Source organism: Exiguobacterium sp. s141 (genome assembly GCF_018618085.1).
In the GTDB taxonomy this organism is placed as follows: Bacteria; Bacillota; Bacilli; order Exiguobacteriales; family Exiguobacteriaceae; genus Exiguobacterium; species Exiguobacterium mexicanum_A.
On sequence record NZ_JACSLJ010000005.1, the window covers coordinates 1 to 57,267 of the forward strand.

The following is a 57,267-nucleotide window of genomic DNA, read 5'->3' on the forward strand; positions in this document are numbered from 1 at the left end:
GCATGCGTTGTCGAAACACTAAAACCCAGCTGGCAAAGTTCTGTACTTTTCGTTGCATTATTGTGCACATTTGTATTGCAAAATACAGTTCGTATTAAAATTGTAAAAATAAATCCATTTAATGGTCGGAGGAATCGGCAGATGCGTTATGTCGTCACGTGTTTTTTAGAGAAAGATGAGCTTTGTTCATTTATCGTGTATGGAGGTTCGATTCATGAGGCCTCGTCCACGTTCGAGAAGACGTTAAAGATCGCGAGTCCTTTGAATGACTTCGTCAACTTGAGTGACGGGAAGCAAGTGAAGGTCGGGTCAATCCTCGCCTACCGCATCGATGAAGTGAAGCCCCTCTTTTAAAGTCCATCCATTTCGGGTAACCCTTATAAGGAAACCAAATCAACGAACGGAGTGAACCGATATGGAATTAGGGATGATCGGACTTGGAAAGATGGGGTTGAACTTGGCGCTCAATTTAACGGACGGCGGGCACCGCGTCCTCGGCTACGACCCGGGCAATGTGTCGACGAGCCAGTTCGAGACAAAACAGTCGCTCGAAGAAGTCGTCGAAGGGCTGAAGGCTCCGCGCGTCATCTGGGTGATGGTGCCGGCGGGCGACGTGACGGAGCACGTCTTGAACGACCTGCATGCGTTGTTGTCTCCGGGGGATATCGTCATCGACGGCGGCAACTCGAACTATAAGGAATCGATGCGGCGGGCCGAGCACTTCAAGGACAAGCTCATCTACTTCTTTGATGTCGGGACGAGTGGCGGCACGGAAGGGGCACGACACGGCGCCTGTACGATGATCGGTGGGGATTTGGAGGCGTTCGGCAAAATCGAGGAGTTGTTCGACGACGTGTCGACGGATAACGGCTACTTGTACGCCGGAACGAGTGGCAGTGGCCACTTCTTGAAGATGATCCATAACGGGATTGAATACGGCATGATGCAGGCGATCGCCGAAGGGTTCGAGATTCTCGAGAAGAGCCCGTTCGAGTACGACCACGAGCAAGTCGCCCGCGTCTGGAACCACGGCTCGGTCGTCCGCTCATGGCTGATGGAGCTGACCGAGAGCGCGTTCCATAAGGATGCGAAACTCGACGAGATTAAAGGGGTCATGCATGCCTCAGGAGAAGGAAAATGGACGGTCGAGACGGCGCTCGAGTATGGGGTACCAGCGCCGGTCATCGCGATGTCGCTCATGATGCGGCAACGTTCGCTCGAAGAGGACACGTTCTCTGGGAAAGTCGTCGCTGCCCTGCGGAACGAGTTCGGCGGGCATGCGGTGGAGAAAAAATAATCGATAAATCAATCAATGTATAAATGTATAAAGGAAGAGGCCAATGTAAAACCATTCAGGGTTTACATTGGCCTCTTTACCTCTCTTTAATATGTTTTTTATTGAAATGCTTTTGGATATTTTTCTAACAACTCTGTTGAGACAGTACTCTTAGGAATTTTAGTATAAGTTAAAGTCTTGAATACCTCTTTTTTATCTAAATCATTAATTCCAACTTTAAGATTTACCGTTATTTTGTCATCTGATAATTTGGTAACAACATATCTAGGAGACTGTTCGTCTTTTAATTCAGCCTTATCGTCTTTCAAAAGAATTGATTCTCTATAATAGTAATCATAATCAGCATATGGGTATATTTTCCCTTCACTGAGTAAGTGAAAACCCCATAATGTATCTTCCTGATCTTCTTGAATAACCAATGTTTGAAAACGTTCGTCTTCCCATTCTGACGTTAAATCCCAAAACCCTACGATGCTATTCATAAATGCAATATTTTTTTTCAAACGTTCAATTTCATCTTCTTCTCGCTCTGCTAACAATGCATCTAGTTCAGCTTGCGAATCTGATTCACTATCAGTTTCAGTAACCGTTTCTTCAATGTCCAACTCAGCCACTTCGTCCTCAGATGTATTTTCAGAGTCCCTCGAGGCAGAACTATCTTCAGCTTTTGCACTTTGAGAAGCAACAATCGTATTCTTATCATTTTCCGTTCCACGAGAATATTCTTTATTTTCGAATTTCAGTGTATTCTTATCAACCATGGTCAAGTTTGAAAGATCTAACGCTAGCTCTTCCCCATTCACATAGATCAATGCCTTGACTGCATTACCCTCTTCTTTTAGCTCTACTACTTCATTATCGGCTTTCCAGTAACCAATTAAGTTATTTTGAACAAAGCTCACAGACAGTGGCGCTTTTTCCGCCCCTAATAACCCCAATGCTCGTTCATTATCAGTCTCATAAGCAATTTCCAGCGCTGTCTCGCCATCAGCATTTTGTTTAGACATATCTGCGCTGTCTTCCAACAAAGAGAGTAAGAGCTTGTTATCTCCTTCTTTCACAGCGTAAGTAGCCAATGTTTCTCCATTTGGGTAAAGCTTGTTTTTATCCACTCCTTGAGCAAGTAATGATTCAATCCGCTCTGAGTTTTTTTGTTCCATTGCTTTATTCATAGCACTTTCCCCGTAGCTAAACCCTAAGATGCCGTTCACATTTTCAACGAGTGCACGATCCAACGAATTTGGAAAAGCTTCATGATTTTGCGCAACTGTATAAGCATTAATTCCTAAGAACGCAATGAGAACTACTGCTGCCGTAACTAAGAACTTCGTGAGTGTACGTTTAAATTTACTTTTTGGCTTTTTAGTGTTTTGTACCATTGAAGATGCTGTCCCCTCAGAAAGATGTTTTTTCTTGTCCCGCTCCGTTCTCGTAAACCGCGAAACCACTATATTAGACTCATTAGCAATCTCTTCTTCTAAATCTGCGTAATTCACCTCATACAATGCAAGTTGATTGGAAGACTGTTCCACTTTTTCGTCTAAAGGCGCATTATATGAAAGTGGGGCATAATCGATTGCTCCATAACTCTTCGCAAACCAATGTAATACTTCTACTAATTGTTTATTCAACGAATGAAGACTCTGCTTCTCACGCGACAATGTATGGTCCGTCTCACGCAACGCTCTTAATTTTTGTACAATATCCCCAGGAACACCTTCTACTGTTTGAATTAAGTGTAGACGTTCCTCTGTAGTTGAAGAAGCAGAAGAACGCATACTATTTTTTTCAAGAAGGTCATGAATCAAAAGCTCACTTAATACTTTCATTTTAAGAACCGCTTGCTCTGGTTCCATCATCAACTTTGATTCGATAATGTGACCCAAATTTGCGTAATCTGGCCATTCTCTTTCTAAGAAACTATAATTATGTGTGTTTTCCACATGTTTTCCCCCGTTCGTCATTTCGGATAATTGCTTTCTAAAAACTCATATGCTTCTCGTATTAGTTTAAACCGATACTCATCTCCGGTTACGCTGTCTGGATGATAACGTCTGGCCAGCTGCTTATACTGTTTGCGCACTTGTTCGAACGTAACGTTGTGCACACTTTCAAACTCCAATACTTTTAAATAGATTGTGAATGACTCTTCTCGTTGATTAAATGTTGAGCTAGAGTCTTCCGAATAAGAGTTCTCATTCTGGAAAGTATCCTGCACAAGATCAAAAATTCGATTTCTGGCACTATCTAAATAGTTATCATAGTCATTTAAATAATGTGCTTGTTGTTCTAAAGTGACTGCTTTTAATCTTTTGAACGATGTGACTTCGCGAGAAAATTTATTAAATGCCATCACCTCAGCCACGACGTTCATAGCGTTTAAAGAAATATACTCACCAACTCTACGCATTTCTCGTTCTTTTTCCAAAGTTAAAAAATAATCTGAAAACTTTCCAATCGGAAACTCAAAGACTCGTGAGTTAATATTCATTTTTGCTATGTACAAACGAGGGGAACCATTCACGAAATGTTGAGCTAGAGTGAAGAGAATCAAATCATTTTGATGAGACAACTTAAATTGACCTGTCTCATACCAGGCATAGACTCGGTTGGTTGCCATAGAAGAAAAGAAGATCGCATCGCCACTGTAAATCAGTCCTTCATTGGTTTTGAAAGTCTGTCTGCGAAGATTCATCTCTTCAATGGCATTCTCTAAATGTTTTTGGTTTTGCGAATCGATCTTTTCTTCTTCGCGTATACTTTCAAAAAAAGAAATTCCTGCCCAAAACATAACCCCTAGAACTATAAGGGTGAACATCTTTTCAACACTCCTGCACTTAATTATTTTTCTAAATTACGTCTAACCTTTTTGAATTTTATGGTCTTTCTAGTCATTAATCAATGTGATTTTTCATGATAATGTCAATGTATTGATATTTTTATGTTTTTAATTCTTACGAAAAGACGGTGCTAGTCAAAACATCGTCTTTTACCAACCTTAGCGTTTTTTTCTCTTTTTAGATTTCCTATTTGATTCTACAGCTCTGTATTTTTTTTCTTTTACTAATTCTTCTTTTGCTTCGATAAACTTTCCGAATTGTGCAAACCAGTCCGCATGTGAGCTAAATATTTCTGCTTTTGACCAAAGTGAGCTAGTTGATACGTGTTTGAGGGCAAGCATAAAGTATTCGGTCGCCACCTCCGTTTCATGTGCAACTAATAGCTCTTTCAAATAGTCGTGCGCCCCCATCTCTTCTTTGTCGTATACAAGCCAAAGTTTCGCCAGTTCTAATATCAAATCTTGTTTATTCTCATTCCGAAGATGTTGTATCAATCTTTCAGCCAATTTTTTACGTTTTTCAAGTTGCGAGTCCAGCATAATCAATTCTTTCATCCACCGTTTTAGCATTATGGCCTCTAAATCTTGTGGAGGGTGATTAAGAATTACTTGGCATTCTCTTTCAAGTTCATCAATGAACTTTTCTTCAATCATCTGGCTCGTTTCTCGAATCAGGTTGTCTTCATATGTGACCATTACTGATTCATGTCTTAAATTGTAATCTCCTCGATAAGAGAGCCAGTTAAAAGAACCAAGTAATAAAGTTTTCTGGTCAATTACAATTTCTTTATTATGTTGATTTCCGAACCATCTTATAAAAACAGCAGGCGTTCCATCTTTATGTTGTATGGAACGGATTTTCTTGATTAATTCCGCATCCGGAGCACGGTCTTCATATTTGAGGTGCTTGGCAATTCCCCATGAGATAAAAAGGGTCTTTCCTTCTGATGCAAATTTTTCTAATCGGTTAAACATTTCTCGGTCCATAACTGAAGTGGAGATCCAAGGAGAAACCATTAGCATTTTTCTTTGTGTTTGTTCAAATGAATTAAGAAAACGTTCACGAATATCAATACCCCGTAACAATTCAATCATGGTTTGTTTGCCGTTTTTCTCTTCTACTTCAGCCTGTAGCATTAGTTTTCTTAAACGCTCATAACGATTTGGGACTTGATCTAGAATTTCTTCGTGATATTTTTCACGCCATGTCTCATTTTCTAACTCATTGATCTGATTCTCCAGAGATTCATCAAATTTACTAAGAGCTCCGTTCCATACACGGGTAAAAACTTCATCTTTTGCTAAATCATATAGACGAAATTCGATTACTTTTCCATATCTTCTACTCACTAATTTAAGTGGCTCAATTTTTGAAATGATTTTTTCTTTCCCTCCGATTTCGAATGGTTGGCCACTATCTATCAAATACTGCTTGAATTCTGCTTCTTCGAGTATTTTGTTTTTCAAGTCAACTTCGTCCCCACCGTAACGATAAAGTGGGGGGCCTACATCACTTTCACTTTCCGAATAAATAAATGGATTTGTATCGACGTCATTTAAAACTATGTTCTGTAATACGTTTACGCAAAATTTGAAGCGTTCTACTTCTGGTTCACCAAGGACAGTCCCAGCGGCTAATTGCACCTGTCCGACTTTTGTTAAACGGTAAACGTCAGCATCATTCTCTAACAGTCCTGTTCTTTCCATCTGATGAATCAGGTCGTCTACAAATAAAGTGTCGACACGTAAAAAATCACTAGCATCTTGTGAGCTGACACCTCGCTCGCTCTGAGCCAATGTCATAATCATTTTCTTTAGGATATCCAGCTTTGATTTTGTAGCCGACGTTATATCAAGCTCATAAAGATTAACAGGTATTTTCCATTCGATTGTTTCTAGAATATGAAGATATTGATTATCGCCCATTGCTTCTTCGATAATTTTTAGTTCTTGCTGATTGCTGCTTATTTGGTCACTCAGCTTCCATAACATATGCTCACTTCTTTCTTATTTCAGTCTTCCCATATAGTCTCGAAGTCCATCATGATCTTTTACTACCTGAAGGACATTCTTAAATCGAGTCCGAGTCCTACTATTTTTTGCTCTTCTTGTAAACATTGCCGATGATCCTGTAATAATCAGCAATTCCTTTGCACGAGATAAAGCGACATTTAATCGGCGGTATTCATTGAGGAATCCAATATCGTCTTGAGGGTTTTGATGATTTCGAACAAAACTTGCTAGGATAATGTCACTCTCCATACCTTGGAATCTATCAACCGTTCCAATTCGGAATGTCAAATGTTCAGTTTGAATCTCATCGTCCACCAAGTTTTTAATTTTTTGAATTTGATCACCGTAAAAACTGATGATTCCAACTTGCTTCTTGTCCTCTATATCGATTAATCCTTTTGCTTTGGCGTTGGCTGTAGCTGCTTCTAAATCTTCAATGATTCCACGAATAAGACGCAGTTCAGCCTCGTTATATTTACTTGTACTCCCTGATTCACTCTTCTCAAAGAATTCAGCTTCGTTCGGTAAATCAAACCACATTAAATGTTGACCTCTTTTAACATAATGACCATCTAAAAAGTGATCTCTCTCACTGTCAGAATCTAAAATCCCACAACTTAGACCGAAAGCTGAATCATGAGTCGACCCTTCATAAAATTGAGAAATTGTCTTCATAATTGTTTCGTGCATTCGATACTGAATCCTTAGGGTTTGTTTATGACAATCGTCTAGAGAATTGAATAAGCGTTCGAATAAAGATTCTTTTAAACTGTTCTTTAAAGTTTCTTGCTGTTCTATCGTCTCTTCTTTAGAAGCCACTTCTTCTAAAGTTTCCTGACCAACTAAAGGGGGAAGCTGGTGATGGTCCCCGACAAGAATGATTTTTTTCCCTTTCAACATCGGTAATAACAACTCAGGGGGGGTAGCCTTTGATACCTCATCAATGATTACCACATCAAAATCAGGATATTCTTCTATGAAGTCGCGGCGAGCAGATTGAACGCATGTTGTTCCAATTACATTAGCATGTTTGATATACATTCTTCGGATTTCTTCTAAATCATGTTCTTTAGCACCCTCAAGCATGTCAAACCACATTCGTTTCATTTGAAGAAGCTCTTCATCTTCATTTATAGATACATTGTTTAACCGAATAAGCCTTTTTAGCTTTCTATTTTCTTTTTCAATACTATCCAAAGTTTTCAAGGCCAAAAGGTTCTTCGACGCTTCAAGTCTTACACTTAATTCTTTTTGTGATTGCTCCATACTATCTAGTTCTGATGTCAGTTCTTGAATTTCACTATTTATTTGTTCGAGATCAGATAAATCACGTTTTAGTTTATTTTCAATTTTATGAATGTCGACTTTCATCTGCCCAATCGAGGAAGTAAGTTGCTGTCTTGTTTCTTCTATTTTTTCGAACTTGATTAATTCTTTTTCGCATCTTTCTTTCTCAATAAAAAGTTCACGAATTGAGTACGACATATATAAATTCGGATGATAACTTTGCCATTTCTCTGTAGAGTTTTGTAATCTTTGAAGTTCCTGTTCAGATTCGTTCCGTAATTTTAATGTTTTTGATAACTGATTATTTAATTGGCCAAGTGTGTTCCCATAATGATTTGTTATCTTTTTTTCATGCTCAATTTCTAATTGTTTTAGTTTTTCAGACCATTCTTTTACTTTTTCATATGTAGCTAGTTCGTTTTGAATTCGCTTCAATACCTTCATAAGCATCGTATAATCTTCAATTACAACCCTATATTGTTCGCCATAGTCACCAGAAAGCTTGTTCCAAATCCTTTTTGTTAGAGACAGCTTAGGCACACTTACTATCCTTGAACTACACATTTCTAACAATGAATGGACGTACTCCACCTCTAAATGGCTTTGAGTTGGATGAATGATTTCTTTTGCTGTAGCAACATCATATGATATATCTTTTAAGACCTCTTCTTGTCGTTTTACTATTTTTTCAAGCGGTTCAATCAATTGAACAAGTTGCATATTTAATGATTGCTCAGAAAGTTGGAACGTACTTTTTTCATGGACAATCTTTTCAATTTGCTTTTCTATTTCAATTACATCTTGGTTTTTTTTATTTATATAGCTGTATGTTGATTGCTTTTGTCTATCATATGTTTTGAATCTTTTTTCCGTCTCTTCTTTTTCTAGTAACAATTCTTCAATTTTATTAGTGTATGATTTTAATAATTGTTTTAATTCTTCTAATCGATTAACGTCTTCTTTGTAAGAGATTGCTTTTGTAATTTCCTGTTTTTGTTCAGCAAAAAGATTTTTCTTATTCGCGCTGTTAACTTCATCTGAGAGCTCATCTAGTTCAACTTGACTGCTATTTATACGCTTATACAATTCTTCAGTTTTCTGCTGATGTTGTTCAATATATGAATGTAGATTTTTAGCTTTTCTTTGCTTTATAATGATTTGGTTTTCAATATCTTGAATAAGATAAGAAGATTCAGTAAAGCTCTTTTGTAAGGATTCGAACTCTTTTTGTTTTGTTTCATAATTTTTATTATCTTCGATAGCATTCTTATATTCGGTATCTTTTTTCTTTTTATCACTTAGTGTTTTCTCTAATAGATTAATGTCCTCATTAATTGCAGACTGAGTTTGATTTTTCCAAGTAAACGCTACGTTCTCTTCTATAAATTTTTTGCCTTCTTCTTCAATACTATTTGTTCTACCTTTTCGAAGAATCCTTATTTTTGGGTCTTCTAATAACTTACTTAAAGCATTGTCTACGGCTAAGTTGGACTGAGAAGCTACTAACGTTTTAAGTCCTTGAATCGCGTTCTGATAACAGATTTCAGCAATAACTGTCGTTTTCCCAGTACCGGGTGGACCTTGGATAAGATATAAGTCGCTCGCTTCTAGAGCACCTTTAACAGCATCCTTTTGATAAGTATTTAAATTCGAACGCAAAACATGATCGAATTTAAACTCTTGTTTCAACGATGATGTGTCCGAAATTGGATTTTCCTCAAACAAAAGAAATTCCAAGTTAGGATTTAGAGCTCGACCGTTTTGGAGATCTTTAAACCCATTTCTTAGGTGTCGCGCCTGAGATAAATCTCCATAATTATTAAGTTTTATCACGCCATTCTTTTTGGGCAACCATCGATTTTTCCTTATTAAATCTACGTAGTCTTCATCCAGTTCGACGATGATTCGATTTTTATTGGAATCGATTCTTTTTACCATTCCAATTTTTTCTTCAACTTCTCTAGAACTTTCCACACTTTCTTTAGTCACAAGTGTTGCGTTAGACGATCGCAACTTCTTTCCTACTATGTGTTCTTGTAAGTTATGTATATTGAACGTGATCTCACGTAAATTAGTACTGATAGCCAGACTATTGTAGGGAATGTCTGCTTGATTATGCTCTGCTTTTTCTAACATTAGGTCTAAGTATACTTCCCAACTACGAAGACGTTCCTTCACAATTTTCGACTGTTCTCGCGCAATCGGCAGCTCTTCGATTTTATGTTGAAGACTCGAATCTAAACTGAATTTAGTTTTTTCATCGATAAAAAAATGGACTAATTGTTTAAGACGACGAACGTTGTTATCACCAAAGTGTTTCTGCACTATGCGAGTAGAAATCACTAAAAAGCCATCCTCTTTCAAGACAGTTGAGAATTTGAGCGTCATGTTGTCAGTAATTAATTTGATTGTTTCGTTTTCAGACGATGAAAAATAAAAGTTCAGATAAAGACCTTCATCTCGTCCATTATCTTTTTCTATTTGAATTTGATAAGTACTTTGCTCTGTAAGAAATTCACGAATTGATAGCCCTTTTAATAAATTATCCAATTCCGATTTTGCTTTATATGTAAAGTTAATGTAGATTGGAACAGATTGATTCGGTTTTACTAATTCCACCCTATTTCCTCCCCCTGATGAACGAGATTATTAGTTAAATTGTCACATTGTTTATATGAAAATTATAGCACCATCTTATATTTATTGTAATTGTTTTCAAAAAAAGGGTAATTTTATCGATTGATAGTTGAAATGAAAAAATATTGATTCTTAATTCACCACTTCCTAATAACCTACAATTTTTCATCACCCTGCGGAACGAGTTCGGCGGGTATGCGGTGGAGAAAAAATAGTGAGATCAAACTAGTACTCGCTCTGATCGTGAGCAAATCTCTTAAAGGCGCCTTCGAGCGTCTTTTTTTATGTTTGCATCGCTGATTGTAAAAAAGATCTCAGTCCACGATTCGACTGAAATCTTTCTGTTTTTTGCGCAATATTTTCTACTGTGACAAATGTCTCTTTTATAATTTTCAAGGAAAATGTTACTACGAATGGAAAGTACAGCGATTAACCTCTTAAATATACTATAATCTGTAAAATTCTAACCTTTAAAATTAGCTTATGATGAAAGGAGCACCCTATCTTGTGATAAACAAGGAGTGGAAAAACATGTCGAAACTTCATGAGTATCCGTTAAGCGTCTCGAAAAATCTACACAAAGCCACAAGGGAAACCCTTTTTCGCCAACAGACGAACGATTGGCGAGATGTCGATTACACCTTTAATCGAATTGCCGATCAAGCACTCAACGTCAGTGAACGAGATCATCGTTTCCAATTCGAAGGAGAGACGATGTTGTATGGACCGATGACCATACTTAAGTTAACACGTACGTTCCCAGGTGGCGGAGAGGTATCGTTCCAAATGATGTATCAACAGGAAGTAGACGAGGCTTTTTTTGTCATTCGCGTATTAGATGAAATAAGTCGTTTGAGAACAGCCTGGTTCCCGCCCGGCTTCCTGTGCGTCGGACCGCATTCTTATGAACATGTCCTCCGGTTCGAGCCTTGCTTAATCAACGAGAACTTTATCGAACACATTATCAATTACATGATGCGGCAGAAAACGTGGATGGAGAAACGAATCAAACTCTACGGAGAACCTGAACATCCAAGCGACACGCGTCCGTTCTTCAACGAGTAAGCATCAAAAAAGACGGCCTAAGCCGCCTATCTCACTCCATCGTATTGCCTTCCGCCGGAATCGGCGTCTGCTTCAACATGTTCGCGAAATGGTACAAGTTGTACGCCATGACGCGTCCGTTCTTTTTCGTGAAGGCGTTATCGCGCCCGGCATCGATATACGAGTCGCCCGGTCCGGCCTCGCCGACCCAATACGCGTCGACGTTCGGCGGAACAGTGAAGCCGATATGGGATAGCCCGTACAAGATGGACGCACAGGCATGTTTCGCCCCGTCCTCGTTCCCTGTCACGACGACACCGCCGACTTTGTTGTAGTAGATGGCCTGACCTTTGTCGTTCGTTAAGGCGCTGCCCCCATACAACCGCTCGATGACTTGCGTGGCGATGCTACTCTTCTCGCCGAGCCAAAGCGGTGTCCCGATGATGAGGATGTCGGCCGCCTTCACTTTCTCGAAGATCTGGGGCCATTCGTCCCCGTCCCCTTCATCCTCGGTCACGCCGAACGCGACGTTGTAGTCGACGACACGGACGATCTCCGAGTCGACCCCGAGCTTATCGAAGTGCGGGATGATATCCTTCATCAATCCTTCCGTATGCGAGGTCGTGTCCCCGCCTTTCAACGAACAGTTCAAGAATAAGGCTTTCATAGAATCCCTCCTTAGATGATCAACAGTTAAGTGTTCCCGGTTTAACGAAGGGATATTCGTCATGTTATGTCAAAAACGACCCGGCATCTATGTGATGATGGGTCGTTTTAACAAGGTTAAACAAACATATGTTCGTTTTATGGGACAGCGCAAACAGGCTCGTATATATTCGCTTTTTCTATTCTTAGCGTAGCAAATCCCGCAACATAAGTCTATTCTTTCTCGGTCCAACTCCCTACAGTAAAGATAGACTCTTGAAAGGAGCACAACGATGGAATCATACCGCTGGGACCTCAACCTGAAGGTCCGCTTGTTCGGTGAAGGGCTGTTCAATCTGTTGTTTTGGATGTACTTCCCGTTCATCACCGTCTATTTCGCCCAAACGCTCGGCGTCGAGCTGGCCGGTCTGCTCATGGCCGTGCCACCGCTGTTTCTTTTGATCGGCAGTTTAATCGGCGGTTCGCTCGCGGACGAGATCGGACGTCGTCCCGTCATGCTCGTCGGGACGTTCGCGCAAGGGGTCTTGTTCGTCGCCTTCGCCTTCTCGACGAACGCCTACGTCGATTATGTCACCTATATCGGCATCGGTTTCATGGGCGCCATTTATAAACCGGCCAGCTCGGCCATGGTCGCCGACCTCGTGCCAACCGAACATTTACGCGACGTGTTCGCGACGTTCATGGCGTCGAACAATATCGGCGCCGTGCTCGGTCCGATCCTTGGGGCGGTCCTCTTCTTCGAGCATCGCCAAGCGCTCCTATTAGGCTGTGCCTTCGTCCTGTTCGGATACGGAGTGCTGCTCGCGGCGCTCACCCATGAGACACGGCCGGGCTCACCTGAGAAGACGGTCGCCAAAACATTCCGCACCCAAGGGCGTTCGTATGCGATGATTTTGCGCGATCCGTTGTTCCGCCTCTATTTGATTGCCGGCGTATTCGCCTTGATCCCCATCATGCAGCTCGACGTGTATGTACCGGTCTATTTGATTGAACAGGCCCCGGCCACGTTCGACGTCTCGAACACGATCCTGTTCGGCTGGCTCGTCGCCTATAACGGGCTCTTGTTCGTCGTCTTCATCATTCCTGTCACGCGCGTGTTCCGAGCGTGGGACGAACGACGTGTCTTCCTGTTGTCGACGTTCCTCGCCGGCTTCGGGACGTTCCTCGTCGCCTTCTCGTCGAACATCTGGTATTTGCTCGTCGTCACGACCGTGTTCACGTTCGGCGAGTTGATCCGCTCCCCGGTCAGCCAAAGCTTCGTCAGCCGCTATGCCCCAGAGGCGTCACGCGGACAATACCTCGCGGCCGACACGCTCCAAAACACGATCGGCAAGTTCCTTGCGCCGGTGACGGTGCTCGCCTCGGGTTTCGTCTCCCCGATTGCCGTCTTCACACTCATTTTATTGTCGGCGCTCATCGGGATGGGGCTCTATGCCAAACTGTTCCACCAGCTCACACAACAAGACGGATGACCGCGGTCATCCGTCTTTCGCTTGTCCATCGAACAAATCCTCGCCCCGCTTCACCCGGCCGTCCGGATACTTGTAGGCGACATGCTCGAGCGACAGTTTCGTCGGTGTGTCGAGTCCGGCCGCGGCCGCCATGTTGTAGAGTCCTTCCCGGAGCGAGATGATGTAGTTCGGCACGCGTAAGCTCTTCTCGTCGACGACGAGGGCGTGCTGCAGTTTCGGGTCGGTCGTCGCGACGCCGACCGGGCATCGGTTCGTGTGGCACACTTGCGCCTGGATACAGCCGACATTGAACATGAGCCCACGGGCGATATTGATGCAGTCGGCCCCGAGTGAGAGCGCGACGGCAATTTTGTCTGCCGTGACGAGCTTGCCGGAGGCGAACAAGGTGATACGGTCACGAATCCCATATTGCAAGAGTAGTTGATGCACATACGGGAGCGCCGCCTTCGAAGTCCCGCTCCGAACCGAATCCGATGATGCGCGACTTATATTTTCCGGAAATCACAGCCGCCTTGTAGTCGTTCCGGGAGAACGGTTTTGACTCGTTGTCGTTCAAGAACAAGTATTGGCGCATCTCGGGCCCGACCTTCTCCAAGATGTAGCGCACCTTGCCGAGGATCGGGAAGTTCCGGAGGACGGAGTGCTCACGTTGATGGCGGTCCTTGCGCCATAGATAGAAGACGAACAGAAACGGGGCGGCAATCGTCGACACCATCAGGACGAGCACGATGGCGAGCATCGTCGTATTTACAGACATGGCGTGTCTCCTCCCTCACGTATAGTCCTTATCCGATACCACGGGCCACCATGCCTGAAACGAAAAAGACCGACGTTTCCGTCGGCCATCACTTCTTGATCAATTTGCTCGCTTTGTCGACTTTTTCTTTGTCGTGCTTTAACTGCTTTTCGATATCGTACGCCATATACATATCGTTCTTGATCATATAGTCGGCGATCTCGGCATGGTCTTCGATCGCTTGGTTTAATTGTTTGATGAGCACTTTCCGGACCTCGGGTGACGCCGTCTCGGTCACGGCCACCGCATAAGCGCGGACGGCCGACTTCGCCGTGATGAGCAGATCGGTCGCGATTAATTCGTCCCGTTGTTTGCTGGCCCGTTTCAAGTTTTCCGTGATTCCCATCCGTCTCTCCTCCTTACGCCTTCTTCGGCAACAGTTGTTTCAGTTCACTGATCGCTTGCTCGGTGTTCTTCAAATGTTTGCGGGCGATCTTCTGCAACTTTTCGTCTTTGATGAGCGGTTCGCACACGTATCCTTTGACGAGCCCCGCTTGCTTCAGCGTCAACATCTCATGAATCTCTAACACTTCATGGATGGCGAGTTTGTTTTTAGCCATGTCCGTTCCTCCTTTTAGCGTGTCGAATGAGTATGCGCTTCTTCGCGCTTATGCTTGAGCAACCAACCGTGGAACACGAACTCGACGACCGCGGTCACTAACGCCGTGTACAGCGCAAGCAATACGAAACTCGTCTCGGTCCCGATATCGAAGTCGAGAATCCACAGGAAGAACCACGTCAAGAAGAAGACGAGGCCGAAATCGGCCGCTGTCGCAATCAAGTTACCGAATTTCCGTAATACGAACATGTCGCCCACCCCATAGGCGATCAGTCCGACCACTATCGAGATCCACGCGGCGTGGTACCATGGGACATCGAACCCGAGCGTCAAGACCGCGATGAACACGACGAGTAACGTCCCTAGTTTCAGACTCAGCGCTTTTCCATGATTCACTTGCATCGATGTTCCCCCTTTCCCCGTGATGGCGTTTGTACATGGACCCTCTTTCCGTTCCCATAACTATTCAAACGAAAAGTTTCACGGTCATTATCGGACGAACATGATGAGAGTCAAACCATCACAATGGAAAGGTGGACTGTTAAATGCTGGACCTCAAGTCGGCTTCGGTAATGACTTGATCTCATGATTTTCTAGAAATATTTACAAATTGATTTCATGCCTTGTCCGGAAGGGATTTGACGGCCGGTCCTTCAATGACTTCCCCGTTCGGTTTGAAACGCGAGCCGTGGCAAGGACAGTCCCACGACCGCTCGGCCTGGTTCCAGTTGACGGTACAGCCCATATGCGTACAGGCCGACCCGACCATCGAGACGTGTCCGTCGGGATCCCGGTAGGCAGCGACGTGTTCGCCATTATTTTTGACGATGGCACCTTCATCGAGACCGAGCTCATCCACTCGTTTGTCCGTCGGCTTCAGCTTGCCTTTGACGAGTTCCTTGGCCACGTCGGCATTCGTCTTAATGAACCGGGCCGCGTCCGCGAGCTTCCATTTCGAACGTGTCGGGTCATACAGCTCCTCATAGCGGTTCGGTTGATTCGTGACCAAGTCGGCAATGAGTCGGGCCGCCACGATGCCTTGGCTCATCCCCCATTTCGAGAAGCCGGTCGCGACAAACACATGCGGCGTATCGTTCGTCATCCGCCCGATGTATGGCACTTTGTCGAGCGTGATCAAATCTTGGGCCGACCAATGGTGGCTGAACGTCTCGGTACCGAAATGCCGTGTCCCGAAATCGCCGAGCTTCTGGTAACAGGCCAACGTCTCTTCCTTATGGCCCGTCAAATGGTTCTCGCCCCCGAACATGGCCATCTTCTTGCCATTGTCGAATTTGACGTGCCGAAGCGAACGGCTCGGCTTGTCGACGCTGATGAACATGCCTTCCGGGAACATGTCGACCTCGGCCGAGACGACGTATGAACGCTCGACTTCCATCTTCGCGAAATAGAGGCCTTTGAAGTCGTTGAACGGGAAGTGGGTCGCGACGACGACGTCATGTGCCTCGATCGTGTGGCCCGTGATTGTATCAAGTCGGTTCGGCGTCCCATATTCGATGCCGGTCACCCGGGTCATCTCATAGAATGTCCCACCGAGCTCGAGGAACCGGTCCATCAGCCCTTGTAAGTATTTGACCGGATGGAATTGGAGCTGGTCGCGCATGACGGTCGCCTTCTTGACGTCGTACGGCAACAGACCGTTCACTTCGTCCGTGGCGTCACCGCCGTCGATTCCGAGTTGTTCATACGCCTCTTCTTCTTTCTCGAGCAGTTTCGCCGAGCTCGACGAGGAGAGTGAATACATATAGGCGTGCTGGCGCTCGAGATCACAGTCGATGTTCAGTGTGTCGACTTGTTCCTCGAGGAAACGGAGCGCGTCCATGTTCGCCTCGTAATACAGTCGCGCCTTGTCTTCACCGAGCGATTTGACGAGCTCCGTATAAACGACGCCGTGCTGGGCCGACACTTTCGCCGTCGTGTAACCAGTCGTGCCCGTCGCGAAACGGGCCGCTTCGACTAGAACAACCTGCTTGCCTTGCTCAACCAACTGCAAGGCGGCGAGTACGCCGACGATGCCGGCCCCGACCACGACGACCTCGGTCCGTACGTCTTCATTGAGCGGTTTCAGCGTCTTCACCTCGACGTCGCGCCAATACGATTTCGGAAAATCTTGTAACATACGTGTCCCTCCTCCAAGAAAATCCAACGGTTTCGAATGCATGGATGAATTACCCTTCATTCGAGAACGAGAAACAAAAAAAGAGACCTGACTCAGGTCTCTTGGTCGCTCGGGATGACAATCTCATCGAACTGTTGGTCACGGCAAAGGGTGATGGCCTGCATCGCAAGCTGGTAGTCCACTTCCGGCAATGTGATCAGCTCGGTCGGGAGCACCCACTCCTTGTTGTTGTACAGATGGATGACGAGTTTGACGAGAATGAAATCCTGTTTCTCGAACGTGTTGTCGTCGATAATATTGGCCGTACTGATCTTGCCTTGCTCAAGATCCATATACGGCAACAATAGATTCCGCACCCGCTCATTCCCGGCGATCACGTAAAGGGCGGAGAAATACTCTTTCTTGACGTCTCCGGGATTAATGAGGCGCTGGGCCAACTGTTTGAACACGTCGTAGTGCTCGGTCGTCAAGAAGTTAAGGTTATTCATGTCTGTCGTTCCTCTCTGTGTAAGCGAAAATCAATCTGTTTATACTAATTCCACCCTTTTACACTTTATAATCCTCTGACAATGTTTATACCCCACCTGTATCTGCCAAATCTTTTCAAAATTTTAGGTTTTTATTTATTTTGATAGTGGAACTATATCTTTGTCGTTCATTCACCAGTTGTTCAAAAAAGGAGGAGTTCCATGTTTCGTCATCAGAAGGAATTGCAGTTCGAAGTGAAAGTCGATCGTCCCGACCCACAGCTCGCCCGTCAAATCCAAGAGGTGCTCGGCGGTCAGTTCGGGGAAATGACCGTCATGATGCAGTACTTGTTCCAAGGCTTCAATTGCCGCGGAGAAGAAAAGTATAAGGACATGCTCATGGACATCGGGACCGAGGAAATTGGCCACGTCGAGATGCTCTGTGCCCTCATCTCGCAACTGCTCGACGGGGCGTCACCGGACGACCAGGCCGAGGCGGCGAAAGACCCGGCGACGGCAGCCATCCTTGGCGGGATGAACCCCCAGCATTTGATTGTCAGCGGGCTCGGCGGACTGCCGACGAACTCGAATGGGGTGCCGTGGAACGGATCGTATATCGTCGCGAGCGGGAACTTGCTCGCCGACATGCGCTCGAACTTACACGCCGAGACGCAAGGCCGGCTCCAAGTCGCCCGTCTGTATCATATGACGAAAGACGAAGGCGTCCGGAAAGTGTTCCGCAAGATGCTCTCCCGTGACCGCTACCACCAGTACCAATGGATGGCGGCCATCGATGAGCTCGAAGAGAAGAACGGCGTCATCGTGCCAGCAAGTTTCCCAGCGAAAGACGAGAAAGAAGCAGAGAAACATGGCCTCGAGTTCTGGGACTTGTCGGAAGGCAATGAGTCGAGCCAAGGCAAATGGGCGACGGGCAGCGCGCCGGACGGTGCCGGCGATTTCGTCTATTTGAGCGACCCGGCCCCGCAAGGCCAGAAGCCGGTCATGGACATCCCGGACAAGACGCTGCATCACGATTTGGACGATCCGGGCAGTGTCGAGAAAATCGTCAAAAAAGTGACAGACCAAATCAAAGGCAAATAAGAAAAAGGCTGGCCCGAGGGTCAGCCTTTTCACATGCGCCGGAGCGAGATGGCTTCACGCATCTTCTGGAGCGATTCTCTCCCCTCTTCCCCGCGCCGCATCATGACGACGGTGAACAAGGCGTCGATCAGACTGAGCTCGGCGATTCGCGAGGCGAGCGCCTCAGAACGGAATTCTGTCTCTTGCGACACCGTATAGAGGGCGACGTCACACAGCTTCGACAGCGGTGACTTCGCATAGTTCGTGATGGCAATCGTCGGCACGCCGCGCTCGTTCAACACTTTCGCCACGTCGAGCGTATCTTTCGAGGCACCCGAGTGTGAGATGAGGACGGCGACGTCATCTTCCGTCAGCTGAGATGCCGACATGAGCTGCATGTGCGACTCGAGGTTCGCCGTGACGAACAGACCGCTCCGGACGAACTTATGATAGGCGTCGAGCGCGATGACGGCCGAGCCCCCGCTCCCGAAGAACTCGATGCGCTTCGCCGACAGCAGCAGGGCGACCGATTTGTCGAGCGAGGCTGCGTCCAAGATTTGCCGTGTCGCCTCGAGCGTCTTTACGTTCGAGGTGAAAATTTTCTCGGCGATCTCATGTGGCGTGTCTTCGTTCGAGATGTCTTCATGGATGTCTTGGAGCGGCGCGACGACGTCGGTGGCGAGCGCGATTTTCAGCGCCTGATAGCCTTTGAAGCCGACGCGCTGACAGAAACGGAACACGGTCGACTCGGCGACGTCGAGGTCGTCAGCGACTTGGTTGATCGTATGGTGGATGATGCGTTCGGGCTGTTTCAAGATATAGTCGGCGATGCGTTGCTCTTTCTTGCTCAGTGTCGTATAGGCGCCACGGATGCGGGCCAGGCCGTTCATCGATTCCATGTGTCTCACCCTTTTTCTTTTTACGATACCGTTTCGAAAAAAATTCCGCAATCAAAGACTGATCGTTCCTTCGGACAATGTGCCAAACCATTGACCCACCGTGGAAAAGATTCCCTTCACGTCAAGACAAATATGATACGCTAGGAAAGCTCATTTTTGAGAAACTGTCCGTTTTCGTCCATTTGTCCCGATATTATTAAAGAAAGGTTTGGTCCCCATCGAACACCATCTCCATAGTACATACAGTCTTCCCCTCGTCTTGTTATCCATCGCCGTCGCCGTCTTCTCGGCCTTTGTCTCTCTCGATATTAGCAGTCGGCTCAAGTATGCCGAACGGGTCTCACGCATCCGTTGGGTAAGCGCCGGTGCCCTCAGTCTCGGGCTCGGCATTTGGGCGATGCATTTCATCGGGATGTTGGCATTCCATTTGAATGCCGACGTCTCCTACCATATCGGCATCGTCATCGCCTCAATCATTCCAGCCATCGTCTCGTCCGGGTTCGCCTTCTATATCGTCAGCCTGCAGACGGCACGACCGCGCGACCTCGTCGTCAGCGCCGTCTTCATCAGCATCGGCATCGTGTCGATGCATTACGTCGGCATGGAAGCGATGCAGATGAACGCTGTATTGACGTACGACCCGGTCATGTGGCTGTTATCGGCCGTCGTCGCGTTCATTGCCTCGCTCGTCGGACTGTACCTCTTGTTCTCACTCCCGGACGTGTCACGGTTCCATTGGCGGAGACTCGTCTGCTCGCTCTTGATCGGGCTCGCCGTCTCGGGGATGCACTACATCGGCATGGGTGCGGCCGAATTTACGCCACTCGCGACACCACAACCCTTGACCGGCTTCTCAATGGACAGCACGCTCCTCGCCGTTTGGATTGGCGGCAGTGTCACGACGTTGTTCGTGCTCATGCTGATCTCGCTTCGCAATGAGAAGCAGCTCGAGCGTCAGTCCATCGAACTCGAAACGAAGTTCCAGTCCGTCATCGAGTCGGCGAATGATGCCATCATCGTCGCGGACGACAAACGCCGCATCGTGCAATGGAACCACGGGGCCGAGCGACTGTTCGGATATGCCGCAAGCGAGGTGCTCGGGGAATCGATCACGCTCATCATGCCCGAGCGCTTCAAAGTCGCACACGAACAAGGCATGAAACGCTATCGTCAGACCCGTGAGGCGAACGTCATCGGCCGCACGGTCGAGCTCGTCGGACTGCGTAAAGACGGCACCGAGTTCCCGTTCGAGATGTCACTCGGCACGTGGGAGACGGAGAAGGGTCTCTTCTTCAGCAGCATCATCCGCGATATCAGTGAACGGAAACAAATCGAGGAACAAATCAACGACCTCGTCTATTTGGACACGTTGACCGGCCTGCCGAATCGACGCCTGTTCAACGACCGGCTCGACGCCTTGCTTTCCCAAGGCAGCGAGTCGACATTCTCGTTGTTTTACATTGACCTCGACAACTTCAAGGTCATCAACGATCGATTCGGCCACTCATCAGGCGACGTCTTCTTGCGCCAAGTGACGGACCGGCTGTTGACGACGATCAATAAGAGCGACACGCTCGCCCGTCTCGGCGGGGACGAGTTCGTCATCCTGTCGCCGAACACCGGCAGCAACTTAGCCGCCCACCGCGCCCAACAGATTACGAACGCGTTGAACCAACCGTTCTTGCTCGAAAGTGAGGACGTGTTCACGAGCCTATCGATTGGCATCAGCCTCTATCCGTCCGACGGGCGGACGGCCGATGACTTGTTGAAGAACGCCGACATCGCCATGTATCGGGCGAAAGAGGACGGCAAGAACGGCTTCCAGTTCTTCACGAAAGACATGAACGAGTCTGTCGCGCGCAAGTCACAGCTCGCGATGGCGCTCCGGAAAGGCATCGGCCGCGGCGAGTTCTCGATTCATTATCAGCCGCAAGTGCACCTCGAGACCGAGGTGCTCATCGGTGTCGAGGCACTCGTGCGTTGGACACACCCCGAGCTCGGCATGATTTCCCCGGCCGAGTTCATCCCGATCGCCGAGGAGACCGGCAGCATTCATCGTCTCGGCGAGTACGTCTTGAACGAGGCTTGCCGGCAGAACAAGGCGTGGCAGGATGCGGGCGTCGAACCGTTTCGCGTCGCCGTCAACATCTCGGCGCTCCAGTTCGCGCAAAAAGATTTGCCGGACATTGTCAGCCAGGCGCTCGAGGCGAGCGGGCTCGCACCGGAATACCTCGAGCTCGAGTTGACCGAGACCGTCATCCAGAGCGCGCAAAGTGCCATCGAGACGATGGAGGAACTCGTCGCCCTTGGCGTCCACTTGTCGATTGACGACTTTGGCACCGGCTACTCGTCTCTCAGCTACTTGAAGCTGTTCCCGATCGACACGCTGAAAATCGACCAACACTTCACGAAAAACATCGAGACGGATTCGAAGGACGCCGCCCTCGTCAAGACGATCATCCGAATGGCGCACGAGCTCGGTCTGAACGTCATCGCCGAAGGTGTCGAGACGAAAGCACAAGTCGCCTTCCTCAAGGCCGAGGATTGCAACCAGGCGCAAGGCTACTATTACAACAAGCCGATGCCCGCCGAAGATCTTGATTCGTTCCTATATCCATATAAGAAAAGTGTCTGACCCTCGTCCCGCCTACTCGTTAGGTCGGGACGCCTTTTTTTGTTATTCGAAAAAAAATCCGTCATTCGACTTGTAAATCGAATTTAATTTGATATTATAGTGGAGAGATGGAAAAAAATTCGATTTAGAGGTGACGAAATGCAAATCGGTTTGATTGGATTAGGCAAGATGGGATACAACTTGGCGCTCAACTTGAGCGACCATGGCCACACCGTCGTCGGGACGGACGCCGGGAACGTCGAGGCGACATCAAAGTTTGAGATCGTGCCGACGCTTGAGGACGTCGTCAACTCGCTCGAGACGCCACGCGTCGTCTGGGCGATGGTACCGGCCGGTGACATCACCGAGGCCGTACTGGCAGAACTGCTTGAGAATCTCGAGCCGGGTGACATCGTCATCGATGGCGGCAACTCGAACTACAAACTGTCGGTCGCACGCGCCGAACAGTTCAGCGCCAAAGGCATCGCCTTTTTCGACTGCGGGACGAGCGGCGGCACGGAAGGCGCCCGTAACGGCGCCTGCACGATGGTCGGCGGTGACGCCGACGCCTGGCCGACGATCGAACCAATCTTCAAAGACCTCTCGGTCGAGAACGGCTACTTGTATACGGGACCGGCCGGCAGCGGCCACTTCCTGAAGATGATCCACAACGGCATCGAGTATGGCATGATGCAGGCGATCGCCGAAGGGTTCGACATCTTGGAGAAGAGCCCATTCGATTACGATTACGAGCAAGTCGCCCGCGTCTGGAACCACGGATCGGTCGTCCGCTCATGGCTCATGGAATTGACCGAGAACGCGTTCTCGAAAGACGCGAAACTCGACGACATCCGCGGCGTCATGCATTCCTCAGGGGAAGGAAAATGGACGGTCGAGACGGCGCTCGAGTTGCAGGCGGCGGCTCCGGTCATCGCCATGTCACTCATGATGCGCTACCGCTCGCTCGAGGACGACACGTTCTCAGGGAAAGTCGTCGCCGCGCTCCGTAACGAGTTCGGGGGCCACGCGGTCGTCAAGAAATAACCCGCAAGGAAAAGGTCAGGGGTGGCCTTTTCCTTTGTAAATATTTGTAAACGGTTACACGTAAAATAAAGGGGGAACTACATAATGTCTGGCTCTACGCTTATACTTATCGCAGTCGCAGGGATTTTCTTGCTCTTATTCTTGGTCATGCGGACGAAGCTTCACGCGTTCGTCTCACTTCTCCTCGTCAGTCTACTCGTCGGGATCGCGGCTGGCATGCCGCTCGGGGACGTCATCGCCTCGATTCAGAACGGGATGGGCGGTACGCTCGGCTTCGTCGCCGTCGTCGTCGGTCTCGGTGCTATGTTCGGGAAGATGTTAGAAGTATCGGGTGGCGCGGAACGCCTCGCCCAGACGCTCGTCAATAAGTTTGGAGAGGACAAGGCGCAATGGGCGCTCGCCCTCACCGGCTTTATCGTCGCCGTCCCGGTCTTCTTCGACGTCGGCTTTATCATTCTCGTTCCAATCGTTTACGGCCTCGCCAAAAAGACGGGCCGCTCGCTCCTCTACTACGGGATCCCGCTTCTTGCAGGTCTCGCTGTCACGCACAGTTTCATCCCGCCGACACCAGGTCCGATCGCCGTCGCCAACTTGATTGGGGCCGAGCTCGGCTGGGTCATCTTGTTCGGGGTCATCGCCGGGATTCCGGCCGCGATTTTAGCGGGTCCGGTTTTCGGAAAATATATCGCGAACAAGATTCAAGTCAACATTCCGGACTATATGGAATTCGAAGAGATCGACACGTCGAAAGAGCTGCCTAGCTTCAAGATGATCGTCTCGCTCATCTCGATCCCGCTCGTGTTGATCCTCGCGAACACGTTGTCTGCCGTCTTATTAGAAGAAGGCAACAGCATCCGCACGTTCTTCACGTTCATGGGTCACCCGTTCGTCGCCTTGACGCTCGCGACGTTGCTCACGTTCATCTTCCTCGGCACACGCCGCGGCTATACGCGTGACGAAGTGCAAGAGATTGCGACGAAAGCGCTCGAACCGGCCGGGATCATCATTCTCGTCACCGGTGCCGGTGGCGTGTTCAAACAAGTCTTGATCGACTCAGGTGTCGGTGATGTGCTCGGGGAAATGATGGCCGGGTCACCGCTGCCGGCGATCGTGCTCGCCTTCTTGATCGCGACCGTCGTCCGTGTCGCCCAAGGTTCGGCGACCGTCTCGATGGTCACGGCGGCAGGACTCATCACGCCGCTTCTCGAAATCCAAAATATCACCGGTGCGGCACTCGGCCTCATCGTCATCGCAATCGCTTCAGGGGCGACGGTGTTGTCTCACGTCAACGACTCAGGGTTCTGGCTCGTCAACCGCTACTTCGGTTTGGACGTGAAAGACACGCTCAAATCGTGGACCGTCATGGAAACGATTATCGGATTGACCGGTTTCGCGGTCGTCTTCTTGATCAGCTTGTTTATCATTTAAGTTAGGAAGTGATGTGTGTGTACACGATTGGCGTCGATATCGGGACGACGAGCACGAAAGCCGTCCTGTTCCATAACCAGCAACAACTCGCGGTACATAACGTGTTGTACCCGCTCCTCACCCCGGACACGGAGACGGCCGAGCAAGACCCGGTCGTCATCTACGGGGCCGTGCTCGAGGCAATCTCTGCCGTCCGCGCCAAAGCCGACGGTCCGATTCGCTTCGCCTCATTCAGCTCAGCGATGCATAGCCTGATCGCGCTCGATGCGTCGGGTCGCCCGCTCACCCACAGCATCACGTGGGCCGACAGCCGGGCCAACCCGTATACGCAAGAAATCAAACGCGACTTCGATGCGAGCGCGCTCCATATGCGTACCGGCACACCGGTCCATCCGATGGCGCCGCTGTCGAAACTGCGTTGGTTGAAAGCCGAGCACCCGGACGTGTTCAACCAGGCGGCCAAGTTCGTCTCGATTAAAGAGTACATCTTCTATCGCCTGACCGGTCGCTTCGTCATCGACCACTCGATCGCCTCGGCGACCGGGCTGTTCAACTTGAAGAACTCTGACTGGGATGCGGAGGCGCTCGACGTCGCCGGAGTAACGCCCGAGCAACTGTCCGAGCTCGTACCGACGACGGAGATTTTGACGCTTAAATCGGATGTTGTTGAGACACTCGGCTGGGATTTCCCGCTCGTCATCGGGGCGAGTGACGGGGTATTGTCGAACCTCGGGGTCGGGGCGTTCGAGCAAGGTGTCGTCGCCGTCACGATTGGAACGAGCGGTGCCATCCGCACGGTCGTCCGGGAACCGGTCGAGGACCCTAAAGGACGCATCTTCTGTTACGCCTTGACCGACAAGCATTGGGTCATCGGCGGGCCGGTCAATAACGGCGGCATCATCTTGCGCTGGCTCCGCGATGAGTTCGCGGCGAGCGAGGTCGAGACGGCGAAACGCCTCGGCATGGACGCGTATGACGTGTTGACGCGCATCGCCGAGACGGTCAAGCCGGGCTCGGACGGTCTGTTGTTCCACCCGTACTTGATGGGTGAACGGGCCCCGCTCTGGGACTCGAACGCACGCGGTTCGTTCTTCGGCTTGAGCATCCACCACAAGCGCGAGCACTTCATCCGCTCGGTGTTAGAAGGCGTCATCTTCAACTTGTATACGGTCATGCTGGCGCTCGACGAATTGACGGGCGCGCCGAACCGGATTCACGCGACGGGCGGGTTCGCCCAGTCAAGCCTGTGGCGCCAGATGATGGCCGACATTTTCGATACGCCGGTCGTCGTACCGGAGAGCCACGAGAGCTCGTGTCTCGGTGCTGTCATGCTTGGAGAGTATGCGTTCGGGGACATCGACGACTTCACGGCCGTGCCGCAAGTGACGCATGAGCATACGCCAAACCATGAAGCGACAACGATTTACCGGGAGTTGCTGCCGATTTATATCCGGCTCTCGCGTCATCTCGCGGAAGAGTATGAAGCGATTTCCGCGTTTCAAAGGAAGTATGTATAAGAAGAGGCCGAGTTCATCGTGAACTCGGCCTTTCGTTTACGCCCATTGGAGGCGCATAAATTTAGGATAAACATTCTCTAAACAATTCAACAATAGAATATAATGTTGAATTACTTTACCAGGATTAAAGTATCCATCATCAATGATATACGAGTAATTCACACTTACTTGCCCCTCATTTTCGATGAATCTTGCGAAACGGTAATCTTGGTTTAACGTGTTAAGAAGATACAACAAGTCCTCTTTTTTCATTGGATTCGTTATGTCTGCAAGCCCCCATACGTTAATATCAACAATCGTTTCGTCTGCATTGAATATGATACCAAATAGGACATTTCCTCCGCCTTTAATTGTTTCTTGCATACGGAATCCTGTATCTCCGTTCTCTAATTTCACTTCTTCCATAAAAACTTCTAACTCATTAATATGATTTCGAAAAGCTTCCACATTAGACATACGTACCCTCCTAATAAATGTATTCAGAATCTGTACAATGTATTTATTAGAGGTCGAGTATTTCTTTTCCTGTTTCTATTGTTTGAATTTTATTATTAATATTTACGCTCATCTAACACTTGTTTTTTGTACGTCACCATGACGAACTGTCCGGACGCGCGTTGGCTCGTCAGTCTCAACTTCGTCTCTTTCGTGCCTTCCGGGAAGAGCGGAATCCCTTCGCCTAATACGACCGGAGCGATGGCGATTTCATAGCTGTCGATCAAGTCGTGCTCCATCGCCGCCTTGATGACTTCGCCTCCCCCGACGAGCCAAATGTCCCCGTCGACGTCTTGCTTCAATCGTTCGACGAGCTGCTCGATTGGCTCATCGGTGAATGTGACGTGCTCTGCTTCCCGGTCCGGACTGCGTGTCAAAATATAGTTTGGGATATCCTTGTATGGATAGCCGTTCGGCTCAAGCACGAGCACTTCCTCATACGTCTTCCGCCCCATGATGACGGCACCGACCGTTTGGAAGAAATCGGCGTAGCCGTTGTCCCCTTCCCCATCGACCTCGAACAACCAGTCGAGTTGATCGTTCGTGCGGGCAATCTTTCCATCCAAACTTGTCGCGATATATAAGACGACGTTTGCCATGATGAATTCCTCCTTGATTCGTGATACTTTCAGCTTACTCGACAAACACGACAAAACATGACGGGAATGGATAAGATGAAAAAACGACATCTTCACTTGATTCGATTGTTGAATCGCGGGCGCCGGTTCACGGCGGACGAGCTATCCATTGAGACAGGTGCCTCGGTCCGGACGATTCAGCGCGACATGTTGACGCTCGAAGAACTCGGCTATCCGATTTGGAGCGTCCCCGGCACGGGCGGCGGTTATGAGATGTTGCCGAACCGGCTCTTGCCACCGCTCCATCTCCGGGAACAAGAAGCGGTCGCGCTCTACCTCACCCTCAAATGGATGGAACAGATCCCGGACGTGCCGTTCGGGGACATGCGGGACACGCTGTCCGACTGGTACGTGAACGAATTGCCACATGACCTCGAGACGAAAATCGGTCGGCTCGAAAAGAACATCCTCTGGCTCGCGAACAAGACCGTCCCATCGGCGCCGTTCACGAAAGACGTCTATCAGGCGGTCGAGCAACGGTGCAATATCGAGATGACGTACGCGACGACAAAAGGGTCACGCACGTTCACGATTGCACCGGTCGGAATGGCGCTTCTCGATATGAAATGGTACGTATTCGGTCTCTCGGAGTACGGCCTGCGCCAATATCGCATCGACCGGATTGAAGCGATGCGCCTGCTCGATGAGACGTTCGAAGCGGACGACTTGGCGACGCTCCTCGAGGCGAGTGACGAACGAAGCGGTGTGACCGTTCGGCTCAAGCTCACCCCGCTCGGCCGCCGTCTGCTTGAAGACGTATTACCCGATATCGGGGATAAGAATGAGTGGGACGTACCGGAAGCCGAGTTGCCTTTCTTGTCGCGGCAATTGCTCGCGGCCGGAGCGGAAGTCGAGGTCGTCGAGCCGATTGAATTACGGGAAATGATGCGGGAGCAAGCGGAGCGGTTGTGGAACCGGTATCGTTAATCAAATCGATGCTTTGTCCTCATGTAAGAATTGTCTTTATATAGTAATATGACTCCATATTGCTACATGTAAAGGAGCGTTCGCATGACCAAGCTATCGTTTTCAAAATTATTCGTCTCAATCAGTGTCATCTCATTGTTCGCTATCATGGTGTACCTTAACGTCTCGACGCTCGAACTGAACGAGACGATCGGTTCAGGGCTGTTCTACTTGAAAGGCTATTATGAGGAAGGCAACATGATCGTCACCGAGCAAGGGATTGGCGTCATCACGCTGCCGCTCGCTATCGGTCTCGTCGCTTCGACACTCATCAAAGGCGCTCAATTTTATCGTGCCTCGTCGGTTACGAACTAACCTTCTCATCTCGGACAAAGAGCCCAACCGTAAATCGGTTGAGCTCTTTTTTCAATTCGCTTGGTCCATCTCTTTATGCAGTTTGAGCAACTCATTCTTGTACAAATCCGAGCGTCCCCCAAAGATGGCCTGAATGTTGTTTTTCACTTTCACGACCCCGGCTGCCCCGAGTGCCTTCAACTCGTCCTCATCGATTTGTGACACGTCTTTCAATTCAACACGGAGACGTGTGAAACAGGCATCGATGTCGATGATATTGTCACGGCCACCGAGCGCCTCTTGAATGGCAAGTGCCGTCGTTTGGATTGATGTCTTTTCTGATTTCTTTTCATTGTAGTCTTTGCGGGTAAACAGTTTCGTCTTTTGCCCCCCTCGACCTGGCGTCGCCAAGTTCCACTTTTTAATCGCGAACGTGAAGATGCCGTAATAAACGAAGAAGAATCCGGCCCCAACAACGAGGTTCATCCACCAGCGCGGCGTCCTTGGCAACACATTCACCAAGACATAGTCAATCAATCCCGAGCCACCGGCCCAGCCAATATGGGCGTCAAGAGCGTACATGAGCGCAAACGACACCCCTGTCAACACACTGTGCACAACGTAAAGGAGTGGTGCAATGAATAAGAACGTGAATTCGATCGGTTCCGTGATCCCGGTCAAGAACGCCGTCCCAGCCGCTGCGAGCAAGAGACCACGCACGACGGGACGCTTGTCCGGGTCGGCCTGACGGTACATGGCGAACGCCGCTCCAAGAAGACCGAACATGACGATCGGGAACTTGCCGGCCATAAAGCGTCCGGCCGTCACGTCGACACCTTCTGCGATTTGAGCGAGGAAAATATATTGGTCCCCGCTCACAATCGAACCGCCAACCGTCGCCGTGCCGCCAAGTGACGTCCATAAGAACGGTGCGTACCAGATGTGATGTAATCCGGTCGGAATCAATAACCGTTCGAGCATTCCATATAACCCGACGTAAGCCGGATTCGTCGCATCACTCGCGATGACATTCGCCATCGCTGTGAGGCCGGTCTGAATCGGCGGCCAAATGAGCATCATAAAGAAACCGAGCAAGATGGAGAAGAATACCATGACGATACCGACCGAACGATTTCCGGCGAAAAAGCCGAGCATCTCTGGTGGGTTGAACGTGTGGAATTTTTTATACACCCAGACCGCAAGCAAGCCGACCGCGATCCCATCGAGCACACCCGTCTCAAGTGACGGGATACCAAGCAACATGCCGTACTCCCCGCTCTCAGCCGCCATTTCCGGTGTGATCCCAATGGCAATCGAAATCGTCGTGGCGCGACTGGTACCATGAGCGCCTTCCCGAATTTTTGAAATACCCCGAACTATTGACTCATTTGATTCACTCCTCATGTGTAAGCGTTATCAATTATCAAAACGAACAAAGGGGAGTGACTCCCCTTCGTCTTTAGCGTGCGACCGTCTCCCGTTGTTTGAGGGCCGGCCAATAGTTTTCGTTCTCGTTAATCAAATCGTCAAGGATTTGACGGGCGACCGGCGCATCGACGACGGTCCGGTTGAGCGTGAGTGCCTGGAGTGCCTTTTCATAGCTGTTCTCGAAATAGGCGTCGACGACGAGCTGTTCGTAGGCGAGCTGTCCTTCAATCATCCCTTTGTAGAAGCGAGGAATGTGTCCGACAGCGAACGGCTTCGGTCCACGGTTCGTGAGCATCGCCGGCACTTCGACCATCGCATCATCCGGCAAGTTAGCGATGATGCCGTCGTTCTTCACCATGACGATGAAGATGTCGCCATTGTTGTAGGCGAGTGACGCTGCGACGCGAATCATGTAGCAACCGTGGATGTCGACTTCAAGATGCACGTTCTCAAGTGAGTCGTCAGCGATGATTTGATCACACATCGAGAAGACCCGTTGCTGGCGGCCGTTGATGACTTGACGGGCCCGCGTGTTCTCCACGTCTTCCTTCTCCACCATGTCGGACGGATACAAATAATACTGAAGGTACGTGTTTGGCAAATATTCCGGGAAATCGGTGAGCATCTTCTCGACTTGCTTGAACGTCTTGATCCAAGATGGGTCGTTTGCAATCTCTGAGTCTTCTGGGATGAACCCGTCCTCTAAGATGGCGCGCTTGATGTCTTCCGTCAACTCATTGCCTTCTTTGTCATAGATGCCTGTGAACCAACCGAAGTGGTTGAGGCCGAAGTATTCCGGCACGAGATCCCAAACCTCTTTGCCGAGAATCTTCGCGTAGCTCACCATGATTGCGGCCGGCATATCACAGATATTCAAAATCTTTTTGTCATTCGGGTAGGCACGCTTCAACGCCTCGGCGACGATTGCGGCCGGGTTCGTATAATTTAAGATCCAACCGTCCGGTGAGCCTTGGCGGATGTCTGCGACGAGATCAATCATGTCCCCGATCGACCGCATCCCGTACGACATCCCGCCCGGTCCACACGTCTCTTGTCCAACCACGCCGTGACGGAGCGGAATCTGTTCATCTTTCTCGCGCATTTCCAGGCCGCCCGTTCGAATTTGAACGAAGAAGAAGTCCTTGTCGCGGAAGGCGTATTCTTTGTCCGTCGTATACTCGAACAGCTCGAGCTCTGGGTAATGCTCACGCAAGATGATTTCAGTCGCTTTGGCGACACGCTCCTGGCGCTCACCATCCGTATCGTAAAACGTGATGGAACGTAGTGGGAAGTGACCCTTCTCTTCGATTAAGCTCATAATCATACCGATTGTGTACGTGCTGCCGCCACCGACGACGACGAGGCGTTGTCCTTGTTTCATGTGTGCGTTCCCCTTTCGAATACATATTTAATTGATTACAATACAAATTTAATACATATTATTTTAAACGTCAACAATATTTTTGAAAACATTTTACTTTGTGTATACTAGAAGTATGAATTTAGGTCGAAATCGGAGGGTCAGTCATGAAAGCAAAATCACCGCTCTACCAACAAGTCGCCCACAAAATGCGCACGTTTATCGAGTCCGGCACGTGGGCGCCCGGTGAGGCGATCCCGACCGAGGCTCAACTCGTCGAAGAGTTTAGCGTCAGTCGAGTGACTGTCCGGCAGGCGGTCAAATTACTCCAAGAGGAAGGTCTCTTATGGAAACGACAGGGCAGCGGCACATACGTCCAGTCCGAAAAAATTGAACACAACATGTACGAATTAAAAAGCTTCACGGAAGACATGAAACGAGAAGGGAAAGAAGTGACGAACAAAGTGCTCACCTTCACGTTGCAGCCACCGAGTGAGAAAGTGCGAGAGGCACTCGAACTCGAAGATGGCGAGCTCGTCTTCTACGTGAGGCGCCAACGATTCGCAGACGGCGAACCGCTCATCGTCGAGGACACATACTTGCCGCTAAAGCTGTTCCCCGACTTGACGTACGAAGTGATGTCGCAATCGAAGTACGCCTATATCGAAGACGTCAAACAGTTCAAGATTGCGGACAGCGTCCAAGAGTTCATCCCGGTGCTCCCGACAAAAGAGATTGCCGAGATGCTCGGAGTGAGTGAACGAACGCCCGTACTCAAAGTCGAACTCTATTCGTTTCTTATGGATGGCAGTCGGTTTGAGTTCACAGAAACGTATTTCAAGAGTGAAGAATACCGCTTCATCATCCGCGCCGGACGAAGACATTAAAAAGGACCTGTGAATCAAACGATTCACAGGTCCTTCGTCAGTTAATGACGATCGACAACTTATAATTGACGAACTTGCTGAGCCCGTCCAAAAAGGCGTTCAGTTCTTGGTTCGACGGGAATCGGCACTCCAAGACGTAACAGCCGTCCCCGCTCACCTTGTAGTTATTGCGGACGTACGGCCGGTGCTCCTCGAGGAACATGAGATACGGGTCGTGAAACGTGCTCGACGTAAAGATGGTGATCATCGCGTGGACCGGTAACCCGAGCTTGTCCTCGTTCACGCGAATCGTATACCCTTCGATGATACCGAGGTCTTCGAGCTTCTTGACGCGCGTCGCCGTCGCCTGCCCGGTCAAGTGCACGTGTGCCCCGAGTTCTTTCATCGTTATCCGGCTGTTCGCCTGTAACGCCTCGATGATGAGGCGGTCTGTTGGATCGAGCATAGGTGACTCCTTTCACGATTCAAGCCAATCCGTTCAAACACTTGATTCGTGTTATGTATGAAACGACGGCTGCTTGTTAGACTGTACATACATTATAGCTAAAAGGAGAGATTTTTCTATGCACGTGCAACTGATCCGTAATGCCACACTCCGCGTCGAATACGCCGGAAAGACGTTCCTCATCGACCCGTTCCTCGGGGAGAAGGGCGCCTATCCCCCGTTCCCGAACTCGGAACGGCAAGACGCTAATCCATTGGCCGACCTGCCAATCGCGATTGACGACATTCTGACAGGCGTCGATGCCGTCATCTTGACCCACCTGCACCTCGACCACTACGACGAGGTCGCCAAACAAGTTCTGCCGAAAGCGATCCCGCTGTTCGTTCAAAACAAGGATGATTTGACTGTCATCGAAGGCGACGGCTTCACGAACGTGACCGTGTTGAGCGACACGACAGCATTCGAAGGAATCAACCTCACGAAGACAGCTGGGGAGCACGGTCGCGGTCCGATTTTAGAAATGGCCGGTCTCGTGTGCGGTGTCGTCTTCACCCACCCTACGGAACAGACGCTCTATGTCGCCGGGGACACGGTCTGGTATGACGAAGTCGCCAAGACGATTCAAGCGCATCAACCAGCAGTCATCGTCGTCAACGCCGGGGACAACCAATTCGTCGAAGGCGGGTCGCTCGTCATGAACGAAGAGGACGTCCGCCATGTTCACGAGGCTGCCCCGTCGGCGACGATTATCGCGGTCCACATGGAAGCGGTCAACCATTGGAAACTATCGCGTCCTGACTTACGTGCCTATGCTGCATCACACGACTTCGCCGATCGCCTCATCGTTCCTGAAGACGGCGAGACGATTTCACGCTAACGAAACGACGGCCCTGACCTTTCACGTCAGGGCCGTTTTTAGCTTCATCTTTAACTCGCATTTGTGGTATTCTATGCTTCATACCGATGCCATGTCACCCGTTTTTTGCCTCGAGGGAGTTTTGTGAGAATGAAGAAACGCGTCATTTTGCTCATGTCCATCTTTTTGTTAATCAGCTCCCTGTCTCAGGCGGCAATCCCGAAACCGAAAGCCTATAACGACCGCAGTCTCATCTATTTGACGCTCGATGACGGGCCGAATCGGAAGACGGGCGCGCTGCTCGATGTCTTGAAGAAGCATCGGGTGAAGGCGACCTTCTTCATCCTTGGGAAAAATATCAAGGGAAATGAGCACCTCATCCGACGCATCGTCGCTGAAGGCCATCTGATCGCCTTGCATGGGATGACACACGTGCGCGAGGAGTTTTACGCGTCGCCGATGACGGCCGTGCGTCAAATGAAGGACGTGCAACGTCTCATTTATGAAGTGACCGGCATTCATACGAATATGGCTCGCACGATTTACGGTAGTGACGCAGGCATGACGCCTGCGCACTGGCAAGCTATGGATGAGGCTGGTTTTGAGATTTGGGATTGGAACGTCGGCAGTCTCGATCACATCTATAAGAAAGACAACGCGCCAATCGAGCAGCGTGTGTTCAATCGGCTCGAGGCGAATTACGAGATGAATATTGCTTCCATCATCCTGGCGCACGATCACTCGATGACACCGCAAGCGCTCGATACAATCATCCGCTACGCGAAAAAACGCAATTATGAGTTCCGGACGTTAGAAGGGGTACATCCCCCATACAACTTTTTCAATCCGTGGGAACCGAATGAATAAGAAAACGCTGAGTCGCGCAACTCAGCGTTTTTGCTTACATTTCGAGTTCCGTAAATGCAAACGGGACGAGCTCTTCCAACGTCACTTCTTTCACGTCGGCGTTGCCGTTCGTGAGCAACACTTTGAAGTCCGGGTCGCCGAACTCGACGAGCACTTGGCGGCAGATGCTGCATGGCGGCAAGAAGTCGACCGTGTCACCTGACACCGCGACGGCTTCGAAGTCGCCTTTTTTATAACCTTGCGCGACCGCTGTGAAGATGGCCGTGCGCTCGGCACAGTTCGTCGCACCGAACGAGACGTTCTCGACGTTGACGCCGTCGATGACCGTTCCGTCCTTCATAAGAAGCGCCGCTCCGACGCGGAAGTTTGAATACGGCGAGTAGGCGTTCTCTTTCAATTGGCGGGCACGCTCGACTAATTGTTGTTGGTTCATGGGATCATGGTCCTCTCTGACTCGAAATGAACTGATGCCAGTTCCCGGCCTCTCTTTTTTGGGCAGGATTTTTAGCATACACCTCAAGCGCTAGAGAAGTCAATGAAATTTTGAAAGCGGTCACAAATTTATTTGATTTCGATTAGTTTCTCTAAGTTCGCACCGTTTGATGCAATGACTTGTTTATACCAATCAAATGATGTCTTTTTGCGACGTTCCATCGTCCCACTTCCATCGTCATGACGATCGACATAAATGTAGCCATACCGTTTCGCATATTCTCCTGTCGATGCGCTGACGAGGTCGATACATCCCCAGCTCGTGTAACCAATCAACTCGACGCCGTCACGAATTGTCTCGTACATTGCCCGGATGTGATCCGCCAAATATGAGATTCGGTACTCATCATGAATCTGACCATCTTCCTCGACTTGATCAAAGGCACCAAGCCCGTTTTCAACAATGAAGAGCGGCAATTGATAGCGGTCATATAACTGGTTGGCTGTTAGCCGTAATCCTTTCGGATCAATCGTCCATCCCCATTCAGATTGTTGCAAATAAGGGTTTTTCACAGTCGGGAAGACGTTGCCAGCTGTCATCTTATTCAAGATATCTGGATCCGTACTGATGCATCGACTTGAATAGTAACTGAAACCGATATAATCAACGGTATGAGAGCGTAATAGTTCTTGATCTCCTGGCTCCATTTCGATTTCAATGCCTGCGTCTTTCAATTGACGGAGCGCATAGCCCGGATAGGCACCTCTTGCTTGAACATCGATGAAGAAAAAGTTTTCCCGATCTCGTTCCATTGCCTTCTCCACATCGTCTGGGTTACACGTATATGGATACGTCATCGCAGCCGCGAGCATACACCCTATTTGAAGATCCGGATTGATTGAATGACCGATTTTGACAGCTGCTGCACTGGCCACTAACTGATGGTGTGCTGCTTGATATTGGATGTGTCTCTTATTCTCGCCTTCTTTAAAGACAAGGCCTGCTCCCATGTATGGAAGATGGAAGAGCATATTGATTTCGTTGAACGTCATCCAGTAACGTACTTTTTGATGGTATCGTGTCAAAATAGTCTCTGCATAACGTTCAAAGAAGGTGACCATCTCTCGATTGCGCCAACTACCGTATGTCTGAATCAAATGGACGGGGACATCAAAGTGAGCCATCGTAACGACAGGTTCAATCTCATGTTTTCGTAACTCATCGAACACATCATCATAAAATCGAAGGCCCTCTTCATTCGGCTCTGTCTCATCCCCTTTCGGGAAAATCCGAGCCCACGAAATCGATAGACGCAACGCTTTGAATCCCATCTCAGCAAATAAGGCGATATCTTCTTTGTATCGATGATAAAAATCAATGGCCTCGTGCGAAGGATATGTCTCACTTTCAAGCGGTGCATAGCTCGGTAATTCACCGAGCATGACCGACCGTCGTGTCGGACCGTTCGGAATCAAATCAACCGAAGCGAGTCCTTTGCCACCTTCTAGATATGCCCCTTCGGCTTGGTTAGCCGCAATGGCTCCACCCCATAAAAAGTTGTTTGGAAATTGCATCGACTCATCCTTTCTTAAGCAAGTGCAGGGTTTGCCAGCGCACTCACAGATACTTGGGTTTTGTCGAACGTCACATGACGTTCTTCTGATAAATTCGTGAAGACAACTGGTGTAATGACTTCATAGCCAGCTGTTTGAATCGCCTCTAAGTCAAACGTAATCAATACATCACCCTCATCAACTCGTTGACCTTGCGTCACATGAAGATCAAAGTGTTTCCCCTCCAATTGAACGGTGTCGATCCCGACGTGAACTAGCATCTCTAAACCAGAATCCGAGCGAACTCCGATAGCATGCTTGCTTGCGAACACGGCTGTGACTACACCCGCTATCGGCGCAGTCACTTTTCCTTCAGACGGGATAACGGCAAATCCTTGACCCATTGCGCCACTAGCGAAGACGTTGTCAGGCACTGTCTCAATGGAAACGATTTGCCCTGGGACTGGACTTGGAATCGTCATGTTGTCTGATGACGTCTCTGTTTCTTCTGTCTCTGCTTCAATCGGATCATCTTCAAATCCGAGGATGTACGTCAAGACAATCGAAAGAACAAATGAGACTGCGACGCCAAGCAATAGTCCATAGAACGCAGTCATACTGTCACCGATAAACACCGGCAATGTCAATAATCCTGGAGGACCAGAAGCGACGGCGACACTGCCAAAGTGACCGACAATCCCCCCACCGACTGCCGCACTGATGACTGCTGCAATAAATGGTCGTTTTAGACGTAACGTGACACCATAAACGGCTGGTTCTGTAATCCCGAACAAGGCCGTGATACCTGTAGACCCAGCAAGTGTTTTTAGTTTCTTATTTTTTGAACGAAGCATGACACCGAACGAAGCTCCAGCTTGCGCGAAAATAGCTGGCGCTGTCGCAGGCTTAATGTAATCGTATCCTTTTGTAGCGATGTTATTGATGAAAATTGGAACGACTCCCCAGTGAATACCGAAGATGACGAGCACTTGCCACACTCCCGCAATGAACGCACCGGCAAGGATTGGATTGAATGCTAGTACTTTTAAGATGAATGCGGCAATCAAGTCACCTGATGTAACGCCAATCGGTCCAAACACGATGAGCGTAAGCGGGACGATTGTCACAAGCGAAATAAGCGGCGTCACAAAATTTTTGACACTCTCATGAATCCGTTGATTGAAGAATTTTTCAACGTAACTCATAATCCAGATTGCTAAAATGATTGGAATGACAGTCGACGTATAAGACATCATCATGACCGGAATTCCAAAGAAGTCGGTCGCAACCGCTTCATTTTTTAATTGAATGATAGACGGATAGATCAAAGCACCCGCAACCGTCATGGCTACGAACTGGTTGGCACCAAACTTCCTTGCAGATGTAACCGCTAACAAAACTGGTAAGAAGTAAAACAGGCTATCTGCTGTAGCGTTCAAGATAATATAAGTCGTTTCGTCTGTCGCGAGCCAGCCTGCGTTTGTCGCAATCGCCAATAACCCTTTTAAAATACCAGCTCCTGCCATGACACCAAGTAATGGTGTGAAAATACTTGAGATAATGTCGATAGCGCGACCAAACACATTCCCTTTCTCCCCATCTGATGAGTCGTCTGTCGGTCTATCAATTAAGTTCGTCTGCTTTCCAATGGCTTGATACACTTCCGGGACGTTGTTCCCAATGACGACTTGGAACTGACCGCCACTCTCCTTCACCGTAATGACACCATCAAGCCGTTCCATTTTAGCTTTATCCGCCTTCGACTTATCTTTTAAGACGAAGCGTAAGCGTGTCGCGCAATGTACGAGTGACTTCACGTTCGCCTCTCCACCAACCTGTTGCATGATTTCTTTTGCCAGTTGATCGTATTTCATGTGACACCTCCATTTTGTTTGAAAACGAAAAGAAACCCAGACGAAAACGAGGAACGTGTCTCATGAACACACGTATCGTTTCATCTAGGTTTCGCCTGCATGACCAGTGACAATCCCAATGAATATTCATTTTATAACCATATAATACCTATATAATCAATTAAATGTCAAACTTTATTTTTATCTTTTATTAATCTTGTGATGTGAACGGTTAAATAGAGCTTTTCTTCATCAGTTAAGGTGTACGCGTAATTTTTACGAATGAACGTTGATACTTTTTCGGTGCAAGCATAAGCTACCGGATATTGTGTTTTTACTAAATCGAAAAGCGGACCTTCATCCCCTTCATACTCGGTTTGTGTCACAAGGCGTTGGGCAAAAAACTTTAAGTGAGTCACGAATCGATGATACGTCAGTGACGACTCATCCCACTCTAATGAGAAGTGATACTTCACGAGGTTCAGTATTTCCTGAATCACTTTTGTCATCGAGACGATGTTCGGCATCTCTTCATTCAACTCGGCATTGACGATATGTAGAGCGATATAGGCCGCCTCATCCTCCGGCAATTCCACACCAAATCTGGACTTCACCAGTTCAAGCGCCTGCACCCCGACACCAAACTCCTCCCGATAGAGCCGTTTGATTTCCCAAAGCAACGCATTTTTGATGTCGAGTCCTTTCTCATGACGCTCTAAAGCGAACTGCAAGTGATCCGCAAGCGACACGTATAAGAGTTCGTTCAGCTTCTTCCCTAGCGTCAACTTGGCTAAATTGATAATATCGTCCGTCAGCGTAATGACTTCGACCGGAATTTCTTCCAATAATAATTTAAACCGTTCATGGTTCCCAGCATCGTCCAAATAGAAAATCTTGTCGACTTGTGATTCAAGAATCGTCTCGCCCGAACTTCGCTTAAATCCAATCCCTTTCCCCATAACAACCCGTTCCCTACCTGCCTCATCATACACACTAATCACATTGTTATTAAAGATTTGATGAATAATCACGGAGGTCCTCCTCTCGACCAATAAAAATAAAAAAACCCAAATCAAAAGACACGTTCGACACGTGTAGCCTTTGATTTGGGTTTCGCCTGCATGACCAGTGACAATCCCTATACCACTTTATCTTAAACTATTTTTGTTAACGGTTACAACCCTCAATTTTTCAAACAGTTTTTACCGGTTGCGTCCTCATATTAAAACGATGATGCATTTGTTTGATTCCACTGGTTGATAAATCATCTCTTAAATCAAAAAGAGCCTCGTCCCACCAGACGAGGCCATTGTCACTTATAACTCCCCTCTCCGGTTCATCCGGATCAAGAGATAAATCAAATACGGCGCCCCGACCATGCCGGTGATGACACCGACCGGGTAGCGGGCCGTGAAGGCGAACTGACCGATGAGATCGGCCGCGAGCACCAAGATGACCCCGACGAGTGCCGCCGGGATGATCGTCGAACGACCGTCCCCGACGAGCCGCTTCGCGATTGGTCCCGCCAGGAACGCGACGAACGCGATCGGGCCGGTCGTCGCCGTCGCGAGCGCCAGCATGAGCACCGAGGCGACAATGAGCAGTACCCGCGTCTGGTTCGTCTTAACGCCAAGCGACGTCGCCGTCATCTCCCCGAGCTCTAAAATCTGGAGCTGTCGGCTGAGTCGGAGGATGACCGGCAGACAGAGTGCGACCGCAATCATGAGCGGCGGGAGCGTCTCCATCTTCACCCCGTTCAAGCTACCGCTCAACCAGCGCATCGCCGTCCCGACATCGTTTTGGCGGCTGATGAGCAGCAGATAGTTGATGACCGCCGTCAGCATCGCTTGAATCCCGATGCCGACTAAGACGAGCCGGCCGATCGAGAAGGCGGCGCCTTTCGACAAGAAGTAGATGGTGAGGACGGTCAACAGCCCGCCGATGATCGAGATGATGGAGACGAACGTATCGCTCGCCTGTAAGACGACGATGCCGAACACGGCTGCCGCACTCGAACCGGTCGTGATGCCGATGACGTTCGGGTTGGCGAGCGGGTTACGAAGCATCGTCTGGAACACCGTCCCGGCGATGCCGAACGCGAGTCCGGCGAAGACGCCGGCGAGCATGCGCGGCAGACGGATTGTGCCGACGGCGAACGAGGCACCCGGTACTTGTTCCCCGAACAAGACACGAATGACGTCTGCGACCGGATAAATGGTATTACCAAGCATGAGCATCGTCGCGCTCAACGTAAGGGCCAGCGCGAACAAGACGAGCGTCACGAAGACGGTCCGTTGCCGACGCTTGCGACTGTTATGGATGATGGGTTGAATCGATTGGTTCGTCATACGCCACGCACCTTCACTTTCATCGTCAAGGCGATCAAGATTGGTGCCCCGACGAACGCCGTGACGATCCCGACTTCGAGTTCACCGGGACTGCCGAGCAACCGACCTGCCACGTCAGCGAACGTCAATAAAATCGCGCCGGTGAGTGCCGACATCGGGATGATGTACCGTTCATCCGCTCCGATGACCAAGCGGACGAGGTGCGGCGCGAGTAAACCGATAAAGCCGATTGGCCCGGCCAGTGCCGTCGCCGCCCCGCACAAGATGACTCCTGCGAATGAGGCGATCCCTTTCAACGTGCCGATGCGGACACCGAGACCCGTGGCGAGCTCTTCCCCGAGCGCCAAGATGTTGAGGGACGGTGCCGCCAAGATGGCGATGACGATACCGCCGATAAAGAACGGCAGGAACGTCATAATCGAATCCATCGTCCCGGCCCCGACGCTACCGACTTGCCAGAACCGGAACTGGTCCATGACGTTTGAGCGCGGAATCATGATGGCCATGACGAGTGACGACAAGGCCGCACTCGTCGCCGCGCCTGCCAAGACGAGCTTGAGCGGCGTCGAACCGCCCCGCCCGAGCGACCCGATCCCGAACACGAACGCCGCCGTCAAGAGCGCGCCGGCGAGCGCGAACCAAATATAGTCGCTCGCGGTCGAGATATTGAAGAAGGCGATCCCGACGACGACGAACAGCGCCGCTCCCGTGTTGACCCCGAGAATGCTCGGGTCGGCGATCGGGTTACGCGTCACCGACTGCATCAATGCGCCCGAGACACCGAGTGCCGCCCCGCACATGAAACTGAACACCGTCCGAACGACCCGCTGCCGGACGATGTCCGCTTCATACGACTGAACAGCCGGACGGAATAAACCGTCAAGCAGTTCATCCCATCCGACTGTCCGTGAGCCGAAAGCAAGCGAAGCGAGCATACAGACGACGAGCAGGACGAGCGACCCTACGAGGAGGAGCCCGAACCGTTTCGGCGTGTGTAACTTCTTCGGCATATTCATTTGATTACTCGACTTTCGCGAGTGCTTCTGACACGAGTTTCACATAGTCATCAATCGTATATTCGATTGAGAGTGGTGATGGTGTCCCAGCAGCCGCGAGCGGCGTGTTATCTTCGATCATGACGACCGAACCGCGTTTGATGGCCGGCACTTTGCTGTAGAGCGGGTCAGCTTGAAGTGCTTTCAACGTCTCTTCGTTCCCGTAGGCGACAAAGATGTCGACGTCGTTCAAGATGTCAGCGTTCTCTGAGCTGAGCTCGAGGTAGAAGCTGTTTTCATCTTTGATTTGGCTCGTGATGTTCTCAGGGTACTCCATGCCGAGTTCTTCGATGAAGGCACCGCGTGGGTCACCCGTCGTGTAGATGTAGAACTTCGACAGGTCGTCCGGGCTGAGCGCGACGAATGCCGCTTTCTTCCCTTTCATCTCCGGTACTTCAGCTGCCTTGTCGGCGATGAGTTTCTCTGTGTCTTCAATCAACTGTTTGCCTTCTTCTTCCATGCCCATGGCCATTGAGTCGTAACGAACCGTGTCCTGCCATGATGACACCCAAGGCGTCTCTTGGTATGCGACGACCGGTGCAATCTCTGTCAACGTGTCGTAATCTTCTTGCGTGATACCTGAGTAGGCAGCGAGAATGACGTCCGGCTGTGAGTCGGCGATCGCTTCGAAGTCGAGACCGTCCGTATCTTGATAGATGTTCGGGTTTTCTTCACCGAGGTCTTTCAACTTGTCAGCCGTCCACGGCAACATGCCGCTGCCGTCTCGGACACCGTAGTTCGCAGCCGAGAAACCGACTGGTACGACGTCGAGCGCGAGCGCCACGTCTTGGTTCGACCAACCGACCGTTGCGACACGTTCTGGCTTCTTGTCGATGACCGTCTCGCCTAACGCGTGTTTGATTGTAATTGGATAGCCTTCTGCCGTTTCAGCAGATTCATCTGTCGTGGCTGCATCTTCATTGTTCGCGCCGCATCCTGCGAGCACGAGCACGAAAGCAGACATGATGATGAACATATGTAGCAGTTTCTTATAGTTCATGTTCGAATCCCCTTTTTTCTCTATGACAACGTTTTACGCCGACACTGATAATCATTATCATTTATGAGTATAGGATGAATCCGGGAGCGCTGTCAATCTGAACTTCAAGATATTCGAGGAAAAATAGAAACAGCCCGCGTCTCTCATTCGATGAGAGACACAGGCTTCAACGGTTGCGCCGCATCACATCCGCCATCGGACACCCTGCTTGCTCGAGCTCGGAGACGATGCGTGTATAGTCCGTCTCGTTTCGATTCTGACTCAGCTTGAACGCGGCCTGCATCTCTTCGATGTCGATGCGGAACCCGACGACGCCATATTTCTGTCGCTGCACCGGCTCGGACAATTCCTCCCAGACGACGGCGTGCTCACGGTCCCCTTCATGGTCTTGAAGCAGTCCGGCCAGATCTTCCTCAAGTTGTGTCTCGTTCATAATCGTCGCCTGTCCGTAGGCATGCACCGCCTGATAGTTCCATGTCGAGACGTCCTCATGCCCGTACCACGACGCCGACACATAGGCGTCCGGGCCTTGGACGATCAAGAGGACGGTCTGGTCTTCAATCGTTTGCCACTGTGGATTGTTTTTGGCGATGTGTGTCGTGAACCAGACGTGGCCCTCTTCCTCATGGAAACGGAGTGGCACGTGCGTCGCGATCGGTTTTTGGCCATCATACGTGACGACGGTGCCGAACGGATGCGCCTTCAAGAAATCGTGCACTTCTCTCGGATCGTTCACGGCGTAAAGTTTTGGGACGTACATCGTATTCCTCCTGTCTGGTTCGTTCATCAACTGACTGGCCCTCCCGTATAATTCATGCCAACTAGGGTAAAGAGTAGATGACGCGATTCAACTAAGGAGGGATCTCTATGAAACCGACGATTAAAGCATTCGTGTTCGATGTATATGGGACCTTGTTCGACGTCCATTCCGTCAAGACGGCGTGTGACGAACAGTTCCCCGGAAAAGGTGACCAAATCAGCCAGACGTGGCGGACGAAACAGCTCGACTACTTCTTTACCCGCCACATCATGGGGCGCTACGAGGACTTCTCCGTCGTCACGCGCGACGCGCTCCGGTATGCGTTGTCGGCGGCCGAAGTGACGTGGACGACCGAGACGGAGGATGCATTGATCGCCACTTACGCCGACCTGTCGCCATATGAAGAGGTTGAAGACGTTTTGCACCAACTTCATCATAAACAGACCATCGTTCTATCGAACGGGACGGACGCGATGCTCTCGGAACTCATCCAAAACGCCGGTTTCACCGCCCTGTTCGACGAACTCGTCAGCATCGACGGCATCAAACAAGCCAAGCCGTCACCGGCCGCCTACATGCACTGGTTCAAGAACAGCGGATTGAAGCGGGACGAGGTGCTGTTCCTGTCCTCGAACGGTTGGGACATTGCCGGTGCGAAGAACTTCGGATTCCATACCGCTTGGATCAACCGCGACAGCAAACCGGTCGATATGCCCGACCTGGCTCCTGACGCCGTCTACGAGGACTTGTCAGGCATACTGGAATGGGTCACGGACGAAGCGGCTTGGCCATAATCAAATCGACTTGAGCGTCGTCACCCATATAAAACGTATGCGCCCCGGTCTGGACGAAGCCGTGCTTTCGGTAAAAGGCGAGTGCCTTATGGTTATGTTCCCACACACCGAGCCAGATTTCACGTTTGTTCAGTTCGCCTGCGCATGTGATGGCCTGGTCGTACAACGCCTTGCCGACGCCACTTCCTTGGAACTTCCGTCGCACATAAATCCGTTCGAGTTCGAACGCCTCTTCGCCCATGGCCTCGGTCTGGGCGTGGTTGGCGTTCACTTTTAGATAACCGGCCACTTCCCCGTCGAGTATGGCGAAGAAGAACTGTGAGTCCGGATTCGAAAGCTCTTTTTTAAGTTGCGCTACGTTGTACGCCCACTCGAGATAAGCGGCCAGATGCGCCGGGTCATTCTCGGCTTCGAACGTCTCCGTGAACGTCTCGATGCTGATGTCTCGGAGCGCGTCGATGTCTTCGATTGTGCAAGCTTTGATGGTGATCATGATTGTTCCCCCTAGTAGTCTCGTTTCTTTCCTTTCTTCACCGCGTCCCAGTCCCCTTCGATATTGTGGCGGACCCGCTTCAATAGCCGGAGTAGCTGCTCGGCTTCCTGGTCACTCAGCCCGGCGAGCGCGACGTCCGTCGAATGTTCGTGCTCGCGGATGATGACCGGGTAAAGCGCCTGCCCCTGTTCGGTCGGGACGAGCCGTTTGATTTTCTTGTTGTGCGGGTCGTCCTGCTTGATGATCAACCCGTTCGTCTCCAACTTTTGAATCGCCCGCGCCGCCGTCGTCCGGTCGACTTTGATGAGTTCGGCGAGCTTCTCTTGAATGATGCCCGGCTCCTCACAAATCCGGACCAAATACAGATATTGCCCTTTCGTCAGCTCGAGCTCTTTGAACTCGATATTGCTGATCGAATCGAGGGCGCGGGCAATCATCCCGATTTCACGCAACTGGTCTCTCATACAATCCTCCTGATTGTTGTATTTACAATATGTTACGTTTAGTATAATCCATTTAGTTGCATTTGCAACAAAAAGTATTTTGGGTATGAACTTTGATTATGTGAGAAAATGGAGGTATCATTCCACGAAACGAGGGGATCTCATGGCACACCGCATTTACACGACGAGCTTTGCGAGCGTCTATCCGCTTTACGTCGCGAAAGCCGAACGGAAAGGCCGGACGAAAGACGAAGTCGATACGATTATCCGCTGGTTGACGGGCTATGACGAGGCCGGACTCGAGCGCCAACTCGCTGCCGAGGTCGACTTTGACACATTCTTCACCGCTGCGCCCAAGATGAACGAAGACCGCGCCCTCATCAAAGGCGTCGTCTGCGGCGTCCGCGTCGAGAATGTCGAGGAGCCGCTCATGCGCGAGATTCGCTATTTGGACAAACTCGTCGATGAACTGGCCAAAGGCAAGGCGATGGCGAAGATTTTACGAGGAGGCGACGTCTGATGGACTATACGATACTCGTCGACGACAAGCGGCTCGACGCTTTCATCCATTTAATTGACGTCATCGATGCGAACTTACCGGCCGGGTTCGAGAAGACGACCGACGGGAACGGCATCCATTATGTCGTCCCGCTATCGGCGTATCCGTCCGGATATCACGTCACGCCGGGCACCCCGCTCCCGTTCTTGAGCGTCATCGCCCAGAAGAACCATGTCGCCGTGTATCATATGGGCGTCTATAGCGACCCGGAACTGCTCCGCTGGTTCGAGGAGTCATACGCCGCCCAAGTGCCGACGAAGCTCGACATGGGCAAGAGCTGTATCCGCTTCAAAAACGTGAAGCATATCCCATATGAGTTGATGGGTGAACTCGTCTCGAAGATGACACCAGAACAATGGATTGCTGCGTACGAGTCACGTTAAAAAAGGCAGGTCGATGGCGACCTGCCTGTTTGGCATTCCTTATTTTCCCCGCTTCCCAATAGTCGGAAACGGATTGAGTCCGTCCTCATCATTGCGGCCTTGCCAGATATACTGCTACAACTAGGAGAGCTACCCCTAAGACAATCAACAATTTGTAAAACATGTTTTGTTTTCTACGAACAACACCAATCACGGTAAAGAAGATACCGAGTAGGAATGATAAGACCATTGCGATGAATCCCATTTTATTCGCTCCTTTTAAGCTTAATGATTCTCTCGTGACGATTGGCCACGTCCAAATCATGTGTCACGGTAATCACTGTCGTATTGAACTCGCGATTCATCTCAAACAATAAATCGATGATGCGCTCTTTGTTTTCCGGGTCTAGTGACGCAGTCGGCTCATCGGATAAAATGATTTGGGGATTCATAATGACAGCCCTCGCAAAAACAGCTCGCGACCGTTGTCCGCCCGAACATTCCAACGGTTTCTTCTTCAAAATGGACTCGATTCCAATCTTACTCACAATCCGCTTGAAGTGTTCCTGGGCGCGTGGGTCTTTTTCAAGATTGGCATACATGAGCGGTAACTTAATATTGTCCTCGATGGTCAGCGAATCAATGAGTGCCGATTCCTGAAGCACGAATCCAATCTTTTGATTGCGCCATTTCGCTAATGTATCCCGTGACAGCCCCTGAACAGATGAATCAAATAGCTCATAGCTCCCTTGGTAGCGTGTATCCAGCAACCCGATGATATTGAGCAACGAGGTCTTCCCGACGCCAGACTCCCCTATAATCGAGAGCTTTTCCCCCGGTTGAACCTCTAATTCAAAATCATGCAGGATGGAAAATCCTTTCTTATCGAACGCTTTTTTCTGAATTTCTAACTTGATGATGCTACTCATTGCAAAACCCCCACCGAGATTGGAATACCCTTGATTTTTTTGAGCGCCAGTTCCACAATCATCACCCCGATAATCACGTCAATCAATAGAACGCCTAAGAAGGCGATCCAATCCATACTGATTAAGCCAAACACCCCATACGTGGCAAAAATCGAATCTTTTCTCATCCAAAAACCGTATCGATTGAACGCAGTGATCGCGAATAGGATGACGAGGTTGATCGAGAACAAAATCGCAAAGTAGCTGTAAAAAATGGTTCTCAGTTTGGAATAACTTAATCCCACTAATAAATTGACCGTAAAATCTTTAATCATGAGTCGAACACTGATTAATGTATTCCAAGTCGCCAGACACACAATGACAACGAGTAACACGAGCGTAATCGCACTGACCATCTTCAAAGAGCTTACATAATAATCTTCAAAGTACTTAAAATTTTCTTGTTGGCTAAAAAAGTTAAAGTCCAACCCTAGATTGTTCTGAATCTGTTCATTCAACTTCGTTGCTTCTTCTTTCGTCGAATCAAGCAGTACGATGTCCATCAAACCGTTCAAGTGGAGGTCAAGACCCGCGTTTTGAATAAATGGCTCGTTGACGGGGACGATGACTGAAAAGTTGTAGTAGTTCTTTGAATTCGGTGCATAAAAGTTCGAGCGGTGCGTATTTTTCTCCAAGACCCCTTGCACTTTCAAATCGACCGCTTGTTGGGTGACCGGATCCGTGATTTCGATTTTCGATCCTACCGGATACGTTGAAGCCAGACCTCCACCTATCAGAACCGGGATGTCATCTTGTTTAAATTGATAATCAAAGTTCAACTGATCGCCTTGCGCCAATTTGAATTGATTGAGTTGGTACGCCTCTTCATTGATGTAATTAAACGACACTTCCATATCATGTTCATTCTCTAAAGAGGTCGTAAAGCCGTCAGCTTGTAAGGCATATGTATGATTGTTGTTTAAATAATCGTAAAGTTTTCTCGTTTCTTTGATGTCGATTCGATCAAAATCAGCTTCACTCTCTGGATCTAGATTGGCGATATAATTCCCTTCTCGATTGAACGTTTCAATTTCTTGATAGCCTTGAGCAGTCGAAATAATGGAACGCGTGGCACTAAAAGAGAGGTAATTCGCTAGGAAAAGTAATAGGATCATTCCCAGAACAAGGATCCATCGCTTCAAAAATATTCTTGTTATAAAAAAGTGTAAAATTCTCATTCTCTTTTCACCTGACCTGCACTAATTAATATATATACGATAAACAGCAAGACGAGATAAAGGTTGCTGGTTACATTCAAATCTAAGTAAATGTTCAATGAGAGGGATAGTAAAAAACTGAACCCCAAGATCGCCAGGCTATTTAACATGTAGCGGCGAATCACTTTTTGCTTCGTGTCTCCGACAAGGATGCGGCAAGAGATCTCTGTTTTTCTCCGATTTAAAAATTGATAATGGAAGATCATCATAATAAATGTGAGAAGAATACTGATGATCAATTGATAGTCGACAATGCTCTCAATGAATGACATTAAGATAAACGAACCATCTAAATCTACAGTCCGCACATACATCAATGTCAAATTTGCGGCAAAACAGAAGAGATAGATGACAGAAGCTTCAAACACATCATTAAATCTAAATAAAGAATATTTCATGACCTACTCCTTACAGATGGCATTTATAAATTTATGGTAACACGTATGAATAAATGCCAACTACCTAACCAAAAAAAACAGTAAGTTATAATTTACGATTAAATAAAAGTAAGCTGCCATTCCATTAAACATAGAAATCCATCACATCATGTAGACATGAATTCAGACCCTGTAGGAACATGCCTATCGGGCCTGATTCACGCCCTCTACTTGCAAAGAAAGTCTAATTATTTCAGTGCACCGCGGGCCCAGCTGAACTTCGTTGTGTACTTGTCTCCCCATCGTAAATCGTCCCAAACGGAGCCTGTCACTTTTGAGCTGTATGCTACTTTACTCAACAATGTTCTACCGTCGCGCGTATATTTGAACGAAGTAGATTTGTATTTTGAACTACTGTAGTTCCAAGCCGCACCATTGTACTTGATTTGGAATGATTCTTCTGTAGACGCTCCACTAGATGACGTACCGAACGTCGCTGCCGAGGCAGACCCTGCGCCTACTAAAAGCGCGCCGACCACTAAAGCTGAACTCGCAAACCGTTTTGTCTTCTTGTTCATCATACATTCCTTCTTTCCTGTTAATTTTTTGAAATTTAAAGAGTTGATACACATAAAAATCTAGCATATTTCACATTAAATTCAATAAAATGATAACAGATTATTACAATTTGATTCATTTTACATAAAAAGTATTCAGTCGATTATGACGAACTACCCATGGTCATTTCATCCACTCAATGACCCTCGCCTGATAGATTAATGTGACCAACGCCTAGGGTCCCTAAGTTGCTACGTTTCTATAAAACAGAATTCAACCTAAAAAAGCAGGCAGGTCGATGGGCGACCTGCCTGTCCGTCATACGTGGAATCGTTTTGTCATTTGACGCATCTCGTCTGCCATGTTCGACAGCTCTTGGGCCGAAGCTGTTATTTCTTCCATCGACGCCATCTGTTCTTCCGTCGCCGCCGAGGTGTTCTCGGTGTCGGTCGCCGTCGTCTCCGTAATGCCTTGAATCTCGTTCACTGATCGTAAAATCTCGGTCGCTCCGGCCGCCATCTCTTGGACAGAGCCTGACACTTCCTCGACTTTTTGACCGACTTCTTCGATCGCCCGCTTGATGTCCTCGAACGCTAGCCCAGCCTGTTGGACGTTCGTGACGCTGTGGCCCATCTCGCTCTCGACGACATGCATCGTCTGGACGGCTTGTTTCGTCTCCGTCTGCGTATCCCCAATCAATCCGGAGATCCGTTTCGTCGCGCTGGCCGACTCTTCGGCGAGTTTCCGGACTTCTGAGGCCACGACGGCGAAACCGCGTCCGTGGTCGCCGGCCCGGGCTGCTTCGATGGCCGCGTTCAAGGCGAGCAAGTTCGTCTGTTCGGCGATGCCAGAAATCGTACCGGTGATACTGCCGATTTCTTGCGAACGAACATCGAGTTGACCGATGACCGTCTGCAACGCCTTCACTTTTTCGTTCATCGCCTCGAGCTGGGACTCGAGCGTCATAATCAACTCGTTGCCGGTGCCGACTTTTTGAAGTGCCCCGTCCGACAGTTCAGTCATATGCTGGGCACTGTCTGAGACGTGATGAATCCCGTTCGTCAGTTCAGTGAGCGTGTTGCTCGATTCCTTCACACGCGTCAATTGACGGACCGAACCGGAGGCGATCTCCTCCATCGTCACTGCGACCATCTCAGTCGCTTTTGTCGTCTCTTCGACGTTCGATTTCAAATCATCTGATGACGTCGCGACGCGTCCCGCTGTCGTCGTGACGTTTCCAATCAAGTCACGCAAGCTGTCTTTCATCTCGTTGAACGAGTTAGCGAGAGAACCAATCTCGTCGCGCGAGGTGTACGTACTGTCGACTCTCAAATCACCGGCCCCGGCACGGCTCATGAGTCCATTCAATTCTCGAATTGGACGGACGATGAGGCGCGTGATGTAGACGCCGAGCCCAATCGAGACGAATGCCCCAATGGCGACGAGCACCCAGAACCACGTAACGGATTCGGTTCGATCGTTCTGCATCGTTTTGCTTGCCGTCTCGGCCTCTTGGTTGATCCCATCCATGAGCGTCGTGGCTGTCTCGACGAGCTTTTGTCGAATCGGTCGCAAGTCACTTAAATAGACACGGTATGCCGCAGCGTTCTCGGCGCGCGCGGCCGGCTGAAGCACGAGTTCTGTCCCTTTCAAATAGTCTTCGATTTGGCTGTTCAAGTCATCGACGAGTCCTTGCATCTCGGCGTCGGTTGAAGCGAACGTCTCGTTGAACAAAGCCAGGTTCTTCCCGATGCTGTCGCGACGCTCAGTGACACTGCCTTGTAATTCTTCGATTCGATTCGTTTCATCCGTCAGCATCATTTCGAGCAAATAACCGTCAAGCGCACGGTTGTCCGTCCGGATTTGACCGAGTGCCCGAATCGGCAGTAGACGTTCTTCATACAGTTCTTGCCCTTCGTCGGCCATGCGTCCCATGAAGACGTGACTAAGTGTGGCCACGAGCACAAGCATCGTGATGAAGACACTAATAAGTACTGCTAATTTTTTTGACATTTTTAAATTTTTCATGGTAATCCCTCCCACTTTATTTATCGTAGGGGAGAGGACTAAAATAAAGTCTGTTTATATAAGTGTTGACCTATTTTTCCATTTTTATCCACTTTATTGTGTCCAATCGTACATTGTGAGCGTATCGTGTAAGCCGGTTCATCTTCATTTAGGAATGTGATGCGATACGATAAACAAAAGAACTGATGGAAAGGAGACGTCCGCTATGCCCCGCTGGCTCAAACTTAGTCTCATGTTCACTCTATTCGGGAGCATCTTCTATATCACCCATTTTCACTACGAACTTCGTCCGTCCGACGTCCGCGATATCGTCCTGTCATTCGGCTGGTGGGGTCCGGTCGTCTTCTTTCTCATCTATGCAATCGGCCCCATCATCTTCTTGCCGACGTCTGTCCTATCCCTCGGCGCCGGTCTCGCATTCGGGGTATGGCCGGGTGTCCTCTATATCTTGTTCGGGGCGACGGCCGCGGCCGTGACCGGTTACGTCATGGCCCGCTTGTTCGGACGGTCCGTGCTCAAGGTCGAGAGCTACCCATGGTCGGAGAAACTGTTCACGCAGATGGAGCAACGCGGTTTTCTGTACGTGTTCGTCTTGCGGCTCATCCCGCTCGTCAGCTTCGATTTGCTCAGTTACGCCAGCGGCATTGCCAAGGTCAAATTCAAGTCGTTTCTCCTTGCGACCGTCCTCGGTATGATTCCAGGGACGCTCGCCTATAGCTTTCTCGGTGCGAGCCTCGCCTCGGGAAGCATCACCTTGGTCGTCATCGCTGCCCTCGTCTTCGTCACATTGATCGGCGTCACGTATTATTTCCGCGAACCGGTCAAACGGTGGCTCGGTCTCACGAACGACTAGAGAAGCACATCCGCTTCTCTTTTTTTTTGCTTCGGCGTGTAAAAACGATAAACATTCGGGTCAATCGGACGATACTCTAGTAGCTATATTGACCCATCACCAGGAGGAATCTATATGAGTTCTACGAAACGCAATCAATTAATGCTCGTCACCACGTTCGTCATCGTCCTTACGTCTGTCACCGTCCATCTGCTCCATCGCTTCACGGATTTTGCCTATACGTATACCGTGCTCCGAAACGGCGCCGTCGGTTACGCATATCCCATCACGACATGGGTCGTGTTCGCCGTTCCAATCGTGCTATCGATCGCCATGGTCGTCAGCCAACGTGTGAAACCACAACTGTTCCCGCACTTGATGATGCTCACGCTCACGTTTTCGAGCATCTCGACCGTCGCCGGTGGGCAAGGGCTCGTCGAGTATCACTTCTCAATTTTCGTCGTCTTGGCGATTCTGTCGTTCATGCGTCGTATCGACTTAATCGTCTACAGTACCGTTATCTTCGCCGTGCAGCATCTGGCCGGCTATTTCTTCGTCCCCGAAATCATCTGTGGGACGGCGGACTATCCGTTCAGCTTGTTGCTCGTCCATGCGGTCTATCTCATCTTACTGAGTGCCGTGCTCATCGCGCAGATTCATTTCCGTAACCTTGAGTCGTCGCGTGTCAAAGCACAGGAAGACGAGACTCGCCGTTTGCTGAAGCAAGCCGTCAACGATGCGAGTCAACTCGTGATGACACTCAAAAACCATGCGACCGAGCTCGAGACGGCGGCCAACCAGTCGCTCGAGTCCGGTGAACAAATCGCCGTCACCGTCGATCCGATTGTCGCCCACGCGACCGAGCAAGAAACGTCGATGAACCATGGGGCCGATGAGATTCAATCGATTCGCTCCCTCACCGCTCTCATCCAAGAACGGATGGCCCAGACGGCTGCCGCCTCGTCACGCATCGCGTCCGATGCCATCGCTGGGAACAGTGACATGCAACGGATGGAGACGAAAGTCGGTGAGATCATCAGTGAGTCGGAGCGGCTCGAACGTGTCGTTGCGACGATGTCGAATCGATCAACCGAGATTCAAGCCATCCTGCAACACGTCGAGACAATCAGCGACCAAACGAACATGCTTGCCTTGAACGCCTCGATTGAAGCCGCACGGGCCGGTGATGCCGGGCGCGGTTTCGCCGTCGTCGCTTCTGAGGTCGGCAAACTCGCCGTCCAGTCACGTGACTATGCAGCCGAGATGACACGCGTCCTCGGCGGGCTGATGGATGACACGATCGTCGTCCGCGATTCGGCACAGTTGTTCAAACGTGCGACCGAGAACTGCCAAACCGTCTCGGCCGACGTGACAGCGGTCTTCCACCGCTTGACCGAGGATGTTTCCGAGATCGATGGTCAAATCAGTTCGATTCAAGAGACACGTCAACGCGTGACGTCGCAGATGGAGACGCTCGAAACGCGCCTCGCGACGACGAAACAAGCGGCGAGCGAACTGCAGCAACAGATTCAGCACGTCGCCGCCGCGACCGAGGAACAAGTCGCCATCCAAAAAGAGTTGAGCCACATGTCGGACCGCCTCGCTTCGACCGCGAGCACGTTAGAAGACGTGACCGGTCAGCTCGAAGCCCGAGCGAACTAAAAAACAGACCGCGAATGTGAATTCGCGATCTGTTTTTTATGAATGACTGAAGAATGAAATTTTTGCAGTCGACCGAATGATGAGTACCGATACGAGCATGAGGATGGCCGCGATTCTGAAGCCCACATCCCCGATGACATTGAATTCATATCTCAGCCCGAACAATAATCCTAATCCTAAGACAACGCCGATTAAGAACATCACGTTTTTCATGTAATCGATTCTTCCTATGTACATCTATGATTATCCATTTATTGTTAGTATACCGGATGGGGATGACGTGTGCACAAATATGTGAAGACAAATCACTAATATTCATCAAAAAACGTCACGTTCTCGATGTTCGAAAACGTGACGTCACGATCGTTTATAACGTCGATACGAGCTTTTGAAGCGCCTCTTTGAGCGGCGTCACCGGACGACCGAGCACCAACTCGAAATCGTTCGACTCGACTTCGAGCGAGCCGTTGCGGATGCTGTCTTGAATGCCGACAACGATCGGGATTGCCCCTTCCGGCACCCCTGCGCCGCGCATGACGTCAGCGTACGCGTCGGTACTCACTTCTTGAAGCATCACTTCGCGCCCGAGCACTTCACTGAGCGCCTCGACGAGTTCGGCTTGCGTATGGAGCGGGCCGGACAACTCGAAGATGTTCTGTTCGAAGTCATCCGCGAGGAGCACGTTCGCTGCCGCTTCAGCGTAATCGTCTTGCAACGCCCAACCAACCTTCCCATCACGGGCAGCCGTCACCCAAGGTGCACCGGCAAGCACGCCTTGGATGCTACCAAGTTCGTTTTCTAAGTACCAGTTGTTGCGCAAAAACGCATGCGGGATGCCCGTCCGTTCGATTGCGCCTTCCGTCTCGACATGTGGCGGTGCCATGAGGTTTTGGCTCTCTGTCGCGTCGGCGAGACTCGTATAGGCGATGAACGATACGCCTGCGCGTTCGGCCGCCTCGACGGCGTTCGCATGTTGACGGATGCGCGTGTCGTTGTCGCCGTCCGCCGAGATGATGAGCAATCGTTCGACACCTTTGAACGCTTCATCGAGCGTCTCGGGCTTGTCGAAGTCCCCATGTCGCACATCGACCCCTTTCGCTTTCAGTGCTTCCGCTTTCTCCGGATTGCGGACGCTGACCGCGAGTTCACTTGCGGGTACCGACTTGAGCAACACATCAACAATTTTCGAACCGAGTTTTCCGGTCGCACCTGTGACTAAGTATTTCATAAATCATTTCCTCCCTTTAACCTGTAATTAAATCAGTTACATGTAACCATCATAGTTACAGCATCTTCGTTTGTCAATTGTTTGTTCCCTGTTATACTGAAGATGTAACCAATTCACTTACACGACTGTGCAGAAAGGTGGTAGCCTATGTCCATCAGTAGCCGTTTCGCGGTCGGCATTCATATCTTGACGTTGATCGAGGTCAATCAGGACGGCGTCACCTCGTCTGACTTTTTGGCCGGCAGCGTCAACACGAACCCGGCCCTAATCCGAAAAATCATGGCCATGTTGAAGAAGGCCGACTTGATTGAAGTGAAGCCTGGCGTCGCCGGAGCCAAACTGACGAAAGACTTGACCGAGATTTCGCTCTATGACGTCTATCGCGCCGTCAGTGTCGTCGAGGAGAACGAACTGTTCAGTATCCATGACAACCCAAACCCTGCGTGCCCCGTCGGCCAACATATCCAAGCGACGATCGAACCGATTTTCATCCACGCCCAATCGGCGATGGAGTCTGTGTTGAAGCATGTGACCCTCGCCGATGTCGTGAACGATGTCGCCACGAAAAGCCAAGCAACCTGAAGAGAGGTTGCTTGGCTTTTTTTCAGATGAGTCGATACTTTTTGAAGCTATTCGCAAGCCCGTCTTGATCACACGCGTCTGTCACGTCGTTCGCGACACGCTTGACCTCGGGTTTGGCATTGCCCATGGCGACACCGACCTCAACGTATTCGAGCATCTCGATGTCGTTCAACCCGTCCCCGTAGGCGAACGTCTGCGCTCGCTCGAGACCTAGATGTTCGAGCAGCGTCGCAATCGCCGTCGCTTTGTTGACGCCCGGGATGGACAGCTCCCCGCTGTTGGCACCGAATACGGCGACCGTGCTCGGGATGACGGTGAAGCGGGATGCGAACTCTTGTTGGATGACGTCGAGCGGGACAGACGAGCCGAGAAACGAGATTTTATTCACGTCGGGACGGACGAGGTCGACCCCTTCCATCATCGCGTCATGAAACGGCTTCAAGCCGCGTTCAATCGTCGCGCTCGCTTCCGGATTGTTCGCCATCAACTCGTCGATCATCGTCGCCACCCGTGCCTTGGCGTTGCCGCCGGCGAACAGGCCGTCGTTCGACTCGAGATAGAAGTCGATGCCGTGTTCGGTGAAGAACGAGATGAGATGACTCAAATCATCGACGGAGACTTGTTGATGGTACAGCACTTCCTCCTCGAGCTCGATGTAGCCCCCGGCTGCCCCGATGATGCCGTCAAAGCCGACGTCGAGAATGTCCGAGAATAGCTCGGCCTTCGAGCGCCCGGTCGATAAGAAGACGAGATGGCCGTTCTGTCGCGCTTGCCGGACGGCCTCTTTGGCCGATTCCGGAATGTTGCCATGGTCATCGACGAGCGTGCCGTCGACGTCTAGAAAGATGATATTTCGCATAATATCCTCCCTTTTTTTGTCCTGAAAACAAGAAAAACCTAAACCAGACGCAACGCGTGCGCCCAGTTTAGGTTTTGCCTGATGATTCAGTAACAATCCTGATGTATGTCGTTTTCCCTTCAAGCATACCGCTCGCGTATTTCGTTTGTCAAAGCAGGCCCCCATCCCTCACACCCGCCTCGATTCTCGTAATCGATGCCCCACTCGAAACCGTCGAAGTATTTTCGGTAAAAATAAACTTGACTTTAAGTTCATATGACCTTAAATTAATCATATAGAGTTCATACGAACCTAAAAGGAGGAATTATTGTTGACCCTACTCATCGCCTTTTTGGCACTCGTCATCTTCATGCTCGCACTTGACCTCGGGGTGTTCCACCGCAAGGCACACGAAGTCTCGCTCCGTGAGGCGTGGACATGGACGTTCGTCTGGATCGGAATCGCCCTCGCGTTCGGCGGTTGGTTGTTCTACTCGCAAGGCAGCACGGTCGCGACGGAATATGCGAGCGTCTACTTCATCGAGAAGGCGCTCGCCATCGATAACGTGTTCGTCTTCTCGCTCGTGTTCGCCTACTTCGCGATTCCGCTCAAATATCAGCACAAGGTGTTGTTCTGGGGCATACTTGGCGCAATCTTCTTCCGGGCCGTCTTCATCGTCGCCGGCGTGTCATTGTTAGAGAACTTCGGTTGGGTCTATTACGTGTTCGGTGCCTTCCTCGTCTATACAGGATGGATGATGTTCAAAAACATCGGCAAGGACGAGTCGCTTGAAGAGAACAAGACGATTCGTTGGCTCGAGCGCCGCTTGCCGATCACGCAAGACATCTCGTCCGGCAAGTTCACGCAGCGCCTAGGCGGCAAGCTGTTCTTCACGCCACTCTTCATCGCGCTCATCTTTGTCGAAATCTCGGATATCGTCTTCGCCGTCGACTCGGTCGCGGCCAGCTTCGCTTACTCGCGTGACCCGTATATCATCTTCTATGCGAACATCATGGCGATTCTCGGACTCCGTAGCCTCTACTTCGTCCTTGCCAACTTGATCGACCGCTTCTACTACTTGAAGCACGGACTCAGCTTCATGCTTGTCTTCATCGGGACGAAGATGATTTTCGGCGATGTGTACAAGATGCCGATTTGGATGTCGCTTGGGACGATCGTCCTCGTCATCTCGATCAGCGTCGTCTATAGTTTTTATAAAACGAAACCAAATCAACAGACAAACGTATAACAAAAGGGAGACGTGCTAGCCTCCCAGGTGGTTCACTTCTCAA

At 49.7% G+C, this 57,267-nt stretch carries 55 protein-coding genes and 1 pseudogene; 21 read left to right on the plus strand and 35 right to left on the minus strand.

Annotation, left to right across the window (positions count from 1 at the left end):
- The first annotated feature begins 141 nt into the window (after window positions 1-141).
- Together KNP74_RS11010 and gnd (KNP74_RS11015) are read left to right on the plus strand one after the other, a co-directional pair.
- The gene (locus KNP74_RS11010; RefSeq protein ID WP_214764283.1) at window positions 142-354 is read left to right on the plus strand and encodes a hypothetical protein; all 213 of its coding nucleotides are present in this window, start codon (window positions 142-144) and stop codon (window positions 352-354) included.
- Between the two features lie 61 nt (window positions 355-415).
- A complete protein-coding gene (gene gnd / locus KNP74_RS11015) occupies window positions 416-1,297 on the plus strand; it encodes a phosphogluconate dehydrogenase (NAD(+)-dependent, decarboxylating) (RefSeq protein WP_214764284.1) in 882 nt (293 codons plus the stop codon).
- A gap of 98 nt (window positions 1,298-1,395) precedes the next feature.
- On the opposite strand, the gene KNP74_RS11020 is transcribed toward gnd (KNP74_RS11015), so the two are convergent.
- The 4 genes from KNP74_RS11020 to KNP74_RS11035 all read right to left on the minus strand — a co-directional run bounded on the left by KNP74_RS11020 (window position 1,396) and on the right by KNP74_RS11035 (window position 10,055).
- On the minus strand, window positions 1,396-3,240 hold the full coding sequence (locus tag KNP74_RS11020; RefSeq protein WP_214764285.1) for an ankyrin repeat domain-containing protein: 1,845 nt from the start codon (window positions 3,238-3,240) through the stop codon (window positions 1,396-1,398).
- Window positions 3,241-3,257: 17 nt separating this feature from the next.
- A complete protein-coding gene (locus tag KNP74_RS11025; protein WP_214764287.1) occupies window positions 3,258-4,088 on the minus strand; it encodes a J domain-containing protein in 831 nt (276 codons plus the stop codon).
- A gap of 207 nt (window positions 4,089-4,295) precedes the next feature.
- Entirely contained in the window at window positions 4,296-6,128 is a 1,833-nt protein-coding gene (locus tag KNP74_RS11030) for a phospholipase D-like domain-containing protein (RefSeq protein WP_214764288.1), read from the minus strand.
- Window positions 6,129-6,143: 15 nt separating this feature from the next.
- On the minus strand, window positions 6,144-10,055 hold the full coding sequence (locus tag KNP74_RS11035) for an AAA domain-containing protein (RefSeq protein ID WP_214764289.1): 3,912 nt from the start codon (window positions 10,053-10,055) through the stop codon (window positions 6,144-6,146).
- Window positions 10,056-10,604: 549 nt separating this feature from the next.
- Between KNP74_RS11035 and KNP74_RS11040 the strand changes: the two genes are divergently transcribed.
- Window positions 10,605-11,138, plus strand: coding sequence for a hypothetical protein (locus KNP74_RS11040; protein ID WP_214764291.1), 534 nt, complete (start codon window positions 10,605-10,607; stop codon window positions 11,136-11,138).
- Window positions 11,139-11,169: 31 nt separating this feature from the next.
- On the opposite strand, the gene KNP74_RS11045 is transcribed toward KNP74_RS11040, so the two are convergent.
- Window positions 11,170-11,784: a flavodoxin family protein gene (locus KNP74_RS11045; RefSeq protein ID WP_214764292.1), complete on the minus strand. Its 615-nt coding sequence runs from the start codon at window positions 11,782-11,784 to the stop codon at window positions 11,170-11,172.
- A gap of 271 nt (window positions 11,785-12,055) precedes the next feature.
- Between KNP74_RS11045 and KNP74_RS11050 the strand changes: the two genes are divergently transcribed.
- Entirely contained in the window at window positions 12,056-13,255 is a 1,200-nt protein-coding gene (locus tag KNP74_RS11050; protein WP_214764293.1) for an MDR family MFS transporter, read from the plus strand.
- A gap of 6 nt (window positions 13,256-13,261) precedes the next feature.
- Here KNP74_RS11050 and KNP74_RS11055 read toward each other — a convergent pair.
- The 6 genes and pseudogenes from KNP74_RS11055 to KNP74_RS11080 form a co-directional block, all read right to left on the minus strand.
- A pseudogene (locus tag KNP74_RS11055) lies at window positions 13,262-14,012 on the minus strand (glutamate synthase-related protein).
- 88 nt (window positions 14,013-14,100) lie between these two features.
- Complete coding sequence (locus KNP74_RS11060; RefSeq protein ID WP_214764294.1) at window positions 14,101-14,397, minus strand: spore coat protein; 297 nt, start codon at window positions 14,395-14,397, stop codon at window positions 14,101-14,103.
- Window positions 14,398-14,410: 13 nt separating this feature from the next.
- Entirely contained in the window at window positions 14,411-14,611 is a 201-nt protein-coding gene (locus KNP74_RS11065) for a spore coat protein (protein WP_214764295.1), read from the minus strand.
- A gap of 14 nt (window positions 14,612-14,625) precedes the next feature.
- A complete protein-coding gene (locus tag KNP74_RS11070) occupies window positions 14,626-15,012 on the minus strand; it encodes a DUF2512 family protein (RefSeq protein WP_214764296.1) in 387 nt (128 codons plus the stop codon).
- Between the two features lie 214 nt (window positions 15,013-15,226).
- Window positions 15,227-16,747, minus strand: a complete 1,521-nt coding sequence (locus KNP74_RS11075; RefSeq protein WP_214764297.1) for an FAD-dependent oxidoreductase — start codon at window positions 16,745-16,747, stop codon at window positions 15,227-15,229.
- A 92-nt stretch (window positions 16,748-16,839) separates the two neighbouring features.
- On the minus strand, window positions 16,840-17,235 hold the full coding sequence (locus KNP74_RS11080; RefSeq protein ID WP_214764298.1) for a hypothetical protein: 396 nt from the start codon (window positions 17,233-17,235) through the stop codon (window positions 16,840-16,842).
- Window positions 17,236-17,436: 201 nt separating this feature from the next.
- Between KNP74_RS11080 and KNP74_RS11085 the strand changes: the two genes are divergently transcribed.
- Window positions 17,437-18,315: a manganese catalase gene (locus KNP74_RS11085; protein WP_214764299.1), complete on the plus strand. Its 879-nt coding sequence runs from the start codon at window positions 17,437-17,439 to the stop codon at window positions 18,313-18,315.
- A 29-nt stretch (window positions 18,316-18,344) separates the two neighbouring features.
- On the opposite strand, the gene KNP74_RS11090 is transcribed toward KNP74_RS11085, so the two are convergent.
- Window positions 18,345-19,193, minus strand: coding sequence for a MurR/RpiR family transcriptional regulator (locus tag KNP74_RS11090; protein WP_214710785.1), 849 nt, complete (start codon window positions 19,191-19,193; stop codon window positions 18,345-18,347).
- Window positions 19,194-19,401: 208 nt separating this feature from the next.
- On the opposite strand from KNP74_RS11090, the gene KNP74_RS11095 reads away from it, so the two are divergent.
- From KNP74_RS11095 to gntK, 4 genes are all read left to right on the plus strand, one after another.
- Window positions 19,402-21,828 carry a bifunctional diguanylate cyclase/phosphodiesterase gene (locus KNP74_RS11095; protein WP_256441360.1) on the plus strand — a complete coding sequence of 809 codons (2,427 nt, stop codon included), beginning with the start codon at window positions 19,402-19,404 and terminating at the stop codon, window positions 21,826-21,828.
- 138 nt (window positions 21,829-21,966) lie between these two features.
- Complete coding sequence (gene gnd / locus KNP74_RS11100; protein ID WP_214764300.1) at window positions 21,967-22,851, plus strand: phosphogluconate dehydrogenase (NAD(+)-dependent, decarboxylating); 885 nt, start codon at window positions 21,967-21,969, stop codon at window positions 22,849-22,851.
- 84 nt (window positions 22,852-22,935) lie between these two features.
- A complete protein-coding gene (locus KNP74_RS11105; protein ID WP_214764301.1) occupies window positions 22,936-24,279 on the plus strand; it encodes a GntT/GntP/DsdX family permease in 1,344 nt (447 codons plus the stop codon).
- A gap of 11 nt (window positions 24,280-24,290) precedes the next feature.
- Window positions 24,291-25,796, plus strand: a complete 1,506-nt coding sequence (gene gntK / locus KNP74_RS11110; RefSeq protein WP_214764302.1) for a gluconokinase — start codon at window positions 24,291-24,293, stop codon at window positions 25,794-25,796.
- A gap of 36 nt (window positions 25,797-25,832) precedes the next feature.
- Here gntK and KNP74_RS11115 read toward each other — a convergent pair whose 3' ends face one another.
- Both KNP74_RS11115 and KNP74_RS11120 read right to left on the minus strand, forming a co-directional pair.
- Complete coding sequence (locus KNP74_RS11115) at window positions 25,833-26,252, minus strand: hypothetical protein (RefSeq protein ID WP_214764303.1); 420 nt, start codon at window positions 26,250-26,252, stop codon at window positions 25,833-25,835.
- A gap of 95 nt (window positions 26,253-26,347) precedes the next feature.
- Window positions 26,348-26,890, minus strand: coding sequence for a dihydrofolate reductase family protein (locus KNP74_RS11120; protein WP_214764304.1), 543 nt, complete (start codon window positions 26,888-26,890; stop codon window positions 26,348-26,350).
- Window positions 26,891-26,965: 75 nt separating this feature from the next.
- Here KNP74_RS11120 and KNP74_RS11125 point away from each other — a divergent pair, with 75 nt between their 5' ends.
- Entirely contained in the window at window positions 26,966-27,856 is an 891-nt protein-coding gene (locus KNP74_RS11125) for a helix-turn-helix transcriptional regulator (RefSeq protein ID WP_251130166.1), read from the plus strand.
- A gap of 84 nt (window positions 27,857-27,940) precedes the next feature.
- Complete coding sequence (locus KNP74_RS11130; protein WP_034779086.1) at window positions 27,941-28,210, plus strand: hypothetical protein; 270 nt, start codon at window positions 27,941-27,943, stop codon at window positions 28,208-28,210.
- A 51-nt stretch (window positions 28,211-28,261) separates the two neighbouring features.
- Here the strand turns inward: KNP74_RS11130 and KNP74_RS11135 are convergent, their stop codons facing one another.
- Together KNP74_RS11135 and KNP74_RS11140 are read right to left on the minus strand one after the other, a co-directional pair.
- Entirely contained in the window at window positions 28,262-29,593 is a 1,332-nt protein-coding gene (locus tag KNP74_RS11135; RefSeq protein ID WP_214764306.1) for a PTS transporter subunit EIIC, read from the minus strand.
- 55 nt (window positions 29,594-29,648) lie between these two features.
- Window positions 29,649-30,998 (minus strand): 6-phospho-alpha-glucosidase, encoded by a 1,350-nt coding sequence (locus KNP74_RS11140; RefSeq protein WP_214764307.1) that lies wholly within the window; start codon window positions 30,996-30,998, stop codon window positions 29,649-29,651.
- A gap of 146 nt (window positions 30,999-31,144) precedes the next feature.
- Here KNP74_RS11140 and KNP74_RS11145 point away from each other — a divergent pair, with 146 nt between their 5' ends.
- Window positions 31,145-31,864: a GntR family transcriptional regulator gene (locus KNP74_RS11145; RefSeq protein WP_021066242.1), complete on the plus strand. Its 720-nt coding sequence runs from the start codon at window positions 31,145-31,147 to the stop codon at window positions 31,862-31,864.
- Between the two features lie 37 nt (window positions 31,865-31,901).
- Here the strand turns inward: KNP74_RS11145 and KNP74_RS11150 are convergent, their stop codons facing one another.
- On the minus strand, window positions 31,902-32,309 hold the full coding sequence (locus KNP74_RS11150; RefSeq protein ID WP_214764308.1) for an Lrp/AsnC family transcriptional regulator: 408 nt from the start codon (window positions 32,307-32,309) through the stop codon (window positions 31,902-31,904).
- A 118-nt stretch (window positions 32,310-32,427) separates the two neighbouring features.
- Here KNP74_RS11150 and KNP74_RS11155 point away from each other — a divergent pair, with 118 nt between their 5' ends.
- Together KNP74_RS11155 and KNP74_RS11160 are read left to right on the plus strand one after the other, a co-directional pair.
- Window positions 32,428-33,186 carry an MBL fold metallo-hydrolase gene (locus KNP74_RS11155; RefSeq protein WP_214764309.1) on the plus strand — a complete coding sequence of 253 codons (759 nt, stop codon included), beginning with the start codon at window positions 32,428-32,430 and terminating at the stop codon, window positions 33,184-33,186.
- A 129-nt stretch (window positions 33,187-33,315) separates the two neighbouring features.
- Window positions 33,316-34,032 (plus strand): polysaccharide deacetylase family protein, encoded by a 717-nt coding sequence (locus KNP74_RS11160; RefSeq protein WP_214720314.1) that lies wholly within the window; start codon window positions 33,316-33,318, stop codon window positions 34,030-34,032.
- Between the two features lie 34 nt (window positions 34,033-34,066).
- Here KNP74_RS11160 and KNP74_RS11165 read toward each other — a convergent pair whose 3' ends face one another.
- From KNP74_RS11165 to KNP74_RS11200, 8 genes are all read right to left on the minus strand, one after another.
- Entirely contained in the window at window positions 34,067-34,465 is a 399-nt protein-coding gene (locus KNP74_RS11165) for a cytidine deaminase (RefSeq protein WP_214720315.1), read from the minus strand.
- 128 nt (window positions 34,466-34,593) lie between these two features.
- Complete coding sequence (ascB, locus tag KNP74_RS11170; protein ID WP_214764310.1) at window positions 34,594-36,039, minus strand: 6-phospho-beta-glucosidase; 1,446 nt, start codon at window positions 36,037-36,039, stop codon at window positions 34,594-34,596.
- Between the two features lie 14 nt (window positions 36,040-36,053).
- Window positions 36,054-37,892, minus strand: a complete 1,839-nt coding sequence (locus KNP74_RS11175; RefSeq protein WP_214764311.1) for a beta-glucoside-specific PTS transporter subunit IIABC — start codon at window positions 37,890-37,892, stop codon at window positions 36,054-36,056.
- A 167-nt stretch (window positions 37,893-38,059) separates the two neighbouring features.
- Window positions 38,060-38,902, minus strand: a complete 843-nt coding sequence (gene licT, locus KNP74_RS11180) for a BglG family transcription antiterminator LicT (protein WP_214764313.1) — start codon at window positions 38,900-38,902, stop codon at window positions 38,060-38,062.
- A gap of 285 nt (window positions 38,903-39,187) precedes the next feature.
- Window positions 39,188-40,219 (minus strand): FecCD family ABC transporter permease, encoded by a 1,032-nt coding sequence (locus tag KNP74_RS11185; RefSeq protein WP_214711148.1) that lies wholly within the window; start codon window positions 40,217-40,219, stop codon window positions 39,188-39,190.
- The gene (locus KNP74_RS11190; protein WP_371816335.1) at window positions 40,216-41,229 is read right to left on the minus strand and encodes a FecCD family ABC transporter permease; all 1,014 of its coding nucleotides are present in this window, start codon (window positions 41,227-41,229) and stop codon (window positions 40,216-40,218) included. The genes KNP74_RS11185 and KNP74_RS11190 overlap by 4 nt, the downstream gene beginning before the upstream one ends.
- A 10-nt stretch (window positions 41,230-41,239) precedes the next feature.
- Window positions 41,240-42,274 carry an iron-siderophore ABC transporter substrate-binding protein gene (locus KNP74_RS11195; RefSeq protein ID WP_214764315.1) on the minus strand — a complete coding sequence of 345 codons (1,035 nt, stop codon included), beginning with the start codon at window positions 42,272-42,274 and terminating at the stop codon, window positions 41,240-41,242.
- Window positions 42,275-42,440: 166 nt separating this feature from the next.
- Complete coding sequence (locus KNP74_RS11200; protein WP_138858822.1) at window positions 42,441-43,034, minus strand: FMN-binding negative transcriptional regulator; 594 nt, start codon at window positions 43,032-43,034, stop codon at window positions 42,441-42,443.
- A 107-nt stretch (window positions 43,035-43,141) separates the two neighbouring features.
- On the opposite strand from KNP74_RS11200, the gene KNP74_RS11205 reads away from it, so the two are divergent.
- Window positions 43,142-43,828: a haloacid dehalogenase type II gene (locus KNP74_RS11205; protein ID WP_214764316.1), complete on the plus strand. Its 687-nt coding sequence runs from the start codon at window positions 43,142-43,144 to the stop codon at window positions 43,826-43,828.
- On the opposite strand, the gene paiA is transcribed toward KNP74_RS11205, so the two are convergent.
- The gene (paiA, locus tag KNP74_RS11210) at window positions 43,803-44,324 is read right to left on the minus strand and encodes a spermidine/spermine N(1)-acetyltransferase (RefSeq protein ID WP_214764394.1); all 522 of its coding nucleotides are present in this window, start codon (window positions 44,322-44,324) and stop codon (window positions 43,803-43,805) included. The two genes, KNP74_RS11205 and paiA, sit on opposite strands and share 26 nt — an antisense overlap.
- An 8-nt stretch (window positions 44,325-44,332) precedes the next feature.
- Window positions 44,333-44,785 (minus strand): MarR family winged helix-turn-helix transcriptional regulator, encoded by a 453-nt coding sequence (locus tag KNP74_RS11215; RefSeq protein ID WP_214764317.1) that lies wholly within the window; start codon window positions 44,783-44,785, stop codon window positions 44,333-44,335.
- A gap of 142 nt (window positions 44,786-44,927) precedes the next feature.
- Here KNP74_RS11215 and KNP74_RS11220 point away from each other — a divergent pair, with 142 nt between their 5' ends.
- Both KNP74_RS11220 and KNP74_RS11225 read left to right on the plus strand, forming a co-directional pair.
- On the plus strand, window positions 44,928-45,284 hold the full coding sequence (locus KNP74_RS11220) for a DUF2200 domain-containing protein (RefSeq protein WP_214764318.1): 357 nt from the start codon (window positions 44,928-44,930) through the stop codon (window positions 45,282-45,284).
- Window positions 45,284-45,706: a DUF1801 domain-containing protein gene (locus KNP74_RS11225; protein ID WP_214764319.1), complete on the plus strand. Its 423-nt coding sequence runs from the start codon at window positions 45,284-45,286 to the stop codon at window positions 45,704-45,706. The genes KNP74_RS11220 and KNP74_RS11225 overlap by 1 nt, the downstream gene beginning before the upstream one ends.
- Before the next feature lie 245 nt (window positions 45,707-45,951).
- Here KNP74_RS11225 and KNP74_RS11230 read toward each other — a convergent pair whose 3' ends face one another.
- From KNP74_RS11230 to KNP74_RS11250, 5 genes are all read right to left on the minus strand, one after another.
- Entirely contained in the window at window positions 45,952-46,614 is a 663-nt protein-coding gene (locus tag KNP74_RS11230; RefSeq protein WP_029594744.1) for an ABC transporter ATP-binding protein, read from the minus strand.
- A complete protein-coding gene (locus KNP74_RS11235; protein ID WP_251130168.1) occupies window positions 46,611-47,768 on the minus strand; it encodes an ABC transporter permease in 1,158 nt (385 codons plus the stop codon). Before KNP74_RS11235 ends, KNP74_RS11230 begins: the two co-directional genes overlap by 4 nt.
- Window positions 47,769-47,827: 59 nt before the next feature.
- Window positions 47,828-48,268 (minus strand): hypothetical protein, encoded by a 441-nt coding sequence (locus KNP74_RS11240; protein ID WP_214764321.1) that lies wholly within the window; start codon window positions 48,266-48,268, stop codon window positions 47,828-47,830.
- Between the two features lie 227 nt (window positions 48,269-48,495).
- Complete coding sequence (locus tag KNP74_RS11245; RefSeq protein WP_214720325.1) at window positions 48,496-48,825, minus strand: hypothetical protein; 330 nt, start codon at window positions 48,823-48,825, stop codon at window positions 48,496-48,498.
- 298 nt (window positions 48,826-49,123) lie between these two features.
- Window positions 49,124-50,818, minus strand: a complete 1,695-nt coding sequence (locus KNP74_RS11250; RefSeq protein ID WP_251130169.1) for a methyl-accepting chemotaxis protein — start codon at window positions 50,816-50,818, stop codon at window positions 49,124-49,126.
- Between the two features lie 220 nt (window positions 50,819-51,038).
- On the opposite strand from KNP74_RS11250, the gene KNP74_RS11255 reads away from it, so the two are divergent.
- Together KNP74_RS11255 and KNP74_RS11260 are read left to right on the plus strand one after the other, a co-directional pair.
- Window positions 51,039-51,686: a TVP38/TMEM64 family protein gene (locus KNP74_RS11255; RefSeq protein ID WP_214764323.1), complete on the plus strand. Its 648-nt coding sequence runs from the start codon at window positions 51,039-51,041 to the stop codon at window positions 51,684-51,686.
- 114 nt (window positions 51,687-51,800) lie between these two features.
- Window positions 51,801-53,327, plus strand: coding sequence for a methyl-accepting chemotaxis protein (locus tag KNP74_RS11260; RefSeq protein WP_214764324.1), 1,527 nt, complete (start codon window positions 51,801-51,803; stop codon window positions 53,325-53,327).
- Between the two features lie 36 nt (window positions 53,328-53,363).
- Here the strand turns inward: KNP74_RS11260 and KNP74_RS11265 are convergent, their stop codons facing one another.
- Entirely contained in the window at window positions 53,364-53,540 is a 177-nt protein-coding gene (locus KNP74_RS11265; protein WP_214764325.1) for a hypothetical protein, read from the minus strand.
- A gap of 154 nt (window positions 53,541-53,694) precedes the next feature.
- Window positions 53,695-54,555, minus strand: coding sequence for an SDR family oxidoreductase (locus KNP74_RS11270; protein ID WP_214764326.1), 861 nt, complete (start codon window positions 54,553-54,555; stop codon window positions 53,695-53,697).
- A gap of 147 nt (window positions 54,556-54,702) precedes the next feature.
- On the opposite strand from KNP74_RS11270, the gene KNP74_RS11275 reads away from it, so the two are divergent.
- Window positions 54,703-55,137: an Rrf2 family transcriptional regulator gene (locus KNP74_RS11275; RefSeq protein ID WP_058764740.1), complete on the plus strand. Its 435-nt coding sequence runs from the start codon at window positions 54,703-54,705 to the stop codon at window positions 55,135-55,137.
- A 22-nt stretch (window positions 55,138-55,159) separates the two neighbouring features.
- On the opposite strand, the gene KNP74_RS11280 is transcribed toward KNP74_RS11275, so the two are convergent.
- Window positions 55,160-55,996 (minus strand): Cof-type HAD-IIB family hydrolase, encoded by an 837-nt coding sequence (locus KNP74_RS11280; RefSeq protein ID WP_214764327.1) that lies wholly within the window; start codon window positions 55,994-55,996, stop codon window positions 55,160-55,162.
- Window positions 55,997-56,306: 310 nt separating this feature from the next.
- Here KNP74_RS11280 and KNP74_RS11285 point away from each other — a divergent pair, with 310 nt between their 5' ends.
- A complete protein-coding gene (locus tag KNP74_RS11285) occupies window positions 56,307-57,224 on the plus strand; it encodes a TerC family protein (protein ID WP_214764328.1) in 918 nt (305 codons plus the stop codon).
- Window positions 57,225-57,267 lie beyond the last annotated feature (43 nt).

Excerpts from the sequence above, each read along its gene's own strand:
- KNP74_RS11010 (WP_214764283.1), top strand. The coding sequence starts at position 142 with ATGCGTTATGTCGTCACGTGTTTTTTAGAGAAAGATGAGCTTTGTTCA.
- gnd (WP_214764284.1), top strand. The coding sequence starts at position 416 with ATGGAATTAGGGATGATCGGACTTGGAAAGATGGGGTTGAACTTGGCG.
- KNP74_RS11025 (WP_214764287.1), bottom strand. The coding sequence starts at position 4,088 with ATGTTTTGGGCAGGAATTTCTTTTTTTGAAAGTATACGCGAAGAAGAA.
- KNP74_RS11030 (WP_214764288.1), bottom strand. The coding sequence starts at position 6,128 with ATGTTATGGAAGCTGAGTGACCAAATAAGCAGCAATCAGCAAGAACTA.
- KNP74_RS11040 (WP_214764291.1), top strand. The coding sequence starts at position 10,605 with ATGTCGAAACTTCATGAGTATCCGTTAAGCGTCTCGAAAAATCTACAC.
- KNP74_RS11045 (WP_214764292.1), bottom strand. The coding sequence starts at position 11,784 with ATGAAAGCCTTATTCTTGAACTGTTCGTTGAAAGGCGGGGACACGACC.
- KNP74_RS11050 (WP_214764293.1), top strand. The coding sequence starts at position 12,056 with ATGGAATCATACCGCTGGGACCTCAACCTGAAGGTCCGCTTGTTCGGT.
- KNP74_RS11060 (WP_214764294.1), bottom strand. The coding sequence starts at position 14,397 with ATGGGAATCACGGAAAACTTGAAACGGGCCAGCAAACAACGGGACGAA.
- KNP74_RS11065 (WP_214764295.1), bottom strand. The coding sequence starts at position 14,611 with ATGGCTAAAAACAAACTCGCCATCCATGAAGTGTTAGAGATTCATGAG.
- KNP74_RS11070 (WP_214764296.1), bottom strand. The coding sequence starts at position 15,012 with ATGCAAGTGAATCATGGAAAAGCGCTGAGTCTGAAACTAGGGACGTTA.
- KNP74_RS11075 (WP_214764297.1), bottom strand. The coding sequence starts at position 16,747 with ATGTTACAAGATTTTCCGAAATCGTATTGGCGCGACGTCGAGGTGAAG.
- KNP74_RS11080 (WP_214764298.1), bottom strand. The coding sequence starts at position 17,235 with ATGAATAACCTTAACTTCTTGACGACCGAGCACTACGACGTGTTCAAA.
- KNP74_RS11085 (WP_214764299.1), top strand. The coding sequence starts at position 17,437 with ATGTTTCGTCATCAGAAGGAATTGCAGTTCGAAGTGAAAGTCGATCGT.
- KNP74_RS11090 (WP_214710785.1), bottom strand. The coding sequence starts at position 19,193 with ATGGAATCGATGAACGGCCTGGCCCGCATCCGTGGCGCCTATACGACA.
- gnd (WP_214764300.1), top strand. The coding sequence starts at position 21,967 with ATGCAAATCGGTTTGATTGGATTAGGCAAGATGGGATACAACTTGGCG.
- KNP74_RS11105 (WP_214764301.1), top strand. The coding sequence starts at position 22,936 with ATGTCTGGCTCTACGCTTATACTTATCGCAGTCGCAGGGATTTTCTTG.
- gntK (WP_214764302.1), top strand. The coding sequence starts at position 24,291 with ATGTGTGTGTACACGATTGGCGTCGATATCGGGACGACGAGCACGAAA.
- KNP74_RS11115 (WP_214764303.1), bottom strand. The coding sequence starts at position 26,252 with ATGTCTAATGTGGAAGCTTTTCGAAATCATATTAATGAGTTAGAAGTT.
- KNP74_RS11120 (WP_214764304.1), bottom strand. The coding sequence starts at position 26,890 with ATGGCAAACGTCGTCTTATATATCGCGACAAGTTTGGATGGAAAGATT.
- KNP74_RS11125 (WP_251130166.1), top strand. The coding sequence starts at position 26,966 with ATGAAAAAACGACATCTTCACTTGATTCGATTGTTGAATCGCGGGCGC.
- KNP74_RS11130 (WP_034779086.1), top strand. The coding sequence starts at position 27,941 with ATGACCAAGCTATCGTTTTCAAAATTATTCGTCTCAATCAGTGTCATC.
- KNP74_RS11135 (WP_214764306.1), bottom strand. The coding sequence starts at position 29,593 with ATGAGGAGTGAATCAAATGAGTCAATAGTTCGGGGTATTTCAAAAATT.
- KNP74_RS11140 (WP_214764307.1), bottom strand. The coding sequence starts at position 30,998 with ATGAAACAAGGACAACGCCTCGTCGTCGTCGGTGGCGGCAGCACGTAC.
- KNP74_RS11145 (WP_021066242.1), top strand. The coding sequence starts at position 31,145 with ATGAAAGCAAAATCACCGCTCTACCAACAAGTCGCCCACAAAATGCGC.
- KNP74_RS11150 (WP_214764308.1), bottom strand. The coding sequence starts at position 32,309 with ATGCTCGATCCAACAGACCGCCTCATCATCGAGGCGTTACAGGCGAAC.
- KNP74_RS11155 (WP_214764309.1), top strand. The coding sequence starts at position 32,428 with ATGCACGTGCAACTGATCCGTAATGCCACACTCCGCGTCGAATACGCC.
- KNP74_RS11160 (WP_214720314.1), top strand. The coding sequence starts at position 33,316 with ATGAAGAAACGCGTCATTTTGCTCATGTCCATCTTTTTGTTAATCAGC.
- KNP74_RS11165 (WP_214720315.1), bottom strand. The coding sequence starts at position 34,465 with ATGAACCAACAACAATTAGTCGAGCGTGCCCGCCAATTGAAAGAGAAC.
- ascB (WP_214764310.1), bottom strand. The coding sequence starts at position 36,039 with ATGCAATTTCCAAACAACTTTTTATGGGGTGGAGCCATTGCGGCTAAC.
- KNP74_RS11175 (WP_214764311.1), bottom strand. The coding sequence starts at position 37,892 with ATGAAATACGATCAACTGGCAAAAGAAATCATGCAACAGGTTGGTGGA.
- KNP74_RS11185 (WP_214711148.1), bottom strand. The coding sequence starts at position 40,219 with ATGACGAACCAATCGATTCAACCCATCATCCATAACAGTCGCAAGCGT.
- KNP74_RS11190 (WP_371816335.1), bottom strand. The coding sequence starts at position 41,229 with ATGCCGAAGAAGTTACACACGCCGAAACGGTTCGGGCTCCTCCTCGTA.
- KNP74_RS11195 (WP_214764315.1), bottom strand. The coding sequence starts at position 42,274 with ATGAACTATAAGAAACTGCTACATATGTTCATCATCATGTCTGCTTTC.
- KNP74_RS11200 (WP_138858822.1), bottom strand. The coding sequence starts at position 43,034 with ATGTACGTCCCAAAACTTTACGCCGTGAACGATCCGAGAGAAGTGCAC.
- KNP74_RS11205 (WP_214764316.1), top strand. The coding sequence starts at position 43,142 with ATGAAACCGACGATTAAAGCATTCGTGTTCGATGTATATGGGACCTTG.
- KNP74_RS11215 (WP_214764317.1), bottom strand. The coding sequence starts at position 44,785 with ATGAGAGACCAGTTGCGTGAAATCGGGATGATTGCCCGCGCCCTCGAT.
- KNP74_RS11220 (WP_214764318.1), top strand. The coding sequence starts at position 44,928 with ATGGCACACCGCATTTACACGACGAGCTTTGCGAGCGTCTATCCGCTT.
- KNP74_RS11225 (WP_214764319.1), top strand. The coding sequence starts at position 45,284 with ATGGACTATACGATACTCGTCGACGACAAGCGGCTCGACGCTTTCATC.
- KNP74_RS11230 (WP_029594744.1), bottom strand. The coding sequence starts at position 46,614 with ATGAGTAGCATCATCAAGTTAGAAATTCAGAAAAAAGCGTTCGATAAG.
- KNP74_RS11235 (WP_251130168.1), bottom strand. The coding sequence starts at position 47,768 with ATGATCCTATTACTTTTCCTAGCGAATTACCTCTCTTTTAGTGCCACG.
- KNP74_RS11240 (WP_214764321.1), bottom strand. The coding sequence starts at position 48,268 with ATGAAATATTCTTTATTTAGATTTAATGATGTGTTTGAAGCTTCTGTC.
- KNP74_RS11245 (WP_214720325.1), bottom strand. The coding sequence starts at position 48,825 with ATGAACAAGAAGACAAAACGGTTTGCGAGTTCAGCTTTAGTGGTCGGC.
- KNP74_RS11250 (WP_251130169.1), bottom strand. The coding sequence starts at position 50,818 with ATGTCAAAAAAATTAGCAGTACTTATTAGTGTCTTCATCACGATGCTT.
- KNP74_RS11255 (WP_214764323.1), top strand. The coding sequence starts at position 51,039 with ATGCCCCGCTGGCTCAAACTTAGTCTCATGTTCACTCTATTCGGGAGC.
- KNP74_RS11260 (WP_214764324.1), top strand. The coding sequence starts at position 51,801 with ATGAGTTCTACGAAACGCAATCAATTAATGCTCGTCACCACGTTCGTC.
- KNP74_RS11265 (WP_214764325.1), bottom strand. The coding sequence starts at position 53,540 with ATGAAAAACGTGATGTTCTTAATCGGCGTTGTCTTAGGATTAGGATTA.
- KNP74_RS11270 (WP_214764326.1), bottom strand. The coding sequence starts at position 54,555 with ATGAAATACTTAGTCACAGGTGCGACCGGAAAACTCGGTTCGAAAATT.
- KNP74_RS11275 (WP_058764740.1), top strand. The coding sequence starts at position 54,703 with ATGTCCATCAGTAGCCGTTTCGCGGTCGGCATTCATATCTTGACGTTG.
- KNP74_RS11280 (WP_214764327.1), bottom strand. The coding sequence starts at position 55,996 with ATGCGAAATATCATCTTTCTAGACGTCGACGGCACGCTCGTCGATGAC.